This window comes from Neisseria sp. P0020.S003 (assembly GCF_051957095.1).
Taxonomy (GTDB): domain Bacteria; phylum Pseudomonadota; class Gammaproteobacteria; order Burkholderiales; family Neisseriaceae; genus Neisseria; species Neisseria subflava.
In genome coordinates, this window is the sequence record NZ_JBQCWU010000009.1 from 1 (window position 1) to 57671 (window position 57671).

51 protein-coding genes and 1 tRNA gene (1 of these 52 running past the window's edge) are annotated in these 57671 nt (G+C 50.4%); 15 read left to right on the plus strand and 37 right to left on the minus strand.

Going from position 1 to position 57671, the window contains the following annotated elements:
- Positions 1-739: IS5 family transposase (locus tag ACTHTQ_RS06410; RefSeq protein ID WP_440363455.1), on the plus strand; the 739-nt coding region annotated here is incomplete at its 5' end.
- 228 nt (positions 740-967) lie between these two features.
- Here ACTHTQ_RS06410 and ACTHTQ_RS06415 read toward each other — a convergent pair.
- Positions 968-3145, minus strand: coding sequence for a TonB-dependent siderophore receptor (locus ACTHTQ_RS06415; protein WP_440363456.1), 2178 nt, complete (start codon positions 3143-3145; stop codon positions 968-970).
- Between the two features lie 211 nt (positions 3146-3356).
- Positions 3357-3962: an NAD(P)H:quinone oxidoreductase gene (gene wrbA / locus ACTHTQ_RS06420; protein WP_285071273.1), complete on the minus strand. Its 606-nt coding sequence runs from the start codon at positions 3960-3962 to the stop codon at positions 3357-3359.
- 99 nt (positions 3963-4061) lie between these two features.
- Between wrbA and ACTHTQ_RS06425 the strand changes: the two genes are divergently transcribed.
- The 4 genes from ACTHTQ_RS06425 (at position 4062) to xth (ending at position 8777) form a co-directional block, all read left to right on the plus strand.
- Positions 4062-5264 carry a YihY family inner membrane protein gene (locus tag ACTHTQ_RS06425; protein ID WP_440363457.1) on the plus strand — a complete coding sequence of 401 codons (1203 nt, stop codon included), beginning with the start codon at positions 4062-4064 and terminating at the stop codon, positions 5262-5264.
- Positions 5265-5363: 99 nt separating this feature from the next.
- Positions 5364-7145, plus strand: a complete 1782-nt coding sequence (locus tag ACTHTQ_RS06430) for an extracellular solute-binding protein (RefSeq protein WP_440363458.1) — start codon at positions 5364-5366, stop codon at positions 7143-7145.
- Between the two features lie 415 nt (positions 7146-7560).
- Positions 7561-7839, plus strand: coding sequence for an ArsR/SmtB family transcription factor (locus ACTHTQ_RS06435; protein ID WP_003683896.1), 279 nt, complete (start codon positions 7561-7563; stop codon positions 7837-7839).
- A gap of 167 nt (positions 7840-8006) precedes the next feature.
- Positions 8007-8777, plus strand: coding sequence for an exodeoxyribonuclease III (gene xth / locus ACTHTQ_RS06440; protein ID WP_440363459.1), 771 nt, complete (start codon positions 8007-8009; stop codon positions 8775-8777).
- 143 nt (positions 8778-8920) lie between these two features.
- Here xth and ACTHTQ_RS06445 read toward each other — a convergent pair whose 3' ends face one another.
- From ACTHTQ_RS06445 to ACTHTQ_RS06505, 13 genes are all read right to left on the minus strand, one after another.
- Positions 8921-11044 carry a tetratricopeptide repeat protein gene (locus ACTHTQ_RS06445; RefSeq protein ID WP_440363460.1) on the minus strand — a complete coding sequence of 708 codons (2124 nt, stop codon included), beginning with the start codon at positions 11042-11044 and terminating at the stop codon, positions 8921-8923.
- A 45-nt stretch (positions 11045-11089) separates the two neighbouring features.
- Entirely contained in the window at positions 11090-13906 is a 2817-nt protein-coding gene (gene polA, locus ACTHTQ_RS06450; RefSeq protein WP_440363461.1) for a DNA polymerase I, read from the minus strand.
- A 393-nt stretch (positions 13907-14299) separates the two neighbouring features.
- The gene (locus ACTHTQ_RS06455) at positions 14300-14725 is read right to left on the minus strand and encodes a F0F1 ATP synthase subunit epsilon (protein WP_440363462.1); all 426 of its coding nucleotides are present in this window, start codon (positions 14723-14725) and stop codon (positions 14300-14302) included.
- 10 nt (positions 14726-14735) lie between these two features.
- Positions 14736-16133 carry a F0F1 ATP synthase subunit beta gene (gene atpD / locus ACTHTQ_RS06460; protein ID WP_003683789.1) on the minus strand — a complete coding sequence of 466 codons (1398 nt, stop codon included), beginning with the start codon at positions 16131-16133 and terminating at the stop codon, positions 14736-14738.
- 38 nt (positions 16134-16171) lie between these two features.
- Positions 16172-17047: a F0F1 ATP synthase subunit gamma gene (gene atpG / locus ACTHTQ_RS06465; protein ID WP_003683919.1), complete on the minus strand. Its 876-nt coding sequence runs from the start codon at positions 17045-17047 to the stop codon at positions 16172-16174.
- 24 nt (positions 17048-17071) lie between these two features.
- On the minus strand, positions 17072-18619 hold the full coding sequence (atpA, locus tag ACTHTQ_RS06470) for a F0F1 ATP synthase subunit alpha (protein ID WP_440363463.1): 1548 nt from the start codon (positions 18617-18619) through the stop codon (positions 17072-17074).
- Positions 18620-18629: 10 nt separating this feature from the next.
- Positions 18630-19163, minus strand: coding sequence for a F0F1 ATP synthase subunit delta (locus ACTHTQ_RS06475; protein WP_004519004.1), 534 nt, complete (start codon positions 19161-19163; stop codon positions 18630-18632).
- A 4-nt stretch (positions 19164-19167) separates the two neighbouring features.
- A complete protein-coding gene (locus ACTHTQ_RS06480; RefSeq protein WP_004464459.1) occupies positions 19168-19638 on the minus strand; it encodes a F0F1 ATP synthase subunit B in 471 nt (156 codons plus the stop codon).
- Positions 19639-19711: 73 nt separating this feature from the next.
- Positions 19712-19948, minus strand: coding sequence for a F0F1 ATP synthase subunit C (gene atpE, locus ACTHTQ_RS06485; RefSeq protein ID WP_003676106.1), 237 nt, complete (start codon positions 19946-19948; stop codon positions 19712-19714).
- A gap of 83 nt (positions 19949-20031) precedes the next feature.
- Positions 20032-20898, minus strand: a complete 867-nt coding sequence (gene atpB / locus ACTHTQ_RS06490; protein WP_036472483.1) for a F0F1 ATP synthase subunit A — start codon at positions 20896-20898, stop codon at positions 20032-20034.
- Positions 20888-21241, minus strand: a complete 354-nt coding sequence (locus ACTHTQ_RS06495) for an ATP synthase subunit I (protein WP_440363464.1) — start codon at positions 21239-21241, stop codon at positions 20888-20890. Before ACTHTQ_RS06495 ends, atpB begins: the two co-directional genes overlap by 11 nt.
- Positions 21242-21518: 277 nt before the next feature.
- The gene (locus tag ACTHTQ_RS06500) at positions 21519-22379 is read right to left on the minus strand and encodes a ParB/RepB/Spo0J family partition protein (protein WP_039863743.1); all 861 of its coding nucleotides are present in this window, start codon (positions 22377-22379) and stop codon (positions 21519-21521) included.
- Between the two features lie 101 nt (positions 22380-22480).
- Positions 22481-24265, minus strand: a complete 1785-nt coding sequence (locus tag ACTHTQ_RS06505; protein ID WP_440363465.1) for a chorismate-binding protein — start codon at positions 24263-24265, stop codon at positions 22481-22483.
- A gap of 167 nt (positions 24266-24432) precedes the next feature.
- Between ACTHTQ_RS06505 and ppk2 the strand changes: the two genes are divergently transcribed.
- Positions 24433-25362, plus strand: coding sequence for a polyphosphate kinase 2 (gene ppk2 / locus ACTHTQ_RS06510; protein WP_440363466.1), 930 nt, complete (start codon positions 24433-24435; stop codon positions 25360-25362).
- 53 nt (positions 25363-25415) lie between these two features.
- On the opposite strand, the gene ACTHTQ_RS06515 is transcribed toward ppk2, so the two are convergent.
- The 5 genes from ACTHTQ_RS06515 to tpiA form a co-directional block, all read right to left on the minus strand.
- Positions 25416-25850 (minus strand): hypothetical protein, encoded by a 435-nt coding sequence (locus ACTHTQ_RS06515; protein ID WP_440363467.1) that lies wholly within the window; start codon positions 25848-25850, stop codon positions 25416-25418.
- Positions 25851-25903: 53 nt separating this feature from the next.
- Positions 25904-26461 carry a UbiX family flavin prenyltransferase gene (locus ACTHTQ_RS06520; RefSeq protein ID WP_063076774.1) on the minus strand — a complete coding sequence of 186 codons (558 nt, stop codon included), beginning with the start codon at positions 26459-26461 and terminating at the stop codon, positions 25904-25906.
- Between the two features lie 90 nt (positions 26462-26551).
- Positions 26552-26637 (minus strand) — tRNA-Leu (locus ACTHTQ_RS06525).
- A gap of 15 nt (positions 26638-26652) precedes the next feature.
- The gene (secG, locus tag ACTHTQ_RS06530) at positions 26653-27012 is read right to left on the minus strand and encodes a preprotein translocase subunit SecG (protein ID WP_049328789.1); all 360 of its coding nucleotides are present in this window, start codon (positions 27010-27012) and stop codon (positions 26653-26655) included.
- A 7-nt stretch (positions 27013-27019) separates the two neighbouring features.
- Positions 27020-27793: a triose-phosphate isomerase gene (tpiA, locus tag ACTHTQ_RS06535; RefSeq protein WP_049351298.1), complete on the minus strand. Its 774-nt coding sequence runs from the start codon at positions 27791-27793 to the stop codon at positions 27020-27022.
- Between the two features lie 182 nt (positions 27794-27975).
- Between tpiA and ACTHTQ_RS06540 the strand changes: the two genes are divergently transcribed.
- On the plus strand, positions 27976-28632 hold the full coding sequence (locus ACTHTQ_RS06540) for a protein-L-isoaspartate O-methyltransferase family protein (protein WP_440363468.1): 657 nt from the start codon (positions 27976-27978) through the stop codon (positions 28630-28632).
- Positions 28633-28684: 52 nt separating this feature from the next.
- Positions 28685-29014: a rhodanese-like domain-containing protein gene (locus ACTHTQ_RS06545; protein WP_003679997.1), complete on the plus strand. Its 330-nt coding sequence runs from the start codon at positions 28685-28687 to the stop codon at positions 29012-29014.
- Positions 29015-29080: 66 nt separating this feature from the next.
- On the opposite strand, the gene ACTHTQ_RS06550 is transcribed toward ACTHTQ_RS06545, so the two are convergent.
- The 8 genes from ACTHTQ_RS06550 to ACTHTQ_RS06585 all read right to left on the minus strand — a co-directional run bounded on the left by ACTHTQ_RS06550 (position 29081) and on the right by ACTHTQ_RS06585 (position 38874).
- Positions 29081-29878, minus strand: coding sequence for an amino acid permease (locus ACTHTQ_RS06550; RefSeq protein ID WP_440363469.1), 798 nt, complete (start codon positions 29876-29878; stop codon positions 29081-29083).
- Positions 29844-30512 carry an amino acid permease gene (locus tag ACTHTQ_RS06555; RefSeq protein ID WP_440363470.1) on the minus strand — a complete coding sequence of 223 codons (669 nt, stop codon included), beginning with the start codon at positions 30510-30512 and terminating at the stop codon, positions 29844-29846. The genes ACTHTQ_RS06550 and ACTHTQ_RS06555 overlap by 35 nt, the downstream gene beginning before the upstream one ends.
- A gap of 98 nt (positions 30513-30610) precedes the next feature.
- Positions 30611-31498 (minus strand): homocysteine S-methyltransferase family protein, encoded by an 888-nt coding sequence (locus ACTHTQ_RS06560; RefSeq protein WP_440363471.1) that lies wholly within the window; start codon positions 31496-31498, stop codon positions 30611-30613.
- Positions 31499-31639: 141 nt separating this feature from the next.
- Positions 31640-32332, minus strand: coding sequence for a hypothetical protein (locus ACTHTQ_RS06565; RefSeq protein ID WP_440363472.1), 693 nt, complete (start codon positions 32330-32332; stop codon positions 31640-31642).
- 182 nt (positions 32333-32514) lie between these two features.
- Positions 32515-33762, minus strand: coding sequence for a beta-ketoacyl-ACP synthase II (gene fabF / locus ACTHTQ_RS06570; protein ID WP_440363497.1), 1248 nt, complete (start codon positions 33760-33762; stop codon positions 32515-32517).
- A 162-nt stretch (positions 33763-33924) separates the two neighbouring features.
- A complete protein-coding gene (gene acpP, locus ACTHTQ_RS06575; RefSeq protein ID WP_003679644.1) occupies positions 33925-34161 on the minus strand; it encodes an acyl carrier protein in 237 nt (78 codons plus the stop codon).
- Positions 34162-34450: 289 nt separating this feature from the next.
- Complete coding sequence (locus ACTHTQ_RS06580) at positions 34451-37084, minus strand: DEAD/DEAH box helicase family protein (RefSeq protein ID WP_440363473.1); 2634 nt, start codon at positions 37082-37084, stop codon at positions 34451-34453.
- Between the two features lie 185 nt (positions 37085-37269).
- A complete protein-coding gene (locus tag ACTHTQ_RS06585; RefSeq protein WP_440363474.1) occupies positions 37270-38874 on the minus strand; it encodes a site-specific DNA-methyltransferase in 1605 nt (534 codons plus the stop codon).
- 3 nt (positions 38875-38877) lie between these two features.
- Here ACTHTQ_RS06585 and ACTHTQ_RS06590 point away from each other — a divergent pair, with 3 nt between their 5' ends.
- On the plus strand, positions 38878-39096 hold the full coding sequence (locus ACTHTQ_RS06590) for a hypothetical protein (RefSeq protein WP_440363475.1): 219 nt from the start codon (positions 38878-38880) through the stop codon (positions 39094-39096).
- Between the two features lie 276 nt (positions 39097-39372).
- On the opposite strand, the gene ACTHTQ_RS06595 is transcribed toward ACTHTQ_RS06590, so the two are convergent.
- Positions 39373-41388, minus strand: coding sequence for a prolyl oligopeptidase family serine peptidase (locus tag ACTHTQ_RS06595; protein ID WP_440363476.1), 2016 nt, complete (start codon positions 41386-41388; stop codon positions 39373-39375).
- Between the two features lie 102 nt (positions 41389-41490).
- Entirely contained in the window at positions 41491-43548 is a 2058-nt protein-coding gene (ppk1, locus tag ACTHTQ_RS06600) for a polyphosphate kinase 1 (protein ID WP_049332845.1), read from the minus strand.
- Between the two features lie 208 nt (positions 43549-43756).
- On the opposite strand from ppk1, the gene fabI reads away from it, so the two are divergent.
- Both fabI and mscL read left to right on the plus strand, forming a co-directional pair.
- Positions 43757-44545, plus strand: a complete 789-nt coding sequence (gene fabI, locus ACTHTQ_RS06605; protein ID WP_049332846.1) for an enoyl-ACP reductase FabI — start codon at positions 43757-43759, stop codon at positions 44543-44545.
- Positions 44546-44993: 448 nt separating this feature from the next.
- A complete protein-coding gene (gene mscL, locus ACTHTQ_RS06610; protein ID WP_004519029.1) occupies positions 44994-45437 on the plus strand; it encodes a large conductance mechanosensitive channel protein MscL in 444 nt (147 codons plus the stop codon).
- Positions 45438-45558: 121 nt separating this feature from the next.
- Here mscL and ACTHTQ_RS06615 read toward each other — a convergent pair whose 3' ends face one another.
- Together ACTHTQ_RS06615 and ACTHTQ_RS06620 are read right to left on the minus strand one after the other, a co-directional pair.
- A complete protein-coding gene (locus tag ACTHTQ_RS06615) occupies positions 45559-46278 on the minus strand; it encodes a hypothetical protein (protein ID WP_199900426.1) in 720 nt (239 codons plus the stop codon).
- A gap of 233 nt (positions 46279-46511) precedes the next feature.
- Complete coding sequence (locus tag ACTHTQ_RS06620; RefSeq protein ID WP_039861875.1) at positions 46512-49409, minus strand: Rne/Rng family ribonuclease; 2898 nt, start codon at positions 49407-49409, stop codon at positions 46512-46514.
- Positions 49410-49924: 515 nt separating this feature from the next.
- Here ACTHTQ_RS06620 and ACTHTQ_RS06625 point away from each other — a divergent pair.
- Together ACTHTQ_RS06625 and ACTHTQ_RS06630 are read left to right on the plus strand one after the other, a co-directional pair.
- The gene (locus ACTHTQ_RS06625; protein ID WP_440363477.1) at positions 49925-50911 is read left to right on the plus strand and encodes an RluA family pseudouridine synthase; all 987 of its coding nucleotides are present in this window, start codon (positions 49925-49927) and stop codon (positions 50909-50911) included.
- A gap of 10 nt (positions 50912-50921) precedes the next feature.
- Positions 50922-51572 carry an HAD-IA family hydrolase gene (locus ACTHTQ_RS06630; protein WP_049328522.1) on the plus strand — a complete coding sequence of 217 codons (651 nt, stop codon included), beginning with the start codon at positions 50922-50924 and terminating at the stop codon, positions 51570-51572.
- Between the two features lie 95 nt (positions 51573-51667).
- Here ACTHTQ_RS06630 and ACTHTQ_RS06635 read toward each other — a convergent pair whose 3' ends face one another.
- The 5 genes from ACTHTQ_RS06635 to cysE all read right to left on the minus strand — a co-directional run bounded on the left by ACTHTQ_RS06635 (position 51668) and on the right by cysE (position 56327).
- Positions 51668-52474, minus strand: a complete 807-nt coding sequence (locus ACTHTQ_RS06635; protein WP_440346238.1) for a DNA ligase — start codon at positions 52472-52474, stop codon at positions 51668-51670.
- 103 nt (positions 52475-52577) lie between these two features.
- On the minus strand, positions 52578-52808 hold the full coding sequence (locus ACTHTQ_RS06640) for an IS3 family transposase (RefSeq protein ID WP_440346237.1): 231 nt from the start codon (positions 52806-52808) through the stop codon (positions 52578-52580).
- Between the two features lie 22 nt (positions 52809-52830).
- The gene (locus tag ACTHTQ_RS06645; protein ID WP_440363478.1) at positions 52831-53118 is read right to left on the minus strand and encodes a helix-turn-helix domain-containing protein; all 288 of its coding nucleotides are present in this window, start codon (positions 53116-53118) and stop codon (positions 52831-52833) included.
- A 101-nt stretch (positions 53119-53219) separates the two neighbouring features.
- Complete coding sequence (locus ACTHTQ_RS06650; RefSeq protein ID WP_440363479.1) at positions 53220-55271, minus strand: hypothetical protein; 2052 nt, start codon at positions 55269-55271, stop codon at positions 53220-53222.
- Positions 55272-55517: 246 nt separating this feature from the next.
- On the minus strand, positions 55518-56327 hold the full coding sequence (gene cysE / locus ACTHTQ_RS06655) for a serine O-acetyltransferase (RefSeq protein WP_440363498.1): 810 nt from the start codon (positions 56325-56327) through the stop codon (positions 55518-55520).
- A 115-nt stretch (positions 56328-56442) separates the two neighbouring features.
- Between cysE and ACTHTQ_RS06660 the strand changes: the two genes are divergently transcribed.
- Complete coding sequence (locus ACTHTQ_RS06660; protein ID WP_003683764.1) at positions 56443-57081, plus strand: MBL fold metallo-hydrolase; 639 nt, start codon at positions 56443-56445, stop codon at positions 57079-57081.
- Positions 57082-57540: 459 nt separating this feature from the next.
- Positions 57541-57671, plus strand: the beginning of a protein-coding gene (locus ACTHTQ_RS06665; protein WP_440363480.1) for an outer membrane protein assembly factor BamE. The gene runs 391 nt beyond the window's last position; only the first 131 of its 522 coding nucleotides appear in the window; its start codon is at positions 57541-57543; its stop codon lies off the right edge, out of view.

Below are 57671 nucleotides of genomic sequence, written 5' to 3' on the forward strand. Positions count from 1 at the left end.
TTGCCGTTTTGACGAACTGAGCATCCCCGATTACAGCACCTTATGCCGCTACCGCAACTGGCTGGCGCAAGACGACACCCTGTCCGAATTGCTAAAACTGATTAACTGCCAACTGACCGAAAAAGGCTTAAAAGTAGAGAAAGCATCCGCCGCCGTCATTGACGCCACCATTATTCAGACCGCCGGCAGCAAACAGCGTCAGGCCATAGAAGTCGATGACGAAGGACAAGTCAGCGGCCAAACCACACCGAGTAAAGATAAAGATGCCCGTTGGACAAAGAAAAACGGCTTATACAAACTCGGGTACAAACAACATACCCGTACCGATGCGGAAGGCTATATCGAGAAACTGCACATCACCCTCGCCAATACCCATGAGTGCAAACACCTGTTGCCTTTGTTGGAAGGACTATCCAAAGGTACGACCGTCTATGCCGACAAAGGCTATGACAGTGCGGAAAACCGACAACATCTGAAAGAACACCAGTTGCTGGACAGCATTATGCGCAAAGCCCACCGCAACCGTCCGCTGACGGAAGCGCAAACCAAACGTAACCGATATTTGTCGAAAACCCGTTATGTGGTCGAACAGAGCTTCGGTACGCTGCACCGTAAATTCCGCTATGCCCGGGCAGCCTATTTCGGGCTGATTAAAGTGAGTGCGCAAAGCCATCTGAAGGCAATGTGTTTGAACCTGTTGAAAGCGGCTAACAGGCTAAGTGTGCCTGTTTGCGCCTAAAAGGCGGCCGGATGCCTGATTAATCAGGTATCCAAGGGGGATTAAGGGTGGGATTTGAGTAGAATCAGTGGATATTTGAAACAAAAACAGCCGAAAATCTTTGTTTAGGTTTCGGCTGTCGGGGGAAGGACTTTTTTGCAAAGGTCTCAGTATGTCAGAGAATAATCAGGCCGTCTGAAACCCAATGATTCAGGTTTTCAGACGGCCTATCCTACTTCTACTATTCAATTAGAACGTATGTTTAACCGTTGCAGTTACACTACGCGGCGTGCCGTAGACGTGAATATCCGGCATGGTGCGATAGCGTTTGTTAAAAACGTTTTCAAAGTCCAAACTGATGCGGGTGGATTTGCCGATTTTGTAATGACCGGTCAAGTCCAGCGTGGCGTATGGGCGTTGGGTCAACGCGGCCGCGGCGGCCGGATTGATGTCTGCAGGGTATTCGTCCAGAGTGTGGCTGCGGCTTTGCCAGTTGACGTTGGCTCCCAGGTTCAAACGGTCGGTCACGTCATACGCGGTAAAGAGTTTGAACAAATGAACCGGGTAAGACGGATGCAGTTGAACACCTTCGCTGTCTTTAATTTTGGAACGTGCATAAGACGCATTCAGCAGCCATTTGTCGCTCAAGCGGCCGCCGACCGATAGTTCCACGCCTTTTGTTGTGGTGTTGTCGGCTGCACGGTAGTATTCCTCGCCATTCGCGAATTTGCCTGCAACCACGCCCAAATGGTCGCGTTTGTTCATAAAGACGGAGGCGGAAGCATTCAGACGGCCTTCAAACCATGATGCTTTCAAACCGGTCTCGTAGGTTTTGCCGCGCTGCGGTTTGAGCGCTGCGCCGTCTTTGGTCAGGTAACGCACTTGCGGACGGAAAATCGTGGTGTAAGACGCATAGGCAGTCAGATTGTCGCCGATGTCGTAGGTTACGCCCAAATAAGGAATGAAAACGTTTTGTTTATGGCTGCTGTGTGCGAATTTGTTACGGCTGGTGCTGTAACGGTAACGCCAATCCACAAAACGGCTGCCGCCGATAAAGGCGAGCTTGTCGGTCAGTTTGAAACGGGTCGAGCCGTAAACCGACAGGTTTTTCATGCGTGAAAAACCATCGCGCAGATACGGCATATCGGGTTTGGCGATATTGCCGTTAAAGAGGCGCAAATCAGGAATCGTCGATTCGCCTTCTTCATAGAAAGACAGGTTTTCTTTGTTGTCCTGATAGCTGATGCCCGCATTGAACTCATGCGAACGGCCCAATGCAGGATAGTGACCATCCAAAGTCAGGGAGAAATCTTGGTCGCGATATTTGCTGCGATCGCGGTCGGATGTAAAGAGCGCGGAATAGTCGGGATTGATTTCGTATGTACCGGCAATGCCTGAAACGATGTCGTTTTTGCCCGAAACATGGCTGTAATTGCCTGTCAGTTTCCAGCCATTGTCAAACTCATGGCTGAGGGAAGTAAACACTTCGGCACTGGTGTCTTTGCCGTATGCCCAGCGTGCGGAAGAATTGCTGCGCGGCGAAGACTCAAATGGTATGAATCCAGTACGGCGCGAACCTGCTGCGGTCAGGTAGCTGAAACGCGAGCTGCCGGTATTGCGGAAACGGTGTATTTCCGTACCGAGGCGCCATTGGGTTTGCGGCGTGATATCGTAAGACAAAGTACCGTAGAAAGTGTGATTATGGCGCGAAGTGTTCGGCAGGTAATCGCCGCCGTGGTCGCTGACCAAAATAGCGCGGCCGCGCAAGGTATTGTCTGCATTCAAAGGCTGATTGGCATCAAGGACGAAGCGGTAGTGGTTCCACGAACCGACACCGGCTTCTATGCTGATGGCAGGCTTGGCAGTCGGTTTTTTGCGTTCCAAAGCAACCGTACCACCCGGCTCGCCCATACCGCCGTTGGACAAACCGCTTGCACCACGTACGACGACGACTTGTTCGTACAATGTGCTGTCCAGATTGTTGGTACCGCGGCGGATGGCTTTACCGTCGTAAAGGAATTTAGGCGCGCCATCCACGGAAATGCTGTCAATCGCCTGACTGCGCGAAATAAATTGGCTGTGGCCGGATACGTTGTTGCCCATTTTGCTGTGGAACACGCCCGGTGTTTGTTTTAACACGTCCTGCAAGGTATCCAAACCTTGGTCGTCCATTTGTTTTTCGGTAACGACAGACAGGGACTGCGGCGTTTCGCGCTGGGTCAGGCGGATACCTGTCGCGGCGGAGGAAGCGGGAATGGTGTAGTTGGAAGTAGTCTGTTTACCGACACCTTGGACGGTAACTGTCGGTAAATCGACACGCTCTTGCGGCTGGGTATTTTCTACTTCGGTCGCAAAAGAATACGCCGAACACAGCGCCAGACTGACGGCAAAGCTTAATTTGCCATAGGGAAATACAGGTAGTGACATAGCCTCTCCAATTAGCTTATATTTACAATTTGGTCGCAGATTCTATCAAAAAGATGTAGTCCGATGAAACTATGTTCTAATCACTATTTCCTAAGTAGTTCGTTTAATTCAAAATATTTATTTTCAATCTAGTACCAATTAACTAAAAAGGCCGTCTGAAACCCATATAATCAGGTTTTCAGACGGCCTTAATCTTTTTATTACAAGGTAATCAATCTGCCAATTTTCGTGCCAATTCTGCCAAACGTTTACCTTGCGCGAAGGCAATATCGTTTTCTTCGGCAGTCAATACCGGCTTGCTGTCGTGGCCGGAAACATGGCTTGCGCCGTAAGGCGTGCCGCCACTTTGGGTATTGCTGAGCGCGGACTCGGTATATGGGATGCCGCTGATGACCATGCCGTGGTGTAACAGGGGCAGCATCATGGTCAGCAAGGTGCTTTCTTGGCCGCCGTGCAGAGAAGATGTACTGGTGAATACGGTGGCAGGTTTGCCGACGAGTTCTGCACCGAGCCAAAGGGGAATGGTGCCATCGATAAAATATTTCATCGCAGCGGCCATATTGCCGAAACGTGTCGGACTGCCGAGCGCAAGGCCGGCGCAATTTTTGAGATCGTCGGCAGTCGCGTATGGCGCGCCTTCGTCAGGAATGGCTTTTTCAACGGCTTCGCAAACGGTGGAAACTTTGGGAACGGTACGCAACACGGCTTCGCAACCGTCCACGCTTTCGATACCGCGTGCGATTTGGCGGGCAAGATTGCGCGTACTGCCGTTTTGGGAATAAAAGAGGACGAGGATTTTCAGGGGATTTGGGTTCATTTGGGGTTTCCGTTACAATGCTGTCAGGTTTCAGACGGCCTTTTAAATACTCGGGCCGTCTGAAAAGAAAAAATTTCAATTTAGAAGTGGGAAAAGGTTATGCCGTTTTCGCAATGGTGGCAAGGTTTTTTAAAGAGTAAAGGCGTGGCGTTTGCTTGGTTTGTCGTGCGCCGTTTTGATGAGGAGCGCGTGCCGCAGGTGGCGGCAAGCATGACGTTTACAACGCTTTTGGCTTTGGTGCCCGTGTTGACGGTGATGGTCGTCATTGCTTCGGCCTTCCCCGTTTTCGACCAATGGTCGGGAGAATTTGTTTCTTTTATCAACCGCACCATTGTGCCGCAGGGCGCGGACATGGTGTTTGACTACATCAATGCGTTCCGCGATAAGGCCACCAAGCTGACGGCGATCGGCAGTGTGATGTTGGTTGTAACCTCGCTGATGCTGATTCGGACGATAGACAATGCGTTCAACCGGATTTGGCGCGTCAATTCGCAACGGCCTTGGATGATGCAGTTTTTGGTGTATTGGGCGTTGCTGACGTTTGGGCCTTTGTCTTTGGGTGTGGGCTTGTCGGTCGTAATCGGTCAGGTGCAAGTAGTGGGCGGCTCGGAATGGCTGAGGGTCATCACTACGGTTTCATTTATTACGGTGCTGCTGTGGGGTTTATACCGCTTTGTGCCCAACCGTTTTGTGCCTGCCAGCCATGCTTTGGTCGGCGCGGCTGTAACGGCGTTTTGCTTGGAAACGGCACGCTTTTTATTCGCTTGGTACATGGGCAACTTTGACGGCTACAAATCGATTTACGGCGCATTTGCCGCAGTACCGTTTTTCCTGTTGTGGCTCAATCTATTGTGGACGCTGGTATTGGGCGGCGCGGTTTTGACCTCGTCCCTTTCCTACTGGCGCGGCGAAGCGTTCCGCCGCAGTCTGGATGCGCGCGGCCGCTTTGACGATGTATTGAAAATCCTGTTGCTGCTCGATTCTGCCCAACAAAACGGCAAGGCGTTGCCGGTGCAAGAGTTCAGACGGCATATCAATATGGGCTTTGACGAATTGGGCGAGCTTTTGGAAAAACTGGCGCGGCACGGATATATCTATTCCGGCCGTCAGGGCTGGGTCTTGAAAATGGGGGCGGAGTCCATCGACTTGGCGGAGCTGTTCAAACTCTTCGTCTACCGTCCGCAAATACTTAACAAAGACAAGGTAAATCAAACGGTTGACCACATTATGCAGCCCTGCTTGGAAACCTTGAACATGACGCTGGCCGAGTTCGGCGCCCATACAAAAAAACAATCCTCTTAAACCTGACGCCGTCTGAAACCAAAAATATCATGTTTCAGACGGCCTTTGCTATAATCGGCACACTACTGAATACTATATTCAACCTACAAGGAAAAATAGATGAAAACACCAGCCCTACTCTCTCTGCTCGGTCTGATTCCATCTGCCGCCTTTGCCGCCCACGGCGTAGGCCTTGGCCAACCACCCAAATATCCGGCCAACTTCACCGCCTTCGAATACGTCAATCCCAACGCCCCAAAAGGCGGCACGTTTACCACGCCTTTCCTCGGTGCTTTTGACACGCTCAACCCCTTTACCCTCAAAGGCAACCACGAATACGGCATCAGCATGCTGACGCTCGACACCCTGACCGAGCAAAGCATGGACGAACCTTACGCTGTTTACGGCCTGATTGCCGAAGACATCGCCCTGGCGCCGGACGGCCTTTCCGTTACCTTCAAAATCAACCCCAAAGCCAAATTCCACAACGGCGACCCCGTTTTGGCCAAAGACGTTGCCGCTTCATTTAACATCCTGACCAAAGACAAAGCCGCCGCCCCCATGTACCACTTCTACTGGAGCGACGTGGCCAAAGTGGAAACGCCCAGCGATCGCACCGTCGTGTTCCGCTTCAAACAGCGCAACTCAGAATTGCACATGATTCTCGGCAGCCTGCCCGTCTTCTCGCATAAAAGCTATCCCAAAGGCCTGGCCGCCGCACCCAACAGCCTGCCGATCGGCTCCGGCCCCTACCGTTTTGCCAAAGCCGAAAACGGCCGCATCAGCGAGTTTGTCCGCGACAAAAACTACTGGGCGCAAAATCTGCCCGTACGCAAAGGCCGCTACAACTACGACCACATCCGCATCAAATACGTCAAAGACGAAGTCGTCCGCATCGAAGGGTTAAAAGGCGGCCAATATGACTTCGTACAAGAAAACGTCGCCCGCAACTGGGCGCGCGCCTACTCCGACGAAGTCCTCAAAAAACGCAACCTGTCCAAACACGAATGGCTGCAAAACAGCACCGCCGGCATGCAAGGCTTCGTCATCAATATGCGCCACAAACCCTTGGACAATATTTACGTCCGCCGCGCCTTGATTGAAAGCTTCGACTACGAAAGCGTCAACAGCCGCATCTTCTACGGCGCATACCGCCGCACCGACAGCTTCTTCACCAACAGCACCATGGCCGCAACCGGCAAGCCCGACCGTGCAGAAACCGCATTGCTCAAATCATTGGGCACCAAGCTGCCCAACGGCGTATTGGATCAAGACGTCCCTATGCCGCCGGTTACCGACCCCAAACTAGGCGTGCGCCCAAACCTGCTCAAAGCACGCGCCCTGCTTGAAAAAGGCGGCTATCAATACAAAAACGGCAAAGCAGTCGACAAACAAGGCAAACCGCTGACCTTTGAATTCCTTGCACCAAGCAAAAACTACGAACGCATTACCGCCAAATGGCAGCGCGACCTCGCCAAAATCGGCATTACCATGAACGTGCGCACCGCCGATTCCGCCGTATACCAAAAACGCATGAACGACTTCGATTTTGACGTGACCACCGGCTACTACGGCAACAGCGAAAGCCCCGGCAACGAACAATACGACTACTTCAGCTGCGCCGCTGCCAAGACCGAAGGCAGCCGCAACCTATCCGGCGTCTGTCATCCCGCGGTTGAAAAACTGCTGACCCATTTCAACAGCTTTACCAACCGCCAAGAGCTGCAAACCACCTCGCGCGCGCTCGACCGATTGATCCGCCACCAATACACCATCGTTCCAAACTGGTTCGCCGACCGCTACCGCGTCGTGTACCGTAACGATGTCGGCATTCCGTCCAAGCTGCCGAAATACTACGACCCCATCACCTTCGCCATGACCGCAGGTTGGAAGAAAAAGTAGTCGCATTTCGACAACACGTCCAAACGACTGACAAGTCCTGGGCGTGTAGTCCTAAGCATAGAATCATAAAACCTAGTTGTTTGTTTAAAAACAATCAATCGGCTGATTCCAAACAAACATAAAAGAAAAAATAACTTAAAGCCAAATCAAAGGCCGTCTGAAACATCCGTCAGCAAAATCATCTGCAACGGAACATTTCAGACGGCCTTTTCGTCTCTTTTCAATCCATTTTCGCAACCGAAGCAAAATATCGAAAATGAACAAAAAAATTGCAAAACAATGCCCTCAAATTTTACAAAACCGTGTACACTGCAAGGTAAGAGTTTGAATTATAAGGTTAATCTTAATAAAAACTATAATCATCCAAATTTAACCTAAATCAAGCATTCATATAACAGACAAAAGGAACAATAATATGGAAATCAAGCGTCTCTCTACCATTCTCAAACTGATTGCCAACCCCGAACGTATGGCCATTCTTTTTCTACTGCTTGACGGCGACCGCAGCATTACCGAACTGGCACAGGCACTCGACTCCTCCCCAACCGGCATCGCCAACCACCTCGCACGCCTGCGCACCGAAGGCATCATCGATTTCACGCGCTACCACCGCATCATCGAATACCGCCTCATCTCCGAAGAAGCTACCACCATCCTCAATACCCTGCGCACGCTCAAAGACCAAGCCGAATAAACAAATTATTCCACATCACAACATCAAGGCCGTCTGAAACATCAGCTTTCAGACGGCCTGCCACTTTCAGCCCATATCGAAAAATAAACCAATCCGCTATACAATACCGCCCATGCCCACAGGCACAATCTGCCGTCTTCCCACCCAACAGCACACACGGAAACATCATGAAAATCGCCACTTGGAACGTCAATTCCCTCAACGTCCGCCTGCCCCAAGTACAAAACTGGCTGGCCGACCACCAAGCCGACATACTCGCCTTACAAGAACTCAAACTCGACCAAGACAAATTCCCAGCTGCCGCCCTACAAATGATGGGCTGGCACTGCGTCTGGAGCGGCCAAAAAACCTACAACGGCGTCGCCATCATCAGCCGCCACGAACCGCAAGACGTACATTGCGGCCTCCCCGCCCTCCCCGACGACCCGCAACGCCGCGTCATCGCCGCCACCATCAACGGCGTGCGCGTCATCAACGTCTATTGCGTCAACGGCGAAGCCTTGGACAGCCCAAAATTCCAATATAAAGAACAATGGTTTGCCGCATTGACCGAGTTCGTCCGCGCAGAAATGGCCACACACCCTAAACTCATCCTGCTCGGCGACTTCAACATCGCCCCGGCCGATGCCGACTGCTACGACCCCGAAAAATGGCACGAAAAAATCCATTGTTCCTCCATCGAAAGACAATGGTTTAAAACCCTGCTTGACCTCGGCCTGACCGACAGCCTGCGCAAAATCCACCCCGAAGGCGCGTTCTACACATGGTTCGACTACCGCGGCGCCATGTTCCAACGCAAACTCGGCCTGCGCATCGACCACATCCTCACCAGCCCCGAACTCGCCGCCACCCTTACCGACGTCACCGTCGACCTAGAAACCCGCGCCCAAGAACGCCCCAGCGACCATGCACCGGTGATTGCCGAGTTTAACTGTTAGATTTTGAGTGAACAAACAATCAGGCCGTCTGAAAACCATGAGATAGGTTTTCAGACGGCCTCGGATGGGTTTTGGTTTGGTAGTTTCAGGTTTGGTAGCAACTGTATTTTTCACCCCGTCGGGTAAAAATACAGTTGCTACTACTAATCCTTCTTAATCGGCGGATTGGCATTAATCGGCAACGACGAGCGGGAAACTTTAACGTTCGGATAATAATTTCGCATCAAATGCTGAAACACTTCCGCCTTGCGCTCTTTTCCGCTCTTTTCGTAATTCGTCCCCAAAATCACTTCATCCACAATATCGCGTATATCGGTATAAGGCAGATAGACGGATTTTGTAGCTTCGCAATATTCGATTTTGTCCGAACCGATTTGTTCGATTTTCAGCAGGCGGAACTCTTCCTCGTCACGGAAAGCAAAATCTTTAAACAGATAGCGGATATATTCTAAAGCCTTTCCGTCTTCATTTTTGATTTTATTAGAGTTTTTAATTAACTTCGTTAACGCTGCTTTGAGCTCCTTAATACGGAACTTATGCCATTTTAGATTTTTCCCAACAGGCTTTAATCGAATACCGAATTCTGGTCTTCTTGCATCGGGTAGCCATATTGTGCATTTTTCCTTAGCAATATATTCATCGGAATAAGCGATATAAGCTACCTGATAAAGCGGCAGGTTTTCATCTTCTAAACCCGCTACATCTGCCTCTATTGGCTCTTTGAAACCTTCATTCTGTTCATTTGTAAAACTTCTGAACGAAGAAGAAACATCAGGCTCTTTCAACCAATCCCCGTTTTGATTAAATACCAAGCAGCACCCCGATGCTTCCACGCCGTTTTCTTTGCCATACAAACGGAACTGGTTCAAATCGTTTACACGACTGGAGAAACAGGTAAAGAAAGCATTATGGACAGGGCAGTCAGCCTTGTTTTCCAATTCCAAATCCTGCAAATTCAGTAGTTCCAATAGCCCTTCTCCTTCAGTCGGATCGTTCATATAAGTGGAGCTGCCAATTCTCATCGGACTAACCTTATTACTGTCAACAGGGTCGTTATTGTCGGCTTTATCATTAGTTTTATCGCTGACAATGCCGAATAATCTTTCACATACAGAAGGAGAAGTATAATGAGCAAGGGGAATCGCCCCCAATTCGATAGGCGGAACATTTAAAACTGCCAGAATGGTGGAGATAGCATCGGTTAAGCCGTCTTTTTTATTTTTGAATAATTTTTCCTGTATTCCCTGCTTTTTCTGATCAAAATAACTTTGCCATTTTTCTTCTTGGAGAAAATAAGAGTTTCGTAATAATTCATTGATTCTCTTTTTTAACTTTTCTCTTTCAGACTTATCAATCAGTTGTGATAAACGTTTAGCAGCAGATAAAAAATATCCCTCGGCCCGCTTAGAAAATTTTTTAGCTTGAGAAGTTTTTTTATCTTTAATTGCAATGGCCTGTTCTAAATAACAACGGCCCAGCCAACCCTCGGCATTGTTCTGTTCTTGAACGCTATTTTGCTTATCTTTCAGTTGTTCAGCAAGACTCAATTGCTGTTGGTAGTGTTCAACTGCTTGTCCAAATAACTGTTCCGAAGCTTTTCCTTCGGCTTTCATCGCCTGCTCGAAATAGCAGCGGCCTAACCAAGATTGGGCATTGCCCTGTTGCTGAATACCGTTTTCACCTGCCAACTGTTCGGCAAGCCTCAATTGCTGTTTGAAATGCTCAAATGCCTGTCCAAGCAACTTTTCCGACTCTTTGCCTTTGGCTTTCATCGCCTGCTCGAAATAGCAGCGGCCTAACCAATGTTGGGCATTGATCTGTTTCTGAATACCATTTTCGTCCTCCAACTGTTCGGCAAGCTTCAATTGCTGTTTGAAATGCTCAAATGCCTGTCCAAACAACTGTTTCGACTCCTTGCCCTTGGCTTTCTTCGCCTGCTCTAAATAGCAGTTGCCTAACCACGATTGGGCATTGATTTGTTTTTGAGGGTTGTTTTGCTTGTCTTCCATCTGTTTGGCAAGCCTCAATAGTTGTTGGTGGTGTTTAACTGCCTGCTCAAACAACTCAGCTGCATCCTTGCCTTTGGCTTGCTTCGCCTGCTCAAAATAGCAAAGGCCTAGCCCAGCTTGAATCTCATTTTGCTCTTCAATTTGACTATTTTTATCTTCAATTCCATCTAAAGCCTGATTCAGCTTCTCAATCGCTTCATCAAATTTTTTGTTATTGAATAACGCTACACCTTCGTTAATTAAACTCCAAACATTCATTACTTTATCCCTTTCTCAAAACAATCTGTTAAACGCCATACCATCTCAATGCGCCTCTTCCCAATTCATCCCCACGCCCACTTCAGCCACAAGCGGCACGTTCAACATCCCTTCGTCCACTTTTGCCATAATCTGCGGCAGTTTTTCTTTGACTAAATCCAGTTCGGCTTCGGGTACTTCCAGCACCAGTTCGTCATGCACCTGCATGATCAGTTTGCTTTGCAAGAGGTCGTCCCATGGGGAGGCTTCGCACTCTGAAAGCCAGCGGGACACGTCTATCATGGCGCGTTTGATGAGGTCGGAGGCGGTGCCCTGCATGGGGGCGTTGATGGCGGCGCGTTCGGCTCCGGCGCGGGCGTTGGCGTTTTTGTTGCGGATGTCGGGCAGGTAGAGGCGGCGGCCGAACAGGGTTTCGACGAAGCCTTGGGCGGCGGCTTGTTCTTTGGTGCGCTGCATGTATTCGGCGACGCCGGGGTAGCGGGCGAAGTAGCGGTCGATGAAGGTTTTGGCGGACAGGTTGTCTATGCCCAGCGATTTGGCGAGGCCGTATTGGCCCATGCCGTAAATCAGGCCGAAGTTGATGGTTTTGGCGTAGCGGCGTTGTTCGGACGAGACGTTTTCGGGGGCGATGCCGAATACTTCGGCGGCAGTGCGGCGGTGTACGTCTTCGCCGTTTTGGAACGCGGTGATGAGGGTTTTGTCGCCGGAGAGGTGCGCCATGATGCGCAGCTCGATTTGGGAGTAGTCGGCGGAAACGATGACGCTGCCTTGCGGTGCGGTGAAGGCGCGGCGTACGCGGCGGCCTTCGGCGGTTCGGATGGGGATGTTTTGCAGGTTGGGGTTGTTGCTGGCGAGGCGGCCGGTAATGGCGACGGCTTGAGCGTAGGTGGTATGCACGCGGCCGTCTTTTGGGGAGATCATTTCGGGCAGTTTGTCGGTGTAGGTGGATTTGAGTTTCGCCAGACTGCGGTTTTGCAGGATGATTTTGGGCAGGGGGTAGTCAGGCGCGAGCTGTTCGAGCACGGCTTCGTTGGTGGAAATGCCGCCTTTGGCAGTTTTTTTCAGGCCTTTGGTGGGGATGCCCATTTTGTCGAACAGGATTTCTTGAAGCTGTTTGGGCGAGTTGAGGTTGAACGGCTGACCTGCGGCGGCGTAGGCTTCTTGTTCGAGCTTCATCAGCTCGGCGCCGAGTTCCGCGCTTTGGCGGGCGAGTTCGGCGCGGTCGATTTGCACACCGTTGCGTTCCATTTCAAACAATACCTGCGCGACGGGCAGCTCCATTTTTTCATACATTTCAAGCTGTTTGGCGTCCATTTGCGCGCGCAGGTGCGCTTCAAGACGCAAGGCAAAATCGGCGTCTTGTGCGGCGTATTCGGTCGCCTGCCCGATGGCGACGTCGGCAAAACCGATTTGCTTCGCACCTTTGCCACATAGCGATTCGTAGGTAATGGTTTCCAAGCCCAACCAGCGTTCGGACAATTCGTCCAAGCCGTGTCCGAGATGGCTCTCGATGATGTAGGAAGCAAGCATGGCGTCGCCGGCAATGCCGTTCAGGGCGATGCCGTAGTTGGCGAAAACGTGTTGGTCGTATTTGAGGTTTTGCCCGATTTTTTTCAGGGCGGGATTTTCCAAATGCGGTTTCAGACGGCCTAATACGTCTTGTAAATCAAGTTGTTCGGGGGCGGCGGTCAGGCTGTGTCCTACGGGGATGTAAACCGCTTCGCCTGCTTGGAACGCGATGCTGATGCCGACCAGCGAGGCGTTCATCGCGTCTAATGACGTAGTTTCCGTATCGATGCCGATTGTGTCCGCCTGCGCCAGTTTGTCCAACAAAGCGGCAAACTGCGCTTCGGTGGTAACGGCTTGATAATCCAGCTTTTCCGGGGTCGGGGCATGTTCTATGCTTTTTTCAGACGACGTTTCCATATCCAACGCCGCCTGTTCGCCTATCGTATCGCTGCCGAACAAATCGCCGTCTGCCGCTTCGTGCATACGGCTTTCCGCTTCTTTCAGCCAAGTGCGGAAGCCCCAGCGTTTGAAATCGACCGCAAGCTGCGACCATTTCGGCGAAGTGCGGCGCAGGCTTTCGAGGCCGTCTGAAAGCTCCGAATGCAAGTCCACATCGGTTTTAATCGTCACCAAATCATACGACAGCGGCAGTTGGGGCAGCGCAGCTTGCAGGTTTTCGCCGACCTTGCCCTTGATTTCCGCAGCGTGTTCCATCACACCAGTCAGCGAACCGTAGGCTTCCAGCCACTTCACCGCCGTTTTCGGGCCGCATTTTTCCACGCCCGGCACATTGTCCACCTTGTCGCCCATCAGCGCGAGATAATCGCGGATTTGGTCGGGGCGCACGCCGAATTTCTCCTTCACGCCTTCAATGTCCAGCGTTTCGCCGCTCATCGTGTTCACCAACGTTACGCGCTCGTTTACCAACTGCGCCATGTCCTTATCGCCGGTGGACACCACTACATTCCAACCCGCTTCGCCTGCCATCGCCGCCAGCGTGCCAATCACGTCGTCCGCTTCGACTTGCGGAATCACCAGCACCGGCCAGCCCATCAGCCGCACCAAATCCGGCAAGGCTTCCGCCTGCGGGCGCAAATCGTCCGGCATCGGCGGGCGCGTTGCCTTATAGTCGGGGAACATCTCGTGGCGGAAATTCTTGCCCTTCGCATCAAACACCACCGCACAATAATCGTGCACATAATCCGCCCGCAGCCGGCGCAGCATGTTCAACACGCCATACATCGCCCCCGTCGGCGCACCGTCGGGTGCAGACAAATTCTGCCCCATAGCATGATAGGCGCGGTAAAGATAAGAAGAGCCGTCAACGAGGAGGAGAGTGGGTTTGTTGGACATGGAGAACCTGCTGTGTGTATGAAAATAATGTACGGATTATAAAGGAAAAGGCCGTCTGAAAACCGAAAATCAAGTTTCAGACGGCCTGTTTATATGAGCATTTCGATAAACCCTATTATTTTAAATGTTTAAGAATTTAACTCTATTGAAATCTCAATAAATTAGAAATTATCTAATCTGTTTTATTGATGCTGGAAAAGATTTAAAAAAAAACTATTTTACCAGCATAACAAGGCTAACTGCTTGACCAGAATCTATCAAAAATTCAATCATAACCGTGATTATATCGTCTCGACTCCTGCTTATCTATCGACATTTCAATACCAAATTGCTTATCTTCAGGCAAATAAAAAAGCACAACATTTCGTTGTGCTTTTTCTTGATGAACCCACATTACTTGTTTTTTTGCGAACGAAGGTAGTCTAAAGTTTTCAGCTGGGCAATGGCTGCTGCCAATGCTTTGTGCGCTTCGGCCAGAGATTTATCATCTTTGGCTACAGAAACACCTGCCTCGGCTGCTTTTTTAGCTGCTTCAGCACGCGCCTGATCCATTTCGGTACTGCGGACGGCAACGTCTGCCAATACGGTAATCTTATCAGGCTGTACTTCTAAAACGCCACCGGAAACGGCAACCAGCACTTCTTCAGCTTCACCCGGAACAGTCAAACGCAATGCGCCGGGGCGTACCAAACTCATAATCGGCTCGTGTCGTGGATAAATACCAAGCTCACCTTGAACGGTCGGAACCACTACAAAGCTGGCCTCGCCCGAATAGATGTTTTGCTCGCTACTAACCACTTCAACTTGCATGGTGCTCATGCCGGCCTCCTTAGTTTAAGGTTTTCGCTTTCTCAGCCGCTTCTTCAATGCCACCTACCATGTAGAACGCTTGTTCAGGCAGATGGTCGTATTCGCCGTTCAAGATGGCTTTAAAGCCGGCGATGGTGTCACGTAATGAAACGTATTTGCCTGGAGAACCGGTAAATACTTCGGCAACGTGGAACGGTTGAGACAGGAAGCGTTGGATTTTACGGGCACGCATCACAGTCAGTTTGTCTTCGTCAGACAATTCGTCCATACCCAGAATGGCGATAATGTCGCGCAATTCTTTGTATTTTTGCAGAGTAGACTGTACACCGCGTGCTACGTCATAGTGCTCTTGACCCAATACCATCGGATCCAATTGGCGTGAAGTAGAATCAAGCGGGTCAACTGCCGGGTAAATACCCAAAGATGCAATATCACGGCTCAATACGACGGTGGCGTCCAAGTGGGCGAAAGTTGTCGCTGGAGACGGGTCAGTCAAGTCATCCGCAGGTACATATACGGCTTGGATGGAAGTAATGGAACCAGTTTGGGTAGAGGTAATACGCTCTTGCAAACGACCCATTTCTTCAGCCAATGTCGGTTGGTAACCCACTGCAGAAGGCATACGGCCCAACAGTGCAGATACTTCGGTACCGGCCAGAGTGTAACGGTAGATGTTGTCAACGAAGAACAATACGTCGCGACCTTTACCGTTTTCGTCTTTTTCGTCACGGAAGTATTCGGCCATAGTCAAACCGGTCAAAGCAACGCGCAGACGGTTGCCCGGAGGTTCGTTCATTTGGCCATACACCATGGCTACTTTATCCAATACGTTGGAATCTTTCATCTCGTGGTAGAAGTCGTTACCTTCACGGGTACGTTCGCCCACACCTGCGAACACGGACAGACCGCTGTGCGCTTTGGCGATGTTGTTAATCAATTCCATCATGTTCACGGTTTTGCCCACACCGGCACCACCGAACAGACCTACTTTACCGCCTTTAGCAAACGGACACAGCAAGTCGATCACTTTAATACCGGTTTCCAACAATTCGGTAGTTGAAGACAACTCGTCGAATTTTGGAGCAGTTTGGTGAATGGCACGGCTCTTGTCGGTATCGATCGGGCCTGCTTCATCAACAGGCGTACCCAATACGTCGACAATACGACCCAAAGTACCTTTACCTACCGGCACAGTGATTGGCGCACCAGTATTGCTTACAGACATACCACGTTTCAGGCCGTCTGAACTACCCATTGCAATAGTACGGACAACGCCGTCACCCAGAAGCTGTTGAACTTCCAGAGTCAGACCGTTCTCGTCCAATTTCAGGGCATCGTAAACATGCGGGATAGCGTCGCGTGGAAATTCCACGTCAACCACCGCACCAATAACTTGTACGATTTTGCCTTGGCTCATTATCGTATCCTAATTTCCTGTTCAGGCTTCAGACGGCATTAAACTGCCGCTGCACCTGCTACAATTTCTGACAATTCTGTGGTAATCGCGGCTTGACGCGATTTGTTGTACACCAAGCGCAATTCTTTAATGGCATTGCCAGCGTTGTCGGTTGCGGCTTTCATCGCTACCATACGCGCGGCTTGTTCAGATGCCATGTTGTCGCTCAATGCCTGATAAACCACAGACTCTAAATAGCGGCGAACCAAATATTCCAATACGGCGATAGGACTCGGCTCGTAGCGGTATTCCCAAGTAAATGAAGAATGACCTGCTTCGTCGTCAATAACGTTTTCACCGATAGGCAGCAAAACTTCCATACGCGGCTCTTGGCGCATTGTATTGACGAAACGTGAGTAAACCATATGGATGCGGTCTAATTCATGCTTCTCATAACGTTGGAAGATTTCGGTCAGAGGGCCGAGCAGCAATTCCATTTTTGGGGTATCGCCCAAATTGGTTGCGCTGGCAATAACATTCAAACCGATGCTTTGGCATGCAGCCAAACCTTTACTACCCAGGCACACGACTTCGACTTCGATGCCTTGTTCCTGATACTCTTGAACTTGCGCCAAAAACTTTTTCAGTACGTTTGCGTTCAAGCCACCGCACAAACCTTTATCCGAGGTAATCAAAATGAAACCGGCACGACGCACTTCGCGGTGCGGCGCCAACAATTTGATACCATGATCGGCATTAGTCTGTGCAAGATGGCTCATCACTGTACGCACTTTTTCGGCGTACGGACGCGCTAAGCGCATCCGGTCTTGAGTCTTCCGCATTTTAGAGGTCGACACCATTTGCATCGCTTTAGTGATCTTTTGGGTATTTTGAACACTACGGATTTTGGTGAGAATCTCTTTTCCGACTGCCATTTCAGACTCCTTTCATCTCAATACTTATGCTTGGTAAGCGTAAGAAGATTTGAAAGATTTCATGGCTTCGGTCAATGCTTTTTCGCTTTCGTCAGACATTGCGCCTGATGCATTAATCGCTTCCAGAACCTCAGGATGTTGCGTACGTACGAAACTCAAGAATTCTGCTTCGAAAGCCAAGGCTTTGGATACTGGAACATCTGCGTAAGAACCGTTGTTGATCGCCCACAAAGTCAATGCCATTTCGGCAGTGTTCAATGTGCTGAATTGTTTTTGTTTCATCAATTCAGTAACCACTTCACCGTGTTGCAGCTGTTTGCGTGTTGCTTCGTCCAAATCGGAAGCAAATTGCGAGAACGCCGCCAATTCACGGTACTGTGCCAACGCCAAACGGATACCGCCACCCAGTTTTTTGATGACTTTGGTTTGTGCTGCACCACCTACGCGCGATACGGAAATACCGGCATTGATTGCAGGACGGATACCGGCGTTGAACAAGTCGGTTTCCAAGAAGATTTGGCCGTCTGTAATCGAAATTACGTTGGTTGGTACGAATGCTGATACGTCACCGGCTTGGGTTTCAATAATTGGTAACGCAGTCAGAGAACCGGTTTTGCCTTTTACTTCGCCATTGGTCAGTTTTTCAACTTCGTTTTCGCTAACGCGGGCCGCACGTTCCAACAGACGGGAGTGCAGATAGAATACGTCGCCAGGATATGCTTCACGGCCAGGAGGGCGGCGCAACAGCAGGGAAATTTGACGGTATGCAACGGCTTGTTTAGATAAGTCATCGTATACGATCAACGCATCTTCACCACGGTCACGGAAGAATTCGCCCATGGTACAACCGGAGTAAGGAGCGATGTATTGCAGTGCAGCGGCTTCAGAAGCAGTTGCAGCAACTACGATAGTGTGTTCCATCGCACCATGCTCTTCCAATTTGCGTACTACGTTGGCAATAGAAGATGCTTTTTGACCGATAGCCACATAAATACAGATAACGCCTGTACCTTTTTGGTTAACGATGGCATCCAGTGCTACGGCAGTTTTACCGGTTTGACGGTCACCAATGATCAACTCACGTTGGCCACGACCAACCGGAACCATAGAGTCAATGGCTTTCAGGCCGGTTTGCATTGGTTGGTCAACCGATTTACGCGCAATCACACCTGGTGCAATTTTTTCGATTGGAGCAGTCAATGTTGTGTTGATTGGACCTTTACCATCGATAGGACGACCCAATGCATCAACTACGCGGCCAACCAGTTCGCGACCGATCGGCACTTCCAAAATACGGCCGGTACAGGTAACTGTATCGCCTTCTTTAATGTGTTCGTACTCACCCAACACTACGGCACCGACGGAGTCACGCTCCAAGTTCATGGCCAGACCGAAAGTGTTACCGGGGAATTCGAGCATCTCACCTTGCATCGCGTCTGACAAGCCATGAATGCGCACAATGCCGTCTGTAACAGAAACAATGGTACCACGGGTACGCACTTCTGCATTGACGGACAGATTTTCGATTTTGGCTTTAATCAAATCGCTAATTTCAGCAGGATTAAGCTGCATGAAAACTCTCCTAATTTGTCATAGTCGCATACAAAGCATTCAGTTTGCCTTGTACGGACAAATCCAAGACCTGATCACCCACTTCTACTTTGATGCCGCCGATTAATTCAGGGGCAACTTTAGCTACCACATCCAATTTGCTGTTGAAGCGTTTTGTCAGGATATCGGTAACATCGGCCAGCTGCTGAGAACTGAGTTCATACGCGCTGTAAATTACTGCCGATTTCGTATTGTTGTGTATCAGGGTCAAATCTTGATATTGGGCATAAATTTCCGGCAATACCAGCAAACGCTTTTGCTCGGCCAAAACGGTAATGAAATTTGCCAATTCGACATTTTTGATACCGACAAGACCTTTGAGCGTTTCTGCTTTTTCGGAAGCTCCCGTTTCCGGTTGCTCGATGAAAGCAATAACTTTCTCATCTTGAACAACCGCTGCGAGTTCTTTCAGTTCGCCCAACCAAGACTCGATTTGGTTTTTTTCCTGAGCCAGACTAAACAATGCTTTCGCATAAGGTCTGGCAATCGTTGCGAACTCTGCCATAAGATTACAGCTCCTGTTTTAAGGTACTGAGCAAATCTGCATGTTTGGAAGCATCAACTTCTTTACGCAAGATAGATTCCGCACCTTTAACAGCCAGTGTAGCAACCTGTTCGCGCAACACTTCGCGCGCACGGTTAACTTCTTGCTCCACGTCAGCTTTTGCTTGGGCTGCAATGCGTGCTGCTTCATGAGAAGCTTGCTCTTTGGCTTCTTCTACAATTTTTGCAGCACGTTTTTCGGCGTTGGCAACCATTTCGGTTACCTGATTACGCCCTTCGGCCATAAGTTCTGCAACTTTTTTCTCTGCCTGCTCAAAATCGCTCTTACCGCGCTCGGCAGCAGCCAAACCCTCGGCGATTTTTGCAGCACGCTCATCCAACGCTTTGGCAATCGGAGGCCATACGAATTTCATCGTAAACCAAACCAAGCCAAAGAAAACCAGGATTTGCGCAAATAAGGTTGCATTAATATTCACGTTACTTAACCTTCGTATCTGGGTTAATCAAACAGACCATAAGCCTGTATCTGAACGGATCGCTCCGTCTTGATTACGCAGCACCAAACGGGTTAACGAAGGCGAACAACAGAGCAATAGCCACACCGATCAAGAAGGCCGCGTCGATCAGACCAGCGATCAAGAACAGTTTGGTTTGCAGAGGACCGATCAGCTCAGGTTGGCGAGCAGAAGATTCCAAGTATTTAGAACCAACCATTGCGATACCGATAGAGGCACCCAATGCACCCAAGGCAACGATCAAACCACATGCGATAGCAATCAAACCCATTTTTAAACTCCTTAAAATAGTAAAGGTTAAACAAAATAGTAAAGGTTAAACTACAAAAAACAAACTACGAAAAAACTACTTGATTAGTGTGCATCATGCGCTTGTCCGATATATACGAACGCCAACGCCATGAAAATAAATGCCTGCAAGGTGATAACCAAAATGTGGAAAATCGCCCAAGCCAAACCGGCAATCAGGTGGAACACAAATAAAATTGGATCCAAAGTTTCGATACTGCCGGTTGATGCCCATGCACCACCCAACAAAGCAATCAGCAAGAACACCAGCTCACCGGCATACATATTACCAAACAACCGCATACCGTGGGATACGGTTTTGGACAAGAACTCTACCAAGTTCAACAAGAAGTTGGCCGGAGCAAGCATCGGACCAAAAGGCGCACTGAACAATTCGTGAATCCAACCGCCAAAGCCTTTGATTTTGATATTGTAATAAATACATACCAACAATACGCCAATTGCCAAAGCCAAAGTCGTATTCAAGTCAGCAGTCGGTACAACGCGCAACAGTGCATGATGATTACCGGTAATGCCTTGCCATGCCATCGGCAGCAAATCAACCGGCAACATATCCATGGCGTTCATCAGGAAAATCCAGACAAACAGGGTCAAACCCAAAGGCGCAACGGCTTTACGCGATTGTTCGTTATGGATAATGCTCTTACACATGTTATCCACGAATTCGAACAGAATTTCAACAGCCGCCTGAAAACGACCGGGCACGCCAGCAGTTGCTTTTTTGGCACCGCGCCACAAAAGAAAGCTGCCGATTACGCCTAACAGAACAGCAAAAAAGATTGCATCAAGGTTAATGAACGAAAAATCAGCGATGTTTTTCAGTCCTTGACCCTGAGTAACATCCGACATACTGGTCAAGCTTTGCAAGTGGTGCTTGATGTAGTCGGCAGCGGTCATAGTTTCACCTGCCATAGTGTTTCACTCTCAACAATACTAAAAAAACCAAATGACTGACGCCAAGAAACGCCAATAAAAATGGGAAAAATACCAGCGATTGATGCCATATCGCAAAAACGACCGACATAGATACCAGCGACAGCACTACTTTTAAAACCTCTCCGCCGATAAATATCGACCTTTGCAGATCAGGATTTCGTCGGGAAAACTTTAAAAGTAAAACTGCAACCAAGGTAGGCAAAATGTACGAAAATCCTCCCGCCAAAGCAGAGAGGAAGCCGGGCAATCCGGAAAATAACGCACAAACAACTGAAATTATTAACAATATAATCACTTGCAATGGGACTATCTGATTCATTGTACTTCGCACCCCAAAAACGCAAGGTAAATTAATATAATCAAGAAGTTTGTTAACGTCAAGCAATATGTTAATCTTTGTGAACCTTTCACAGATAAATGATTAACACATATAAAACAAATCTTTGCAGGAACGGAGTTTAACACAAATTACATGTTGCTACATAGATTTTACAGAAGATTTTGATTTGTATTGTAAACATCTGTACGACCAGTATTTTTATCAAAAATTCAGGCCGTCTGAAAAACTTTTTTCAGACGGCCTGTTTATAAAACCGTTAAAACTCTTGATTGATACCCAACTGCTTCAGCAAGTATTCAAATGTTTCCGGCGTATCAAAATGCAGTACGATTTTGCCTTTTTTCTGATTGCTGGTTTTGACTTCGGCATTGACACCCAAACGCTCGGTCAGGGCATCATTGATACGGCGGATATCTGGACTGATGGTTTTGGCTGCTTCCGGTTTGGCTTTTTGATGCGCCAACTGACTGCGACGTTCTACTTCGCGTACCGACCAACCGTTTTTGACGGCTTTTTGCGCCAACTCCAATTGGTCAACCACATGCAAGGTCAGCAACGCACGGGCATGACCCATTTCCAGACGGCGTTGATAAAGCATTTCCTGAACCGGCTCAGGCAGGCTCAACAGGCGCAGGCTGTTGGAGATGGCACTACGGCTTTTACCGACGGCTTTTGCGATGGTTTCGTGAGTCAGGCCGAATTCATCGGCAAGGCGTTTCAAACCTTGCGCTTCTTCAATCGGATTGAGGTTTTCACGTTGCAGGTTTTCAATCAAACCCATGGCCAACGCGGTTTCGTCGCTGATGGTTTTGATAACGACGGGAATTTCGGTCAAACCGGCCAACTGGGAGGCGCGCCAACGGCGTTCGCCGGCAATCAATTCATATTGAGACAGACCACGCTCACGTACGATAACCGGCTGGATAATGCCTTGCGCTTTAATGGAATCAGCCAGTTCCTGCAAAGCTTCATCATCAATTTGCACACGCGCCTGATAGCGGCCGGGCTGAATATCGGCGATGGCAACCGTTGTCAGGCGGTCGCTACTGCTGCTGTCCACTGCATTGGAAATCAGCGAATCCAAACCGCGTCCCAATCCACCTTTTGCTTTTGCCATATTGTTTTCCCTTTCAGACGGCCTCATTGTTGAAATGACGTATTCTATCGGATATTGCCGCTTTACGACAATTTGAATCACGATGATTTGACTATTGCCATTTATTTACGGAGCGAAACCGCAAACACGCCCCTTAAAGCGTTGCTTAAGCGGATTTCTTCCGCGTTTTCCAACATGGTACGCGTGATGTGTGTTTCCCTTATCGTATCTGCACCTAAATATAGTTGCGGCTGCTTCAATACCGCTTGGCGCATTACCCCGTTCAAAATATCCAAATCCAAAGACGGCGTGAGCCATTGTCCTTGATATTTGACGAACACATTGCTTCTTCCACCCTCTAACAAAAGGCTGTCTGAATTGAAAAACAGGCTGTCAAATGCGCCCTGCCCTTCTGCCGTTTTCCACGCTTGGTCAAAAATTTCACGGCGCGTGGTTTTGAAGCGGCGTAGATAATCGCGTTGGCTTAATGTGTGTTCACTCAAGATAACGTATTGCTGCCCATCCAATTCGGAAACAGCCGCATGACTCAATACAAGGCCGTCTGAAAACAAAGTGGCTTTGACTCTAAATAACCCACTTGGCAACGCATCTATATAGTGTTGAATTTGCTCTATTGCATTTTCAGGCCAAGGCAGGTTGAGCGCTTGTGCCGAAATTTTCAGACGGCCTAAATGCAAATCAAGCAAACGGCATTGTCTATCTTCCACACGCATGGTCTCAAAAATACCGAAATCAGGCCGCAATTCATTGAGAAAACGCGCCTTCCAACCGCACTCGCGATATTCGGCTTCAGGATCGCTATCAATCACAATCCCCGAACCCACTCCATAAATACCTTGATAAAGGCCGTCTGAAACCGGCTTCAGGGATAAGGTACGAATTACGACATTAAATACGCCTTCAAATCCCAAACCCGTATCACACGGATGCAAAAAGCCAATGCTGCCTGTGTACAAACCGCGCGGTTCGGATTCAAGAGACTCAATAATCTGCATACTCATGCGTTTTGGCGCGCCGGTAATACTGCCGCACGGGAAGGCTGCACGGAGAATATCAGCAACCGAAACATCAGGCAGCACCTGCGCCTCGATGGCACTGGTCATCTGCCAAACGCTGCCGAAACGGGAAACTTTAAACGGTTCAGGCACGCGTACTTTGCCCGTTTGCGCGATTTTGCCGAGGTCGTTGCGCAACAAATCGACAATCATCACATTTTCGGCGCGGTTTTTCGGGTCGTTTTGCAATTCAACGGCGCGGCGTTCATCTTGTCCGTCATGAAGAATCGGCGCAGTGCCTTTCATCGGCTCGGTTGTGATCAGGCCGTCTGAATCGATTTTGAGGAAAAGTTCGGGAGAAAAACACAAAGTCCACGCGTCCTGCCCTGCCCTGTCGGGCAGACAAGACAAAACGGCATACGGCACAGGCTGGCGCAAACGGCGGTAAAGTTGAATCGGATTACCGTAAGTTTGCAGGTGCAGGCGTGCGGTGTAATTGATTTGATAGGTATCGCCGCGGCGGATGGCTTCGTGGATTTGGTTGATATGCTCGAGATAATCAGCTTCAGATACGGAGAATTGGGGAGTGGAGACACCTGCCTCAAGGCCGTCTGAATGATTGTCTAGCCAGCTTTCGGCATCGATTTCAGAATAATCGGCAAACCAGTGCAAACGCAAATTGCCACTGCGCGCGGATGAAATATCCATCAGTGGCAATCCGAATTCGTAGTCTGCAAACAACACTGCATACAGGCCTTTTTTCCAACCTGCCTGCAAAACATCATCCAACGACGCCAGTTCGTTATGATGAAAAAGGCAGCTTTCCACATGATTTTGATAGAGTTTTGCACGACCGCTTAACGCATCGTCGAACAGGGCGAAATAAGGCATGATGTATTATACAAATAGGCTGATTATACGCTGTTTTTACAAAAATTATCAAACAAGCCGGAAAAAATCGCTTATGTGTAATTTTATGTAGGCTAACACAGCATAAAGAGGTAAAATCAAGTCATACCACAACCATATCATTTAAAACTTATCGATAAGGAGACTTTATGGCAGACCACCAATTAGAACCGTTCGAGAATGTTGAACTGGGCGAGAAACAAGACCAGCTGCAAGTATTCGAAAAGGCTGTTTTGGAACACGAAGGACGCGGTACGGACGAAGACTCCAGCAGCGCGCCGCTTCCCGCCAACTACCCCTACAAACAACGTATGCGCCGCGCCGTATACGAAAAAGAAAAACAAAAGCTGCAAATCGAATTGCTGAAAGTGCAAAGCTGGGTCAAAGACTCCGGCCAACGCATCGTCAGCCTGTTTGAAGGCCGCGACGCAGCCGGTAAAGGCGGTACCATCAAACGCTTTATGGAACATTTGAACCCACGTGGCGCGCGCGTGGTTGCTTTGGAGAAACCAACCACTACCGAACGCGGTCAATGGTATTTCCAACGCTACATCCAAAACCTGCCGACCGCAGGCGAAATGGTATTCTTCGACCGTTCATGGTACAACCGTGCCGGCGTAGAACGCGTAATGGGCTTCTGCGAACCTAACGAATACCTGCTCTTCATGCGTCAAACCCCTGAATTGGAACGTATGCTTGTTGCCAGCGGCATCCATCTGTTCAAATTCTGGTTCTCAGTATCCCGTGAAGAACAACTCCGTCGCTTCATCTCCCGCCGTGATGACCCGCTAAAACACTGGAAACTGTCTCCAGTGGATATCCAGTCGCTCGACCGCTGGGACGACTACACCGAAGCCAAAAACGCCATGTTCTTCCACACCCACACCGGCGACGCGCCTTGGGTCATCATCCGTTCCGACGACAAAAAACGTGCACGTTTGAACTGTATCCGCTACTTCCTGCATCAGTTGGACTATCCGGGCAAAGACGTGAAAGCTATCGGCAAAGTGGACGAGAAAATTGTTTTGGTTCCTGATACACGTTACAAAGAAAAAACTGTCGATCTCGGACACGATTAATTTGTAACATTACCAAAGGCCGTCTGAAATTTCATCTTTCAGACGGCCTTTTCTTAATCCTCGCGATTCCAGTACGTTTTTTGTGCGAATACCAATTTATTGTCAGTGAATTTCACGCTGTCCAAATTCAATGCCCAAACATTGCTTTTCATCACTCTGGCAGCAGGATGCGCTTTGTAATACAAAGACTGTGCCGCTTTCAAATCCACTTCATCCTCAATCAAAGCGGCAGTCGCCGCAAACTGAATGCCGCTGATTTTCGTGATACTGTCAGGTTGACCGGCAATGGTACCGGCTACTTTGGCTGACCGACTCATCATTCCGCCATGTTTCGTTTTCAAAGATGTCAGCACAATCAATCGGGCATTCGCCTCATCAAACACATAAAAACAGCAAGCTGCCCAAACTTCGCCCTCTTCCACAGCAGCAATGCTGACGACATGATGATTGCTCAAAAACTTCACTATATTGGCAGGAATTGTTTGCATGGGTTTTATCTTCCTTCGCAGTAGACGTAATTATACTCAGGCCGTCTGAAACATCAGCCCTGCCAGCGCGGCACATTGTTTTGAATAATGCCGAACAAGTCCAAAGCATGAGAGACGCTGTGTGTAATCATATCTTCGATGGATTCGGGCTTCTGATATAAAGCCGGAACGGGAGGAAACACAATGCCGCCCATCTCTGTCACGCGGCGCATATTTTCAATGTGCGCCAAGTTTAACGGCGCTTCACGCACCATCAACACCAGTTTGCGCCGCTCTTTCAACGTTACATCCGCCGCACGGCTGAGCAAATTATCGGCAAATCCATGAGCAACCGAAGCCAAGGTTTTCATTGAACACGGCGCAATCAACATTCCATCCGTTAAAAACGATCCGCTGGCAATACTTGCACCGACATTACGGACGGAATGCACGACATCCGCCAAAGCATAAACGTCTTCTTTGGTGTAATCCGTTTCCAAAGCGCGGGTCATCTCCGCCCCTTGCGAAACCACCAAATGCGTTTCTACCTGATGCTCACGCAAAAGCTGCAAAGCCTTCACGCCATACTGAAAACCGCTGGCACCGCTGATGCCGACAACCAAACGCTTCATTGTATTTCCCTGTCTCGGCCTAAAGATAAATGAAAGGCAGATTCTCAAGACGAAAAAATAACCGCTAAAAAGCGGTTAGATTTTCTAATGTGGTGCCGACAGCGAGATTTGAACTCGCACAGCCTACGGCCACTACCCCCTCAAGATAGCGTGTCTACCAATTCCACCATGTCGGCATAAATCAAATTGTCTTACTGCTGCTGAGGATTCGGAGCAACAGGAGTTGTATTGTTTTGTGCAGGCGTTGCAGGCTTAGGAGCCTGTTGGGTCTGCTTCACATCGCTGAAGTCTAAACCGTGCTTACTGGAGTGGGTGTGAATATACACCATCGCCATGCAGGTCGCAAAGAAAAAAGTTGCAGCAACGGCAGTCGAGCGGCTGAGGAAGTTGGCATTACCGGCAGAACCGAATACGCCTTGCGCGCTACCGCTGCCGGAACCGAACGTTGCGCCGGCATCCGCGCCTTTACCGTGTTGCAACAATACTAACACGATTACGGCTAAAGCGGAAATAATATTAATGATCCAGATAAGGGTTTTAAAGGCTTCCATATGTTTTCTACGAGGCTTGTGCTGCGTTGATGATGGCGGTAAAGGAGTCATATGATAATGACGCGCCACCAACCAATGCGCCGTCTACATGAGGTACTGCGAAGATGTCGGCCGCGTTATCCGCTTTCACACTTCCGCCGTAAAGAACGCGGATTTTAACATCGCTTCCGCACAAAGACAAGATTTCTTTGTAGATAAATGCGTGCATGTCGGCGATTTGTTCGACAGTGGCGACTTTGCCTGTACCGATCGCCCAAACCGGCTCGTAGGCAACGGCGATGTTTTTGGTGTTCAAACCTTGCAGGATGGAAAGCTGGTGGGTAATGACTTCGTGTTCTTTGCCGGCTTCGCGTTCTTCCAGGCTTTCACCGACACACAACAATGGAATCAGGCCGACGTTGAGGACGTTTTCCATTTTGCGGCGTTGGATTTCGTTTTTCTCGCCGAAATAAAGGCTGCGCTCGGAGTGGCCGATGAGGACGATGTCAGTACCGATGTCGGCAAGCATTTCGGCGGACACTTCGCCGGTGTACGCGCCGTTATTCGGGAAACGGCTCACGTCTTGCGCACAGGTCAAGATACGGTTGTTCAAAACAATCTGCATGGCGTTGTGCAGTTGCAACAGATAAACGGTCGGAGCGGCCAGGCCGATTAACACGCGTTCTGCGGTTGGCATGACACGGAAGCGGTGCATAAGCGCATTGTTGTTTTGGAGTCGGCCGTTCATTTTCCAGTTGCCGATAACCCATTTTTGATCCCACATTCCGATTTGGTGATACATCTTTATTGCTCCGTGTGTTGGTTGTTGCTTGCTGTAGCGTCGTGTAATGTCAAAGTTTAGTGGATATATGTGCGCTTGGCAATTATTAACGAGCCTCTGGGCCGTCTGAAAGATGGCACACTCTCCGACAAGGATTTATAATGTATGCTTCGATAAAATTAAGAATTGAACGGAGCACAAATATGGACTTTGAAAAAGCGCGTTTCAATATGGTTGAACAGCAGATTCGTCCGTGGGATGTCTTGGACTTCGACATTTTGGATGCTTTGGAGGAGATCGAGCGCGAACATTTTGTCGGCGAGGCTTTTCAAGGTTTGGCCTATGCGGATATGGAGCTGCCGCTGACCAACGGTCATAAGATGTTGGAACCCAAAGTCGTTGCCCGCCTGGCTCAAGGTTTGAAATTGAAAAAAGACGAAACCGTCTTAGAAATCGGTACAGGCTCAGGCTATGCAACCGCCCTGCTGTCCAAACTGGCCGGCAAAGTCGTCACTGACGACATCGATGCCCAGCAGCAGCAACGCGCCAAAAAAGTTTTGGACGAATTGGGCTTTACCAACGTCGATTATGTGCAAAACAACGGCCTGACCGAAGCATCGCAAGGCGCTCCTTTTGATGCGATTTATGTAGGCGGCGCAGTAGACAGCGTGCCTGAAATTCTGAAAGAGCAACTGAAAGACGGCGGCCGTATGGTGGTCATCGTCGGCCGTAAACCGGTACAACGCGCGCTTTTGCTGACGCGTAACGACAATGAGTTTTCCGAAAAGGTATTGTTCGACACCGTCGTAGCACACTTGGAAGACAAATCGGCCAATCCGTTCGGCGATTTCGATTTTTAAACAACAGGCCGTCTGAAAGTTCAGACGGCCTCATACTTTAATACGCTACCCTATGACCGACATCATCCAACTCTCGCCCACCGAATTGAAACAATGGCAGGACGAAGGCCGCGCATTTCATCTGCTCGACGTCCGCACCGATGAAGAACGCGCCATCTGCACCCTGCCCGCTGCCATTCATATCCCGATGAACCTCATCCCCCTGCGCCAAAACGAGCTGCCCGACGACGATTTACCCATCGTCGTTTACTGCCACCACGGCATCCGCAGCCTGCACACGGCAATGTATTTGGAAGATGCCGGATTTGAAAACCTCTACAACCTGCAAGGCGGTATTGATGCTTGGGCAATGCAGGTGGACAGCAAAATGATGCGGTATTGAATCGGTTTTATCAATAAAAGGCCGTCTGAAACTGGATTTCAGACGGCCTTTTTCAAACCTTTCTATTTACGCTTGTAAGCTAGAGACAAACTGCTGTACGGCCGGCACAGCCAAAATCAACAGCAATACCAATACGGCTTTTTCCATACGGTTGAACTGACAACTTCCGTAGTGTTTCTTTTGCGAATAGAGAAACAGCAATACGCCGGGCAAATAGAGCAAGACTGAAAGCAGCAAATATTCCGTGCCTGCCGCATAGACAATCCAAGCCGCATAAAGCGTTGCTGCCGCGCCGATAAGACGGTATTTTGCCGCAGCCTTTTGTGTCAGCGATAATTTGAGCAGATATGCACCAATTAACAGATACGGTATCAAAATCATGGAAGTCGATACCATCAGCAAGGCAGAATAATCCTCGCCTTTTAACCACACCAGCAATAGGCAAACCTGCACGGTCAAGGTGGTAAACATCAACGAACCCTGCGGCACTTCGTTTTTATTCAACGGGATAAACGATTTTGGAAATGCGCCGTTTCTCGCACCCATGTGCGGAACCTCGGTCGCATACAGCGTCCAGCTTAAATAAGACGACAGCACAGACACAATCAGGCAAGAAGAAATCAGCACTTTACCCCAAGGGCCGACCATGTGCGCCAACACGCCCGCCATAGACGGATTAGCCATTGCTGCAATATCCACACGAGGCAAAATGCCTTGAGCCAAGACGGTAATTGCCACATACATTGCCAGCGTCAAGCTGACTCCGATAATGGTTGCTCGACCGACATCAGCACGACTTCGCGCATGCTTGGACAAAACCGCCGCACCCTCAATACCGGTAAACACCCACAGCGTAATCAGCATTGTGTTTTTTCACCTGCGTCATCAGGCTGACATCAGGATTTTCAGGCGTAGCAAGGCTCGCCCCTGTCCAATCGGACATAAACACTTCGGTTTGAAAGAAATAGGCTGCCATACCGATAAATAAAATCAGCGGAAATACTTTGACTGCTGTCGCAATCAGGTTCTCTCCTGCCGCTTCTTTAATACCGCGCACTACCAACCAGTAAATCAGCCACACAATTACCGATTCACCGACAAAAGCGGCAAATGTGTTGCCTTTACCGAAAATCACGTTGTCCGGCGTATAGACAAATCCGCCTACTGCTTCAAACGCAACCACCAAATAGCCGACAATACCGACCGTAGTGCAAAGCCAATAGCCCCACGCCGAGAAAAAACCCATCAAATCGCCGAAGCCGTCGCGGGCGTACGTATAAATACCGCCATCCAATTCGGGCTTAAGTTTGGACAAGGCCGAAAATGACAGACCGAGAAAGATAATGCCCACACCGGTAATCAGCCAACCCAGCAGCAAAGCCTGCGAACCTGCGACGGCAGCCATATTCTGCGGCAGGCTGAAAATACCCGAACCAATCATGGAACTGATAACCAAGGCCGTCAGCGCGGCCAAGCCGATTTGAGATTTTTGCGACATGTTTATTCCTGATTTTTATAATTATGTGTTTGTGAAGCAACGGCATTACCGGCTTTTTTAACCTGTTCTAACCGTATCAAAATATTATGCGACCACTTTCAGACGGCCTTAAATCCTTGCGCCAACGCACGGATATGTTCAGGTGCGATACCGCAGCACCCGCCGATAATTTCCGCGCCCAAATCCGCCCATTGTCTCGCCCAAGACAAATAATTTTCCGGCGTGGCATCGGCGCGAATCGGATCCAAACCGTCGTTGGCCTCGTTCATCTGTACTTGTACCGGTTCAAATGCATTGGCGTAAACACCCAGTTTCAGACGGCCTTGGGCTTCATGTGCCACTTTCAAAGCTTCCGCCATCACCTCAGGCTGACTGCAATTGAACAACATTGCCGCCGCACCTATCTCTACCGCGAAATCCGCTGCCTCGTGCACGTTTTCTCCCGAACGCAACACCGGTACATCATGCGGCATCGTATCTTCCAAAGTAAACGACACCCAAAACGGCTTACCATCATCAGGCAGACTGCTGCGCCAGAAACGCGCTTCTTCCAAGCTGGATACGGTTTCTGCCAACCAAATATCAGCAAACGGCATCAAACCCGATATTAAAGGGCGCGCCAAAGCAGGTGCGACTTGTTTGTCAAACAAGTCAGGGCGGTAAGAACCGAACAACGGCGGCAGGCTTGCGGCCACTTTTGCAGTAGTCCCGCTTTGTTCCACCGCTTCACGCGCCAAACGGCCGGCCTGCCTTGCCCATTCGGCAGCTCGAGCATCAAAGCGCTCCTGCCCGATATGAAACGGAACAAGCGCATAGCTGTTGGTCGTAACTACTTGTGCGCCTGCGCGAAGAAAGTCCAAATGCGTTTCGCGTACAATCTCCGGCGTTTCCATCAAAGCCAAAGCAGACCATTCCGGCTGACGAAACGGTGCGCCGCGCCGATGCAGTTCACGCCCCATTCCACCGTCTAAAATCGTTACCGTCATGATCGACCTCCAATGATGATTTTTTAAAATCGCCATTCTACGCTTTTTTAACTCCTTACCTTTAATCTATAAAGAACTAAACTTATGCAGTTTTGGCATATAAAAGGCCGTCTGAAACTGGGTTTCAGACGGCCTTTGCGATTATTTCACAAACCGTGCATCTGCCATAAACGGCCGTGTGGCAGCTGGTTTAGCGGAATAGAAGCGGGAGAAAGTGCTGTCGATTTTAGTCTGTATCGGTTTACCGTCCAATGTTGCCGATGCTTCCAATTTCACACCACCGCCACTGGTTTCACCCAATTTCATATTTGGCAACGTCAGTTTGGCAATATTGAGTTTCACATTTTCCACTTTGGTATCGGGAGACATCAGCTGTTTGCCGACGGGGCGGATTTTCTCACCCTCATCATGAGGTGCGGCACCTCCGTTGTCGTCAACCACGCCGATATTAATCAATCGGGCAGATGCCAAATCCATCTTGCCGTTTTTGACCGGAATACCGACAAACAGTTTTACGCCGCGATGAATGAACGTATTGTCCCGCCACTGAGTTTGACCCTCTTTCGGCGGTTTGGTTTCTGCCGCCACCGAATAAGTGCGGCCCATAATCATCAATTTATAACCTGGAATTTTTTTCGAACCGAATCCATCAGTGATATCTTCGACCAGTTGCGGCGCAGTCAGGGTTTCGTTTGCCAAAATACGGGCTGAAGTTTCTGCCAAATGGGCAGGCTTGCCGTCTATAGTCAATGCCTGTTCATGGCCGAAATCAGATGCAAATGTAGGTATAGCGGCCAGTGCGGCGGCCAATGCCAGAATACGGATGGTTTTCATTGCAGACTCCTGATAAAAATGTAATTGGGTTGATTACCCGATAAAATCCGGGCGATATTGATAGGAGTCGATATTTTTATATAAATGATACAGATTATCAAGAATATTTAACTTTTAAAATAAAAAAGGCTGTCTGAAAACCAAGTTTCAGACGGCCTTCTCAATTTGTTTAAAACCTTCTATCAGCCTGTAAAGCGTTTGAACACCAATGTGCCGTTGGTACCGCCGAAGCCGAAGGAATTGGAGATGGCAACGTCGATTTTCGCGTCGCGCGCTTCGTTGGCGCAGTAATCCAAATCACAACCGGCTTCAACGTCTTGTTCAAAGATATTGATGGTCGGTGGAGATTTTTGCTCGTGTACTGCCAACACGCTGTACAACGCCTCCACACCGCCGGCTGCGCCAAGCAAGTGGCCGGTCATGGATTTGGTGGAGTTAACGATGACTTTGCACGCATGATCACCCAAAGCGCGTTTGATGGCTTTGGTTTCGTTGGCATCACCCAAAGGAGTCGATGTACCGTGTGCGTTGACGTAATCTACGTCTTCAGGATTCAAGCCAGCATCTTTCAGCGCGCGGGTAACGGCCAATGCAGGGCCTTCTTCGTTAGGCGCGGTAATGTGGTAGGCATCGGAGCTCATACCGAAGCCGACGATTTCGGCGTAAATTTTCGCACCGCGTTTTTTCGCGTGTTCCAATTCTTCCAACACCAGCACGCCAGCGCCTTCGCCGATAACGAAACCGTCACGGCCTTTGTCCCACGGACGGGAAGCGGTAGCAGGGTCGTCGTTACGGGTGGAAAGTGCCTTCATGGCAGCAAAACCGCCGACACCTAAAGTGCTGATTGCACCTTCGGCACCGCCTGCAATCATCACGTCCGCGTCGCCGTATTTAATCAGTCGTGCAGAGTCACCGATGGAGTGTGCGCCGGTCGTACAGGCAGAAACCATGCCGTAGCTCGGGCCGCGGTAGCCTTTGAGAATGGTTACGTGGCCGGAAATCAGGTTAATCAGCGAGCCTGGGATAAAGAAAGGATTGATTTTGCGCGCACCACCTTCGATAACGGCTTTGCCGGTCGCTTCAATGCTCGGCAGACCACCGATACCGGAGCCGATGTTGACACCGACGCGGTCTTTGTCGAGGGTTTCCAAATCGTCCAAGCCTGAATCATTGATGGCTTGCAGGGCGGCGGCAATACCGTAGTGGATGAACACGTCCATACGGCGTGCTTCTTTCGCGCTGATGTATTGGCCGATGTCGAAATCGCGCACTTCGCCGGCGATTTGGCTGTTGATGTCGGATGCGTCAAAGCGGGTAATCCGTCCGATGCCGCTTTTGCCTGCGAGCAAATTGCTCCATGCGGTGGCGACGTCGTTGCCGACCGGTGATACTTGGCCAAGACCTGTGATGACTACTCTTCTCTGACTCATGATAATCTCGCTGTTGGTTGTCGGGATTTTCGCGGCAGCCTTGCTCATTTTCTTTGTGAAAACGGGAAAAACTCATGCCGTCTGAAATTTCAGGGGTTTAATAATAAGGTAAAAGCCTCTATTGCGATGGCGCAGCAGAGGCTGGATGTTTGGTGCGACCGATTAGCCTTGGTGGGCGTTGATGTAGTCGATAGCCAATTGTACGGTAGTGATTTTTTCAGCGTCTTCGTCAGGGATTTCGCAGCCGAAAGCTTCTTCCAAAGCCATCACCAGTTCTACGGTGTCCAGAGAGTCAGCACCCAAATCGTCTTGGAAAGAAGATTCGTTTTTCACTTCGGCTTCGTTTACGCCCAGTTGTTCAGCAACAATTTTCTTAACTTGTTGTTCGATGTTTGACATGTCAGTCGTTCCTTTTCGCCTTGCGGCAGGTTGTTTAAGAGAAATAATTCGTCGGTATTGTACCGAATTCGGATAGAGTTTTCCATCTAATCCTGCATTTTAGCACAGATTATTCAGTAAAAACCTGTTGTTGCGCATATTAGCATAGGCTGATTTTAACCTACAAGCAGGAAATTGTTTTTATTTGATATCATAGAGTTAAGTTTGATTATCGTAAATCGTGGCCATCTGAAAATCCTAATTTCGGCTTCTCAAACGGCTTTAATGCAATTTCAAATATTTCCTCCAATTATTTTTCCAAACTGCCCACATCATCCGTCTCACGATATTCCAGCCCGTCCAATGCCGCAAAATGCTGCTTGCCGCATTCGATTTTCAGCCGTTCGTTTTCGCGCAGCTTGCCCGCATCTACCCCCGCCTGAATGCCTTTGCCGGTATTTTTGGTTTCCGCAACGAAATACACTTTGTCCTGAACCTGTTTCACCACCGCCCAATCGGGATTGTAGTTGCCCAGCGGGGTCGGGATTTTGAACCAGCCGGGCAGTTTGAAGTAAAACGCCACTCCGCCTTCATTTTTCGCATCATAATCCTCGCAATTTTGGGCAAAGGCTTGTTCCGTGCCGGAATCCAAAGGAATGTAGTTTTCGCAAATGGTTTTTTGCGGTTTTCCGACTTCGAACGTAAAGTCGTTTTCATAAAACTCGATGCCTTCGCGTTCCATGTCTTCCAACAGCTTTTGGTCATACACTTCGCCGGTTTGCTCATACTCGATTCCTGCCGTCATCAATGCGTACAGGCTGCGGTTTACCGCTTCGGCAGCAAGGTCGATGAAGCGTTGTGGGTTGCCTGCCACATCTTTCAGACGACCCGATTGTGTGATGATTTCGTACACCGTGCGCCGTGTCAGCCCCGTTTTTCTTTGGATTTCGCCGAGTATGTCGGGAATTTCCCATGTGGTTTCCATATCGCGGCTGCGGCTGGCAATCTCGACTGTTTCGATACCGTAGGTTTGGGATTGTTTCAATTGCGCCTTGCGGATGCGGATTTTCGGCTTTTGGATTTCGGGCAGGCCTGCCACTGCCGCCGAAGCTTGTTCGATGAGTTTTTCCGTATCGAAGCGTACGCGGTAGCGCGTTTTGTATTTCAACCTCTCCCAAATTGCCTGAAATTCAGGATCGAGCGGAAAATCTTTGCGGAATAGCTGTTTTTTCTTCTTATTGCCGTTTTTGATGTTTTCGGCGGCAAATTTAATACCGCATTCATCTTCGTATTCCTTTTGCAGATTTGCGGCAAACAATTCGTAGCTTTCGTTCGGCACTACAGTCAGTATGTTCACTTTTTCATCGCGCACGCGTCGTCCTTCCTGATTGACGGCTATACGCAGCCCGCGCCCGATTTCCTGCCGCTTTTTCAGCGGCGAGCGGGTTTCGTTGAGCGTGCAGATTTGGAATACATTGGGGTTGTCCCAGCCTTCTTTCAGCGCGGAATGGGAAAAGATAAAGCGCAGCGGGCTGCCGAAGGAAAGCAGGGTTTCCTTGTCGCGCATAATGAGGCGGTAGGTATCGTTGTCCGCCTGCGTTGTACCGTCGGTGTTTTTCAGACGGCCTTTCTTGTCTTGCGAGAAATAGCCGTCGTGTACGCCCGCCGTATCGGTGCTGCCTGAAAGCTCTCGATAGATTTCTTCAAACCAAAGGGCAAACTTGCCTGCTGTTCCGTCTGCCGCACGGTAATTCTCCACGCGGTCGATGAAAAACAGCGACAACACCTTAATCCCCAGCGGATTCAGCCGTTTCTCCTTCGCCAAATGCTCCCTTACCGTTTCGCGGATTTGGTTTTTCATGATTTCATCGCGCACCGCATCACCGTCTCCGCCGCGCGTAATGGTTTTACCGCTTGAGAACGCCAATTCCTGATTCTCGAAATCCATACCGTCAATGATGAAACCGTGGCGGTAGGCTTCGTTGCCGCCCGATTTTTCAAACAAATCGTCTCCATATTTGACGGATACCTTTTTCTTCTTGGTTTCTTTCTTATCCTGATAATGAATGTTCAAATCGGCTTTCAGACTGCCTTTGGCCGCCTGTTTCACTTCCAGCAGCTCCGCAAATGCGCCGTTCACATCGTTTTCCGCCAATACCGGCAAGACTTCGATTTGCTTTACCAGCTTCAAATTGTATGCCTGCACGGGATTCAGACTGTAAACCTTGTGGTAAGGGTTTTTATGCGTTGCAGAATAGCGTAGGGTAAAGAGCGGATTGAGCGATTCCAAGGCATTCAGACGACCTTCCGTTTCCATATTCTGCGGCTCGTCGATAATAACGATAGGACACGTTTCCTGAATAAACTTAATCGGCGCTTCCCCGCTTTCGTTTACCTTATTGATAACGTTTCCATCTTTTTCAAACGACTGGATGTTGATCACCAAAATCTCGATGTGGTCGTTTACCGCAAAAGCGCGTAAATCCGACAGCCGCGTGCTTGAATATTCCGCATAACGCATCACGGGCCTGCCGAACACCCAGTCAAAATGCGCCTTCGTAATTTCCAGGCTTTTCAACACGCCTTCGCGTATCGGCACGCTCGGCACGACAATCACAAACTTCTTCCAGCCGTAACGGCGGTTTAATTCATAAATCGTGCGCAGATAGACATAGGTTTTGCCTGTACCCGTTTCCATTTCTAGAGAGAAATTCCACCTATCCGCACCGATTTCCGTTTCAGGCTGTCCGTTTTGCTTTTGTACCGCATTCAAATTCCTGCCTAGCTTTTCCCAATCCAAATCCAAACCGTTTCCGACAAACCGCCCTGTCCCCTGACTGGTCAAATCAAATGTCCGGACATGGTTCGGTTGCCCTGCAAAAAGGTTCGCAACGGCATTTACCGCATCAAGCTGATAGGGCAGTTCTTCAAATTTCAGTTCCATTTTTATTTCCTTCTATCCGCTGTCGCGCGGAAAATCTACCTCTTTGCCGTCATTCCCGCGCAGGCTGGAATCCATACTTTTTTATTTCAAGAGCGTTTGAGAGATGCTGTAATTTCAAACTTCTGGATTCCCGCCTGCGCGGGAATGACGGCAGACGGCACTTCCGGTTTCCCGCTTTCGGCTGACTACACGCATTCGAACATCACGCCCGCGTCCTTCATCTGCAATACGGTATTGCTTTTAAGCGCGTCGTCGCCCTCGAACAGCCTGTCCAATGCCGCCACCTTGACGGGATGCTTCGCCAGCACCGCTTCAATCAAATCTTGATCCACGCGTTCCAGCAAGAAGGAGTACAGCCCGCCCGTATCCTCGTCTTCCACGAAATATACGTCGTCTGAAAACGAAACCTTGCAAGTCAGCTTCAAACCCATACGCAGCATCAATTCGTAGAGCAGGTTTTCAGACGGCGTTTCAGACAGCACGGAATCGATATTCAACAACAATTCGCCTTGCAGGCTTTCGGCATCGGTGTCGGCTGGCTGCCGCCATTGTTTGAAACCACTTTCGGCCAGTTTGAAGACTTTAAAACCCGTATCTATTTCCGATCCGTCTTGAAGGCCGTCTGAAATCTGCCTGCCCGCGCGGCGGATGCGTTCTTTGGCAATTTCGGCAATCGTGTTGAAACCCGCCTTGCGCGCTTCGGACTTTTCGTCGGTTTCTTCGGGAAGTTGCACACAGATGAAACGGCGGCTGCCGCCGTCTTCAGCGTTAAGCTGCATCACAGCATGGGCGGTGGTGCCGCTGCCGGAGAAGAAGTCTAGGATTAGGTCGTTTGGATTTGAACCAATTTTTAACATTTGTAACAATAAAGTTGTTGGTTTCGGGGTGTCGAACGGCGCTTTGGAATTAAATAAACTTTGCAGCTCCTTGTTAGCACCATCATTATGTCCTACTTCCTCAAAGTTCCACCAAGTTGTTGGCACTCTACCTTGTTGTACTTCATTTAAATACCGTTTTAATTGTGGAGCACCTAATCCATCTTTACCAAAAAAAATACGATTTTCTTTTAACCAAATTTCCATTGTTGATTGACTGGCTCTCCAAGAACTACCTTGTGGCGGAAAAAATTCTTCTCCTGTATTTGGATTTCTAATCGGATAAACAGCACTGGCCGAAAACGACTTAACCAGCAAATTATCACTTCTCCATAAACCTTTTCCATCTCCATCATCATTTTTGTATGGCTTATTTTGCGCTTCTGTTCGCGGTAATAAATTTCTCTCAAATTCAAAACCTTTTTGATAAACCATAATGTAATCATGCAATGTAGAAAAACCCTTTGCATCATTTGTTGCAGCGTATTTCTTTTGCCAAATCAAATTAGCTAAAAAATTCTCCGCCCCAAACACTTCATCACACAACAATTTCAACTGCGCCTGTTCGTTATCGTCTATCGAGATAAAAATCACGCCGTCTTCGCGCAGCAGGGTTTTTGCCAGATGCAGGCGCGGCAGCATCATGGAGAGCCAGTTGCTGTGGTAATGGCCGCTGTCTTTGCCGTTTTTGCGCCACGCGCCTTGGAATACGCCGTCGCGCTTCAGGTAGCCCGCGTCGTCGGTATCGCCCACGCGGCGGGCGTATTCTTCGCGGCTTTCGGAGAATTTGTCGGGATAGATGAAGGAATCGTTGCCGGTGTTGTAGGGCGGATCGATGTAAATCATCTTCACGCTGCCGGCGTAGGATTTTTGCAGGATTTTCAGTGCTTCGAGGTTTTCGGCTTCGATAAACACGTTTTGCGTGCCGTCGAAATCTGCGGATTCTTCTTTGCAGGGAACGAGGGTGCGGGAAGTGGGGCTTTGCAGGTTGAGATAGGCGGCGGTTTTGCCCGCCCAATCGAGTTGATAACGTTCGCCCGCACCGGCCAGGTTTTCTGCGCCGAGGACGAGTTTGAGTTTCTCAAAGTCGATTTGGTCTTCGCAAAAGACTTCGGGAAAGAGTTGTTTGAGTTTTAATATGTTGTTTTGTTTGAAATTATTTTCTAAATCGTGTATAATTTCGGTTCGGTTCGGTTCGGTTCGGTTCGGTTCGGTTCGGTTGCCATAATTGCGTCTTCCATCAATGATTACTTACAAAGTGTCCATTTTATCGGGATATGTTGAAAGTTAAAAGAAAAGAAGGCCGTCTGAAAAACTTTAATATTCGTTTTTCAGACGGCCTTCTTTTCACTTGCCGAAACAAGAGTATTTTGTTTCTCAACTTTACAAAACGGTCAGTCCTGCTGCTTGCTTCTACCCCAAAAACTCTTTCAAAAACAGCAACACGCAGGCGAGTTCGTCGGCGGATTCGCGTTGTGTACCGTTGCCGGTATGGCCGCCGCCGTCTGGAGCGTAGAGCCACGATTGCGGCGAGGTTTCGCGCAGTTTGGCGTAGAACTTGAGCGCGTGGGCGGGATGGACGCGGTCGTCGCTGAGGCTGGTGGTGATGAGTGCGGGCGGATAATTGATGCCGTCTGAAAGATTGTGATACGGCGACAATTCGCCCAGCCAGCGTTTGCAGACTTCGTATTTTTGCGGATTGCCGTACTCGTCCGTCCAGCTTGCGCCGGCGGAGAGCAGCGGATAGCGGATCATGTCGGTCAGCGGCACTTCGCACACCAGCGCGCCTATGCTTTGCGGTTCGCGCACGAAGGCGGCGGCGGTAATCAGGCCGCCGTTGCTGCCGCCCTGCAAACCGATGTGTTTGGGCGAACTCATGCCGCGTTCGGACAAATCGCGCACGACTGCCAATAAATCATCAACGCTTTTGTGTTTGCTGATTCCCTGCGCCGCCTGATGCCAACGCGGACCGAACTCGCCGCCGCCGCGTATGTTCGCCAACACGAAGGCGTTGCCCTCTTCCAGCCAATATTTGCCAACGCTGCCCAGATAATGCGGTAATTCGGGAATGCCGAAACCGCCGTAGGCATAGACTAAGGTCGGCGTGTCGGGCGCAGCGTTTTTGCCGACGTGAAAATAAGGAATGCGCTCGCCGTCGGCCGAAGTCGTCCAAAACTGTTGCACGTTGATGCCGTCTGAATCAAACTGCTGTGGCTGGCGGCGCATGACGGTCAGTTCCATCACGTTCAAATCCAGCGCAAACAGCGTCAGCGGCGTGGTGAAATCGCTGGCGGCTAGGTAAACCACGTCGCCGCCCCACGGTTGGTCGGTCATTTCCAGCGCGCCCGAAGGCAGGTGCGGCAGTTCGACTTCCTGCCATTTGCCGTCGGTAAAGCGCCATGCTTTCAGACGGCCTTGTACGTTCTCCAGCAGGCTCGCCACCACAAAACGCTTGGTCGTTTCCACGCTTTCCAATGCCTGCGTTTCATCGGGCGCAAACAAAAGCTGCGCCGCGCCCAATTCGCCGCGGTTCAATTTTACTGCCACCAATGCGCCGCTCGGATAGCTTTGGTTCGCGCGGTTCCAGTCTTTACGCAACGTCAGCAAAAGATGTCCGGCCAGATAGCCGACCACGTCGCAATCGTTGGGCAGGTTCAACGGCTTCGCCTCGCCTTCGGACGACACCTGCAAATAAGTTTTGGTGTAAAAACCGTCAGACGCTTCAATCAAATCAATCGGCGAACCTTGCGGATCGAGATAACGCCACGCGTTCACCATCATGCCGTCTTCGGCAATTTGATACACCGGCAGGCTTTCCTCGAAACTCTTGCCGCGCTCCACCAGCCATACTTCGCGCGGATAGCCCGATTCGGTCAACTGGCGTTCGTCCCAAGCCGGACAGACCCAAACGCTGTTTTCATCGCGCCACGACACATGGTTTTTGCCTGCCGGAAAGTGAAAACCGCCTTCTACCAATTCCCCTGCTTCCAAATCCACTTCCAGCGTGTACGCCGTATCGCCGCCCGATTTGCTCAGTGTTAACAACGCGCGGTTGGGCTGCTCCACCAAGTGCGACACGCCGCCTAGATATACATCGTCGCCGAGCAATTCATCGAAATCCGCCACTGAAAACAGGATTTTCCACTCAGGATAGCCGGAACGGTAAGTCGCCGCGGTACATACGCGGTACACGCCCTTCGGATATTCCGCGTCCTGATGGAAATGGTACATCCGCGCGCGGTGTTCCTGACAAAACGGAATCTGCCGCGTGTCCTGCAACTGCGCCAAAATGCCGTCAGACAGCGCGCGCGCTTTATCGTTGTCCAAAAACCGCGCGCGCGTTTCGGCATGCGCTTCAGCGGCGAAATTTTGCGTTTCGGGGGCGTCGAGGTTTTCGAAATGGAGATAGGAATCGGGGTAGGATTTCATAGGAAAAGGCCGTCTGAAAGATTGGGAAACGGAATTATAACGGCAAAATCAAAAAAGGCCGTCTGAAACCTGCGTTTCAGACGGCCTGAGACATTATTCAACTCAACGTCCGTATATTTTCCACAAACCTTCCTGCAAACCAAATGCAGGCTCGCCGTCTTGCGGCTGGGTGCGGACATAGCTGCCGTCAGGCTGCATCAGCCAAGCCTGGGTATTGTCTTCCAAGGCCATTTCCAAACCTTCGCGGATCACGCGTTCTTTGAGTTCGGGGGTGGTAATCGGCGTGGCGACTTCAATGCGGCGGAAGAAGTTGCGACCCATCCAGTCGGCGCTGGAGATAAAGGTATCGTCTGCGCCGTTGTTATGGAAGCAATACACGCGCGAGTGTTCGAGTTGGCGGCCGATAATGGAGCGGACGCGGATGTTTTCGGACAAGCCTTTTACACCAGGGCGCAAAGTACACATACCGCGCACAATCAGATCGATTTGCACGCCTGCCGCACTGGCTTGATACAGCGCATCAATCACGCTCGGCTCGATGAGTGAGTTCATCTTGGCGGTAATCCGCGCCGGTTTGCCGGCTTTGGCGTGTTCGGTTTCCTGCTTGATGCGGTCGATGACCATTTTGTGCAGGGTAAACGGGCTTTGATAAAGCTTGTTCAGACGGCCCGGCTTGCCCAAGCCTGTGATTTCCATAAACAGAATGTTCACATCGGCAGTGATTTGTTCGTCGGCAGTGATGATGCCGAAGTCGGTGTAGATGCGCGATGTGCCTTGGTGGTAGTTGCCGGTACCGAGGTGTGCATAACGCTTGAGCACGCCGTCTTCGCGACGGATAACCAAAGCCATTTTGGCGTGGACTTTGTAGCCGAATACGCCGTACACGACGTGTGCACCCGCCTCTTCCAGCTGCTTCGCCCAGTTGACGTTGTTGGCTTCGTCAAAACGTGCCATCAGTTCGACCACGACGGTAACCTGCTTGCCCGCCAGCGCAGCCTTCATCAATGCGCGCACAAGCTCGGAATTGCTGCCGGTGCGGTAGATGGTCATTTTAACGGCCAATACATCCGGATCGGCCGCGGCCTCGCGTATCATTTGGACAACCGGATCGAAAGACTGATACGGGTGGTGCAGCAAAATCGGCGACTGTTTGACCAGTTTGAATACGGAGCCGTTTTTACGCAAGGCTTTCAGACGGCCTGCATTGCGCGGTGGAAACTTCAAATCCGGCCTGTCCACCAAATCGGGAACGGCATTGAGGCGCACCAAATTGACCGGCCCTTTGACCTGATACAGCTCGGCAGAAGTCAGTTTGAACTGGGCAAGCAGGAAATCGTGAATATGCGCCGGACAAGTGTCTGCCACTTCCAAGCGCACGCCGTCGCCGTATTCGCGGTCGTGCAACTCGTTTTGAATCGCGGCACGCAGGTTTTTCAAATCTTCTTCATCGACCGTCAAATCACTGTCGCGCGTGAGGCGGAACTGATGGCAATCTTTAACCTTCATGCCGGGAAAGAGTTTGCCGACATGGGCGTGCAAAATCGAAGACAAGAACACAAAGCCTGCATCGCCGCCGCAAATTTCAGACGGCATGGGGACGACGCGCGGCAAAATGCGCGGAGCCTGCACAATCGCCATTCCTGACGGACGGCCGAACGCATCCGTGCCTTCAAGTTCGACGGCGAAGTTGAGCGATTTGTTTAACGGGCGCGGAAACGGGTGTGACGGATCAAGTCCAATGGGTGTGAGAATGGGCAACAGCTCGTTGTCGAAATAGTTCTCGATCCATTTTTTCTGCGCGGCCGTCCATTTGTGGCGGCGATAGAAATGAATGCCGGCGCGGCTGAGTGCAGGCTGCAATACTTTGTTAAACAGATCGTACTGCTCGCGGATCAAGGCCTGCGCCTCTTTCGCCACCGCTTCGATGGTTTCGGCCGCGGTTTTGCCGTTGTCGAGCAGCTGATGCGGACGCAATTTGTTTTCGCGTTTCAACCACGCCATGCGCACTTCAAAAAATTCGTCCAAATTGGAAGACACGATGCACAGGAAACGCAAACGTTCCAACAAAGGAACTTTCGTATCCTGCGCCTGAGCCAGTACACGGCGGTTAAACGCCAACAGGCTGAGTTCTCGGCAAAGAATGCGGTTTTGCTCGGGCATGGTTCACTCCTGAAACATCGGTCATTAAGACTATCAAGTATAACGTTTTGCCGCCGTTCCGTCAGGTTTCAGACGGCCTCGGCAGACAACCTCATCCCTATTTGAGGCAAGTCAAAGGGTTATCCGTTATTTTCTATGCCGAAACAGCGGTTTTTGCTATAATGCGCAGTTTAATGCAACCGCAATACCACTGCTAAAGGATAAGAAAATGGGCTTTTTGCAAGGCAAAAAAATTCTGATTACCGGCATGATCTCCGAGCGTTCCATCGCTTACGGCATCGCCAAAGCCTGCCGCGAACAAGGCGCGGAATTGGCATTTACTTATGTTGTCGACAAACTGGAAGAGCGCGTCCGTAAAATGGCGGCCGAACTCGGCTCCGAACTCGTGTTCCGCTGCGACGTTGCCAGCGACGACGAAATCAACCAAGTTTTCATTGACTTGGGCAAACACTGGGACGGCTTGGACGGCCTCGTTCACTCCATCGGTTTCGCCCCTAAAGAAGCTTTGAGCGGCGACTTCCTCGACAGCATCAGCCGCGAAGCGTTCAACACCGCTCACGAAATCTCCGCATACAGCCTGCCTGCGCTGGCCAAAGCCGCCCGTCCGATGATGCAGGGCCGCAACGCTGCCATCGTTGCCCTGAGCTACTTGGGCGCCGTTCGTGCCATTCCTAACTACAACGTTATGGGCATGGCCAAAGCCAGCCTCGAAGCTGGCATCCGCTTCACTGCCGCCTGTCTGGGTAAAGAAGGCATCCGCTGCAACGGCATCTCCGCAGGCCCGATCAAAACCCTGGCCGCTTCCGGCATCGCCGATTTAAGCAAACTCTTGGGCCACGTCGCTTCCCACAACCCATTGGGTCGCAACGTTACCACCGAAGAAGTCGGCAACACAGCCGCCTTCCTGCTGTCCGACCTCGCTTCCGGCATCACCGGCGAGATTACATACGTTGACGGCGGTTACAGCATCAACGCGCTGAACGACGAAGAGAACTAAACAGTTTTCACTCCAAACGCACTTTCATGATGAAAGTGCGTTTTTTATGGCCGTTACATTATGGTTTGAATAACTGCATGACAAAAAAGGCCGTCTGAAAGTCAAATACGAATTCGAAACATTATCTTTACAGGCTTTCAATGATTATGTTTTCAGCATTATTATATTATCATTCTACCTCAATTTGAAATTCCGATAGAGCATTGATTCTAAAGATAACATTCATGTTATCTGATACTTAGCTACTGATAAAAAGTGGTGTAAAAAAGTAACAGAAAAAATTCAGACGGCCTGTTTTTCATACAGAAGGCATAGAAGCAGGGCATTTTTGGCATAAAATACAAAATTTAACATTATTGAATTTTTCTTAACTAATAAAGCGTTAAGATGCCTGCCGATTAATTGAATCACATCTGATTTTGACTCAAACACATACAGGAGATTAATTATGTCAATCGCTTCAGAATTTAAAGAATTTATTATGCGTGGCAACGTTGTCGACCTCGCAGTCGGTATGGTTGTCGGTACAGCATTCAGCGGCATCGTCAAATCATTGGTTGACGATGTAATCATGCCTCCTATCGGTCTACTAATCGGCGGCGTTGATTTCTCCAACCTGTTCATCACCCTGAAAAACGGCGCACAAGCCGCTCCTGCTGAAGGTTACGCCAACCTGGCAGCCGCTCAAGCAGCCGGTGCCGTTACCCTGAACATCGGTCTGTTCATCAACACTGTGATCAGCTTCCTGATCGTTGCCGCTGCCATCTTCTGCGTGGTTAAAGCCATCAACTCCTTGAAAAAAACCGACGCTCCTGCTGAAGAAGCACCGGCAGAGCCTAGCGAAGAAGTTCTGTTGTTGCGCGAAATCCGTGACTCTCTGAACAAAAAATAATCACAATACCTAAACATACACACACAAACCAAGGCCGTCTGAAACCATTTCAGACGGCCTTTTCTAACTCCATCGCTCTGACATAGTTGGCTGTTTAAGAAAAACTACAAGCAGCTATCCTTCATTTATTTATAGAAACCTTGCTTACGACCTCATTATTTTTACCCAATAGATAAAGGAAATTATCATTTACCTCTAATTTACCAAGGTAAACGCCATAATCCATTTCATGAGCAGGACAGGTTTTAATCAAATGACGAATACTCTTGTCTTTATTTTCAATATTCCAAAACAAGTCAACTTTATCGATCTGATGTTCCACTTGAATGGAAAAAGTGGTGGATTGAATCTTCTTCTTTTTCCATACCCAACTATTTTCATAATGGTTTCTCTCTATTTCATTCACTACATCCCCAAGTAAGCAGAATGGAATAGAAAGCTTATGAAATACACGGTTTGCCCCTTCGACTAAGGCAGCCAAGAGCATCTTTTTCTTATCAACAGGATCTAAAGCTTCATAGGTACAAAAATCAAATGGAACCTGAACAGTATAGACACCAAGTAAGTTTATGATACAAGGATTGCAGACCTTATCCATGCATTCTATGATGATTTTCCAACAATCCTTAGTTGGAACAGGCTTGAAGAGTCGCTCCAACATAGATGTCATACACTTCGATTCATATACAAACGCTTTTCTACGGCATTTCCAATTTTGATTGTAGTCCTCTATCCTGGCCTCCTCGTATCTTAATGAAGCTGAGTCCATCAACTCCTCGATCCTTTGGCGATTTTCCACATAAGGTCTATCTAATTCAAAATATCTTAACTTCATATTCATACTTCCATGATCTTATTTTTTATACAGGACCAACCCTATGTAAAGGCTAAGTCTTTCAAGGTAGCAATGATTCTGACCTTTAAATATCGATAACTCCAACTTCTTGATGCTTCATACTTCTCACTCTCCTCAAAAGAAATTTCCTTTTCTTAACTATTCCCTATAGTCGTAGCACTTCTCCTGTAAAAAAGCCCGATGCGTTCAACATCGGGCTTTTAACTGGAAAACCAATCTTAGTCTTTGCGTGTTTCCACCAAAATCATTTCGACTGCTGTGTCTTCCACTTCTACTTTAGGCACATCCGAACGGCGTGTTTTAGCAACCGGTTCAGGTTGTGGCTGCGCGGCAAAAGCGGCAACGGCTTGCGGATCGGTTTCAACGAAGATCAAATCGCCCAAGCTCTCAGGCACAACGATTGCGACAGGCGCTGCTTCAGCTACGGCTTCAGTTTGTGTGACAACAGTTTCGGCTGGTGCTTCAACCGATGCAACAGTAGCCGTTGCATTTGGAGACAATACCGCAGCAATGGCTTCTTTGACATTGCTGACTGCAGAAGCAAGCAGGGCTTGTTCGGCATCAGCGCCTTCAGTTTGCGCTACGGCAGGCTCGTCTTCGCTTTCAATCGCAAATACGAATGGCTCTGCGCTGGTCACTTCAGGCTCGGATACTACAATCACCAGCGGCTCGGCTTGATCGCTTTCAGAAGACAATGTCGCATTTGCAGCTTCAACCGTTTCGTTCAAACCCAAAACATGCGCCACAGCAAAGAGAACTTTGTCGGCGGTATCGGTAATGTTCAGGTATTGCTCGATTTTTGCTGAAGACGGAATATTGCGTTTTTTGCTGTTAGAACGGCGGTCGTTGCGGTTGTTGCGCTGACGGTTGTTGCGCTGACGGTTGTTGCAGTCGCGTCCTTGACGGCCGTTGTTTTTCACACCCTCTTCGCTGCGGGCGTTGTCGTCCGCTTCGACTTGCGCCTGTTCGCCATCGGCTTGAACGTTCACGTCCTCAACACGGTTTTCCGCAGGTTGATGACGGTTGCGCTCGTTGCGACTGTTGTTGCGGCGGCGTTTATTGCCGTTTTGTTCCGCTTGGTTTTCAGACGGCATCTCAGCCAGTGCAGCCACTTCCTGAACGTTTACGTCTTCAACCACTTCCTCAACACGATTGCGCTCGTTGTTGCGATCATCGCGGCGGTTGTTACGGTTGCGGTTGCGGCGGGTGTCTTTACGCTCGTCGTTGCGGCTTTCGTTTGATTTGTTTTCTTCAAACTTACTGTCGACAGCTTCGGCATTCACTTCGCGCACTTCGACTTTGCTGCCGTCGTTTTTGTTGTTGCGGCGTGGATTTTGACGGCGGCTGTTTGAACGGCGGTTACTGTTTTGGCTGCGGTTGTTTGTAGTGCGTTTTTCGGCAGGCTCTTGAGCAACTGCGACAGGTGCAGGCTCGCCGCCGAAAATGCGTTTCAACCAAGCTTTGAAGCTGTCCCACCAAGAGGCTTTTTTCTCAGGGGCGACAGTCGGTGCAGGCTGGGTATGGCGTACGCCTTTGACAGCTGGCTCAGGACGGGAAGCTTTGGCTTTTTCGCTGCCGAAAGGTTTGGCGGATTCGTCTTCTTCCGGCTCGGCAACGCGTTTGTAGCTCGGTTCGCCGTCTTCTTCTACGTCATCAATGCGGATGCGGTTGATTTCGTAGTGCGGATTTTCCAAGTGGATGTTTGGAATCAGGACGACGTTCACATCCAAGCGCTCTTCCATCGCAAACAGCTCGGCGCGTTTTTCGTTCAACAGGAAGGTGGCAACATCGACAGGCACTTGTGCGTGTACTTCGCCGGTGTTGTCTTTCATTGCTTCTTCTTGAATGATGCGCAAAACGTGCAGGGCGGTGGATTCGATGCCGCGGATGACGCCTGTACCGGCACAGCGCGGACACGCAACATGGCTGCTTTCTCCCAGAGCCGGTTTCAAACGTTGGCGGCTCAACTCCAAAAGGCCGAAACGCGAAAGTTTGCCCATTTGCACGCGTGCGCGGTCTTTTTTGAGCGCGTCGCGCAGGACGTTTTCAACATCGCGTTGGTGTTTCGGATTTTCCATGTCGATGAAGTCGATGACGACCAAACCGCCCAAGTCGCGCAGGCGCATTTGACGGGCGACCTCTTCGGCGGCTTCCATATTGGTTTTGAACGCGGTGTCTTCAATATCCGAGCCGCGTGTGGCACGCGCAGAGTTGACGTCGATGGAAACCAGGGCTTCGGTATGGTCGATCACAATCGCGCCGCCGGAAGGCAGGCTGACGCTGCGTGAGAACGCACTTTCGATTTGGTGTTCGATTTGGAAACGGGAGAACAGCGGCGTGTGGTCTTGATAGAGTTTCAGACGGCCTACATTGCTCGGCATGACGTAGCTCATGAATTCGGCAACTTGGTCGTAAACTTCTTGATTGTCCACCAAAATCTCGCCGATATCGGGACGGAAATAGTCGCGAATCGCACGAATCAGCAGCGAGCTTTCCATAAAGAGCAGGTAAGGGTCATGGTGTGCTTTGCCTGCTTCTTCAATGGCTTGCCAGAGCTGTTTGAGGTAGTTCAAGTCCCATTCCAACTCTTCCGCGCTGCGGCCGATGCCGGCGGTGCGGGCGATGATGCTCATACCGTTCGGAATGTCGAGTTCAGCCATGGCGGCTTTCAACTCTTGACGCTCTTCGCCTTCGATACGGCGGGATACGCCGCCGCCGCGCGGGTTGTTCGGCATCAATACCAGATAGCGGCCGGCCAGGCTGATGAAGGTGGTCAGTGCCGCGCCTTTGTTGCCGCGTTCGTCTTTTTCAACTTGGACGATAACTTCCATGCCTTCTTTGAGCACGTCTTGAATTCGCGCCCTGCCGCCTTCGTAATCGCGGAAATACGAACGCGATACTTCCTTAAACGGCAAAAAGCCGTGGCGGTCGGTTCCGTAATCGACGAAACACGCTTCCAGCGACGGCTCGATGCGGGTAATGATACCTTTGTAGATATTGCCTTTACGCTGTTCTTTGCCCAGCGTTTCGATGTCCAAGTCCAAAAGGTTTTGGCCATCAACAATGGCAACGCGCAGCTCTTCGGCCTGCGTTGCGTTGAATAACATTCTTTTCATAGTCACCTCGTGAACAGCGGCCGTTTGATTTTTGAATATCTTTTTCAGACGGCCTGTCTGTCCGGTTGGCACTCTTCAAAGACAAGATGGGGAGATCCCCCGTGTAACCAGTATTTGATTTGAAATCCGCAAGGTTGCATGCTTGAGCTCAAGCCATGTGCGGACGGATTCGGATAAAGAAGGAAATAAAGAACAATGCGGCGGAAAGGTTGATGGTTCCGCTGCCGTCCGAATGCTGATGCTTCGGACAAAATAAGGCAGCCTACATCTTCTTATTATCGTAGCGCCGGTAATTTCGGACGGTGCTGCGCGGACTGCGTCTTACGCCCGGCCGGACGGCAGGTTCAATTCAAACTTAATTACGGGATTGCGTTTGCCGGCTTTGAACAAACACAAGGAAATGCTTTGCGGAGTGCGTTTTTAATATAAAATCTCGTTTTAACAATAAATCCGTTTCAGACGGCCTGCGACGGCAGGTTCGGGTCCAGAAACGGACGTTTGGGATTATAGAGAAAATGCACGCAATACGCAAAGATTCAGTCAGCCTGATTGCCGTTGCCGAACACGAGGAAGGCCAACGCCTTGATAACTATCTGATAAAAATCCTCAAAGGCGTCCCGAAAAGCCATATCCACCGCATTATCCGCGCCGGCGAAGTGCGGCTGAACAAAAAACGCAGCAAACCCGACAACCGCATTCAGGCAGGCGATACCGTCCGTATTCCGCCGATACGCATCGCCGAAAAACAAAGGCCGTCTGAAAGCCAGGCCGCGCCTGCGCGCGAGTTTGACATCGTTTACGAAGACGATGCGCTTTTGGTCATCAACAAACCTTCCGGCATTGCCGTCCACGGCGGCAGCGGCGTGAGCTTCGGCGTCATCGAGCAAATCCGCCGCGCCCGTCCCGAAGCGCGTTATCTCGAACTCGTCCACCGCCTCGACAAAGACACCAGCGGCCTTTTGATGATTGCCAAAAAACGCAGCGCCTTGGTAAAACTGCACGAAGCCATCCGCAACGACCATCCGAAAAAAATCTATCTTGCACTGGGTGTCGGAAAACTGCCGAACGACCGCTTCCACGTCAAGCTCCCCCTGTTCAAATACACCGGCGCACAAGGCGAAAAAATGGTGCGCGTCAGCGAAGACGGCCAATCCGCCCACACCATCTTCCGCGTGTTAAACCGTTTTTCAGACGGCCTTTTGCACCAAGTCGGCCTTTCCGACCTGACCTTTGTCGAAGCCACCCTGAAAACCGGCCGCACCCACCAAATCCGCGTCCACCTGCAATCGCAAGACTGCCCCATTGCCGGCGACGAACGCTACGGTGACTATCAGGCCAACAAACGCCTGCAGAAACTCGGTTTAAAAAGAATGTTCCTGCACGCTTCCGAGCTGCACCTCGCCCATCCGCTGACCGGCGAAAAACTGATCCTGAAAGCACCCCTGCCGCAAGAATTGGCGCAATTTGTTTTAATGCTGGAAAATCAGGAAAAGGCCGTCTGAAAGGAAACCCATGAAACCCAAACTCATCATTTTCGACTGGGACGGCACGCTTGCCGACACCACCAACCCCATCATCCACACCTTTCAACAAAGCTTTGCCGATTGCGGCCTGCCCGTTCCCGAAGCCGACCAAATCCGTCCGCTCATCGGATACAGCCTCTCTGGCATCATCCGCCGCCTTGCCCACAACGTCAGCGAACACGTTCAGGAAACACTGATTGAGACCTATGCCGCGCACTACCTCAATCCCAACAATCACAATATGACCCTGTTCCCCGAAGCCCTGTCCTGCCTGCAACGCTTGCAACAACAAGGTTATTGGCTTGCCATCGCCACCGGCAAAGGCCGAAGCGGCTTGGACAAAGCCATTGCACAAACCGACACCCAAGCCTTTTGGCTGGAAACTGCCTGCGCTAGCGAATATCCGTCCAAACCCGCGCCCGACATGGTACTTGCCCTCTGCGACCGACTGGGTGTTGAACCGGAAGAGGCCGTCGTCGTCGGCGATACCACCCACGACCTAGAAATGGCCGCCAATGCCAAAATCCGCGCCATCGCAGTTGCCACCGGCGCACACACCGCCCAACAGCTTTCCTCCATGCCCCATGTCGCCATACTCAACAGCTTGGCCGAATTGCCTGATGTATTGGAAACCTTATAAAAGGCTAGGGGCTGACGTAGATTAGCCCTAAAGGCTATGCAACATCTATATTAAAGGCCGTCTGAAACCTATTTTCAGACGGCCTTTCATTTGTTTTATCGATCCGAGCGCACCCTGACAAATGTTGCAAATTTCGGCGTTCCCTTTTGCGTAAAACCACGATAACGGTAAGTAATCAGTGCACCGATTTTCGGCGGATGGTCGCGGTCTTTATCCTTAAAACCGCTGCCGATACGAAACTCGCCATATTGGTTTTTGCATCCTACCGCACCCAAACGCCCGACATTGCGCCCTTTGCCCTCATAATGACGCGTTACCGTACATTCATCATCATATTCACTTTTCAGCTTCAACAGCTGCCCATTTCTACCGCTTGCATAACGGGCTTCAGGTTGACGCAGCATCACCCCTTCCCCACCCAACGCTTCAACTTGTTTCAAAAAATCCAAAGCATGCTGTTTGTCGCGCACCTTGACTTGCGGAATGACCGTAAACCGTGCCGACGGGTGTGATTTCAGCCATTTCGAAGCCGTTTCCAGCCGCTGATACAGATTACCCTGCGCCTGCGGCACATCAAAAACATGCAAACGGATGCCGTCCCAATTTCCCGAGGCAGAACGCACCGTCGCGGAAATTTGCTCAAACTGCCCTCGTCCGCTGTACAACTCACCATCCATCGGAAACGGCGGAAAACCTGCTGTAAAACCTTTGGGCGGTGTAAACGCATAACCCTGACGACTGACCAGCCGCCTGCCGTCCCAATACGCGCGTACGCCATCCAACTTTTCACTCATGGCCCAACCGGCAATATCTTGATTTTTATATTCCTGCGCCAACAACAAATCTGCACCAAACGCCGCAGAGATGAAAGAAACCGCAAAAATCGGTATCATGATCCGCATTACATTATTCATAAGACATTTTTCCAGACTTGCTTTTTATTATATATACATAATAGCAAAAAATGAACTGGCCCCCAAATCTTGGATACTCATAAAAGCCTATTCAGGCGCTCTGTGCAAGCCGGGTTCTGTATGCGACAGGACTCGGCTTTTTCAATTTCAAACTGCAACGCTCCCGGTTGTAGTAATCCATATAATCATCTATCTGTTTCATCAATTCGTCCACCGTCAATTCTCCTGCGTTATAGAAACACTCCGTCTTCAACACCGCAAAGAAGCTTTCCATCGGCGCATTGTCCCAACAATTCGCCTTTCGCGACATGCTTTGAACCATGGAATGCTCCGCAAGCAATTCCCTATAGGTAGGCAACCTTTGCGCGCATATAGCACAACTCTTCGATAAGCTCTGCCTGTGTTTTTTCGTGGTCGGGTTTATCTGCGATGAAGGGGTTTTTGCGGTGTTGGGGCATGGTTTTGGATTGGGGATGTTCGAGTGCGCCGATGCCGCCTTCTTGATAGGCGCGTATCCATCGTCGCAGGTGGGTTCGGGAGATGCCGTAGTGGTCTGCGGTACGCTGTTGGCTGCGTATATGCAGGTAGTGGAGTACGGCTTGGTATTTGAAGTGTAATGTATATTTGCTCATAAAAAAACTGCACCTTGTGAGTTGGAGGGGATATCCAACTTTTGGGGTGCAGTTCAACCCGTTTTCAGGTTTCAGACGGCCTTTTTTATTGCCTTACACGGTTAGAACTTGCCGTTCAGCTTCAGGAATATGCCTTTGTCGGTGCCGGAGAAGGCGTTGCGGCCGACATAGCCGCCCAGCGACAGTACGGCGGAGGGGCTGAAGGCGTAGTCTACGCCGGTCTGTACGGACGGACGGGTACGCGAGGTTTCGCGCTCCGTTTCATATTTGCCGAAGAAAGGAGCCTCGGCGGTGAAGCGGGCTTTGCCGCCGCCCACGCGCTGTGCAACTTCCGCATTGCCGTACCATGCCAGCTTGCCGGTCAGGGGCAGGCGGCCTTTTATGCCTGCCGCCAATGAGGTTTCCTTCAGCTTGGCCGCGCCGTAGGCAAACGGGAAGGACAGGCCCGCGTCTTCGCTATAAGACGGGCGTTCAGCTTCGGTGCGGCGCAGCGCGGCGTACCAGCCTAAGGTTTTTTCTCCGGACGTGCCGTAGTCGCGGCCGGCCGTCAGGCTGTATGCGCGGCCTTTGGTGCGGACGGTGTTCTCGGGGCTTTCCGTGCCGTTCAGGTGGGGGCGGCGGATGCGGGTTTTGTCCGTTTCAAAGGCGGCGGCGGGTACGGCATACCAGCCCGCGCCGTTATGGAGGCGTGCGGACAGGCCGATGCCGACGCCGGATTTCAGGCGGTGGCTGCCGTTTTCTTCGGCACGGGCGGGAACCGCCAGGGAGACGGCGGCATCGAAGTTGTCGGTGAAGCCGTAGCCGAAGGCGAAGTCTGCACCGCGCGAGCTTGCGCCGTGTCCTATGTCGCGGCGGTATCCGGCGCTGTAGCAGAATTTGCCGCCGTCGGCGCGGCAGCCGCCCAGCAGGTTTTCAGCCGCGCGGGCGCGCTGTGCGAGCAGGGAGGCGGTATCGGCGGACAGCAGCGACAAGGAGGCGCGGGTGTTGGCGGTATCCGTGGGGCGGATGTTGAGGCTGCGCAGGTTCCAAACGACGGCGTGGTAGTCGCCATTGTCGTTGTCTGCCAGTCCGACCGCAAAATTACCGTCGGCGCTGATGGCGTTCACCGACGATGAGCCCGAATTGTCGGTTTTGAGCGTGCCGAGGTCGGTTTTGGTGGTCCAGTTGCTGCCTGACCAGACGGTGGCACGTTCTTCGCCGTTATCGTTGTCCGCACGGCCGGCTACTACAGAACTATCGCGGCTGATGCCATGTACTTTCGAATTTCCCGAATTATCGCTTTTCAGCGTGCCGAGATCGGTTTTGGTGGTCCAGCCGCTGCCCGACCAGACGGTGGCGTGGATTTCGCCGTTGTCGTTTTGCGCCTCGCCGAGCACCAGCGAGCCGTCACTGCTGACGGCGCGTGCGTACGAAACCCCCAAATTGTCGCTTTTCAGCGTACCGAGGTCGGTTTTGGTGGCCCAGCCGCTGCCCGACCAGACGGTGGCACGGGAATCTGAACTACCATCCCAGTCCGAATGTCCGACTACTACTGAGCCGTCACCGTTGACGGCCGTTGCCACCGAATTCCACGAATTGTCGGCTTTCAGTGTGCCGAGGTCGGTTTTGGTGGCCCAGCCGCTGCCCGACCAGACGGCGGCACGTTGGCTGCGGTCATTGTTATCCGCATTGCCGACTACTACTGAGCCGTCACTGCTGACGGCAGCTGCACTCGATTGACCCAAATTACCGGTGCGGAGCGTACCGAGGTCGGTTTTGGTGGCCCAGCCGCTGCCCGACCAGACGGTGGCACGGGAATCTGAACTACCATCCCAGTTCGAATATCCGACTACTACTGAGCCGTCACCGTTGGTGCCACTTGCAACAGAAAACCCAGTATTATCGCTTCTCAGTGTGCCGAGGTCGGTTTTGGTGGCCCAGTTGCTGCCCGACCAGACGGTGGCGCGGCCACGTATACCACCATCCCAGTCCGAATATCCGACTACTATCGAACTGTCGCTGTTGAAGCTGAATGCATGCGAAATCCCCGAATTATCGTTTTTCAACGTACCGAGGTCGGTAATGTTATCGGGCGCGGCGGCGGCAGGCAGGGCGGCCAGCAGGGCGGCGAGGGTTAAAAGGCGGTGTACGGGAGATGGTTTTTGCATAGTCATGTTTTCCCTTTTTAGGTTACAAAATTCAGGTTATAAAAAGCGGCGGGTGTCCGCCGCAGCTTGGTTGGTGCTATGAAATCGGCGCGATTATAGCAGTTTGGTATGCGGGGTTTGTGTGTTTTCAAAATTTCAATAAATTATACAAAACTTTAAAAAAGTTAAGAGCGGCAGGGAGGCCGTCTGAAAAGCAGGGATGTTTTGCTTTCAGACGGCCTCAAGGTTTTACCGCTTACCGAACGAACAGGTTCAAATATAGAAATCCTGATTCATTTCCTCATAAAAATTCTGATTCATTTCCTCCGCCGGTTTGGCATGCGATTTGTTGCCGACCACGCGGGCGGGCACGCCGACAACGGTGCTGTAGGCGGGCACGTCCGCCACCACCACGCTGCCCGCGCCGATTTTCGCGCATTCGTTCACGCGGATGTTGCCCAATACGGAGGCGTTCGCGCCTATCATCACGCCGTCGCCGATTTTCGGGTGGCGGTCGCCGCCCTCTTTGCCCGAACCGCCGAGGGTTACGCCGTGAAGGATGGAAATGTCGTTGCCTAAAACGGCGGTTTCGCCGATGACGACGCCGGTGCCGTGGTCAATCATAATCCCCTGCCCGAAACGGGCGGCCGGATGGATATCGACGCCGAACACTTCGGAAGCGCGGTTTTGCAGGAAATAGGCCAGCGTTTTGCGCCCTTCCTTCCACAGGCAATGGTTGATGCGGTGCGCCTGAATGGCGTGGTAGCCTTTGAAATACAAAAGCGGCAGGCAGTATTGGTCGCAGGCCGGGTCGCGTTCGTAATAGGCCGTGATGTCGGCGCGGACGGCTTCGCCGATGGACGGTTCTTTTTCCAGCGCGTGCAGGTAGAGTTCGTACAGCGTGCGCATATCCATGGTCGGATTGGCCAGCTTGCTCGACAGGTGGAAGGCCAGCACCCGCTCCAAACTGTCGTGCCGCAGCACGGTCATGTGGAGGAAGCTGGCCAGCATAGGTTCTTCCGCCGCCGACTGCTCGACTTCGTTGCGTATGGTCTGCCACAGGTTAAAATAGGTATTTTCCATTTTCAGACGGCCTCTGTTGCGTAAAAGCTGCGATTGTAGCCGAAAGTATGCACCCATGTGCAAAAGGCCGTCTGAAACGTAAACAACATTAAACAAGCCTTTCCTAGGAACACCCATGGCACTCCAATTTGAAATCAACGCTGTTACCCCCTTCCGTCAAAACTGCACGCTGATTTGGGACGATGAAACCAAAGAAGCCGTTTTGACCGATGTCGGCGGCGATGTACCCTATTTATTGCAACAAGTCCAAAACAAAGGCCTCAAGCTGACCGCCATTTGGCTGACCCACGGCCATCTTGACCACGCAGGCGGCGTAGTTGAACTTTTGAAAACCTGCGATATACCCGTTCTCGGCCCGCACAAAGACGACGAATTCCTGCTCCAAGCCCTTCCGCAAACGACGGCGCAATACGGCTTCCCCGTTTCTCCGTCATTCACGCCGACACGCTGGTTGGAAGAAGGAGAATCGCTCAAGGTCGGCAACCACAGCTTCCAAGTCCTCCACATTCCCGGCCACACTCCCGGCCAAGTCGTTTTCTATAACGCCGAAAACGGTCTTTTAGTCGCAGGCGATGTTTTATTTTATGAGACCGTTGGTCGCACAGATTTTCCGCGCGGCAATCATGATGACCTCATAAACAATATCTGCGCTAAACTATTAACTCTGCCCGAAACCACGCAAGTTATAGCCGGACACGGCCGCATGACCAGTATCGGGCATGAGAAAAGGTACAATCCGTTTCTGGTTCGTTAGTATGAATATTGTATAAAGCCAACATTCTGGCATACACAGATTATGCGTATAAAGGAAAACTGACATACAATTTGCAGGAATAACACCCGAAAGATTAAGTACCTAATCTCCGGCAAATGCCAAAAAGAACTAAAGCACAAAGATAACAAGGTATTACGCAATACAACCTGATTTATCGAAAACCGGACATCTCTAAACCCCAAGCCTTACTCGCAGTGAAATTGTTACAAAGTGACAATAAATGTCAGTCAGGCCGTCTGAACGGTTCTGCCGATTCAGGCGGATACAACGGAGATGAGGTGTAATGCCCTGCCGGAATGTGCCGATGTTCTGTTTGTCAAACCGTCGGGGACATCTTTAAGAAGCACAACATTATTTGGGTAAACCGGCAAACTCGCTGCCGGCACTAACAGGCCGTCTGAAAAGTTCGGCCGGTAAAATCAATAAAAGGATTATCAAATGAAAAAAATCGCAAAAGTGGGCTTCGTTCTGCTGGCTACCGGCCTGCTGGCCGCCTGTGCTACTAAGAGCAAAATCACTCCTGAAGGCACTACAGACGAGCCACGCTTCCCTAAACCTTACTCCCTGAC

Bases quoted from the DNA above. Each gene is read 5' to 3' on its own strand.
- ppk2 (WP_440363466.1), top strand. From the start codon at position 24,433: ATGGCAGACCACCAATTAGAACCGTTCGAGAATGTTGAACTGGGCGAG.
- ACTHTQ_RS06475 (WP_004519004.1), bottom strand. From the start codon at position 19,163: ATGGCAGAGTTCGCAACGATTGCCAGACCTTATGCGAAAGCATTGTTT.
- ACTHTQ_RS06645 (WP_440363478.1), bottom strand. From the start codon at position 53,118: ATGAGCAAATATACATTACACTTCAAATACCAAGCCGTACTCCACTAC.
- cysE (WP_440363498.1), bottom strand. From the start codon at position 56,327: ATGGAAAATACCTATTTTAACCTGTGGCAGACCATACGCAACGAAGTC.
- acpP (WP_003679644.1), bottom strand. From the start codon at position 34,161: ATGTCAAACATCGAACAACAAGTTAAGAAAATTGTTGCTGAACAACTG.
- ACTHTQ_RS06580 (WP_440363473.1), bottom strand. From the start codon at position 37,084: ATGGAACTGAAATTTGAAGAACTGCCCTATCAGCTTGATGCGGTAAAT.
- fabI (WP_049332846.1), top strand. From the start codon at position 43,757: ATGGGCTTTTTGCAAGGCAAAAAAATTCTGATTACCGGCATGATCTCC.
- ACTHTQ_RS06565 (WP_440363472.1), bottom strand. From the start codon at position 32,332: ATGAAAACCATCCGTATTCTGGCATTGGCCGCCGCACTGGCCGCTATA.
- wrbA (WP_285071273.1), bottom strand. From the start codon at position 3,962: ATGAACCCAAATCCCCTGAAAATCCTCGTCCTCTTTTATTCCCAAAAC.
- ppk1 (WP_049332845.1), bottom strand. From the start codon at position 43,548: ATGCCCGAGCAAAACCGCATTCTTTGCCGAGAACTCAGCCTGTTGGCG.
- ACTHTQ_RS06615 (WP_199900426.1), bottom strand. From the start codon at position 46,278: ATGAATATGAAGTTAAGATATTTTGAATTAGATAGACCTTATGTGGAA.
- polA (WP_440363461.1), bottom strand. From the start codon at position 13,906: ATGTCCAACAAACCCACTCTCCTCCTCGTTGACGGCTCTTCTTATCTT.
- atpG (WP_003683919.1), bottom strand. From the start codon at position 17,047: ATGGCAGTCGGAAAAGAGATTCTCACCAAAATCCGTAGTGTTCAAAAT.
- atpB (WP_036472483.1), bottom strand. From the start codon at position 20,898: ATGGCAGGTGAAACTATGACCGCTGCCGACTACATCAAGCACCACTTG.
- ACTHTQ_RS06635 (WP_440346238.1), bottom strand. From the start codon at position 52,474: ATGCGGATCATGATACCGATTTTTGCGGTTTCTTTCATCTCTGCGGCG.
- ACTHTQ_RS06595 (WP_440363476.1), bottom strand. From the start codon at position 41,388: ATGAAATCCTACCCCGATTCCTATCTCCATTTCGAAAACCTCGACGCC.
- ACTHTQ_RS06560 (WP_440363471.1), bottom strand. From the start codon at position 31,498: ATGACGGTAACGATTTTAGACGGTGGAATGGGGCGTGAACTGCATCGG.
- ACTHTQ_RS06500 (WP_039863743.1), bottom strand. From the start codon at position 22,379: ATGGCAAAAGCAAAAGGTGGATTGGGACGCGGTTTGGATTCGCTGATT.
- mscL (WP_004519029.1), top strand. From the start codon at position 44,994: ATGTCAATCGCTTCAGAATTTAAAGAATTTATTATGCGTGGCAACGTT.
- ACTHTQ_RS06445 (WP_440363460.1), bottom strand. From the start codon at position 11,044: ATGAATGTTTGGAGTTTAATTAACGAAGGTGTAGCGTTATTCAATAAC.
- ACTHTQ_RS06455 (WP_440363462.1), bottom strand. From the start codon at position 14,725: ATGAGCACCATGCAAGTTGAAGTGGTTAGTAGCGAGCAAAACATCTAT.
- atpD (WP_003683789.1), bottom strand. From the start codon at position 16,133: ATGAGCCAAGGCAAAATCGTACAAGTTATTGGTGCGGTGGTTGACGTG.
- ACTHTQ_RS06660 (WP_003683764.1), top strand. From the start codon at position 56,443: ATGGCACTCCAATTTGAAATCAACGCTGTTACCCCCTTCCGTCAAAAC.
- ACTHTQ_RS06650 (WP_440363479.1), bottom strand. From the start codon at position 55,271: ATGACTATGCAAAAACCATCTCCCGTACACCGCCTTTTAACCCTCGCC.
- tpiA (WP_049351298.1), bottom strand. From the start codon at position 27,793: ATGTATCACCAAATCGGAATGTGGGATCAAAAATGGGTTATCGGCAAC.
- ACTHTQ_RS06640 (WP_440346237.1), bottom strand. From the start codon at position 52,808: ATGGTTCAAAGCATGTCGCGAAAGGCGAATTGTTGGGACAATGCGCCG.
- ACTHTQ_RS06545 (WP_003679997.1), top strand. From the start codon at position 28,685: ATGACCGACATCATCCAACTCTCGCCCACCGAATTGAAACAATGGCAG.
- ACTHTQ_RS06505 (WP_440363465.1), bottom strand. From the start codon at position 24,265: ATGCCTTATTTCGCCCTGTTCGACGATGCGTTAAGCGGTCGTGCAAAA.
- atpE (WP_003676106.1), bottom strand. From the start codon at position 19,948: ATGGGTTTGATTGCTATCGCATGTGGTTTGATCGTTGCCTTGGGTGCA.
- atpA (WP_440363463.1), bottom strand. From the start codon at position 18,619: ATGCAGCTTAATCCTGCTGAAATTAGCGATTTGATTAAAGCCAAAATC.
- secG (WP_049328789.1), bottom strand. From the start codon at position 27,012: ATGGAAGCCTTTAAAACCCTTATCTGGATCATTAATATTATTTCCGCT.
- ACTHTQ_RS06555 (WP_440363470.1), bottom strand. From the start codon at position 30,512: ATGTCGCAAAAATCTCAAATCGGCTTGGCCGCGCTGACGGCCTTGGTT.
- xth (WP_440363459.1), top strand. From the start codon at position 8,007: ATGAAAATCGCCACTTGGAACGTCAATTCCCTCAACGTCCGCCTGCCC.
- ACTHTQ_RS06430 (WP_440363458.1), top strand. From the start codon at position 5,364: ATGAAAACACCAGCCCTACTCTCTCTGCTCGGTCTGATTCCATCTGCC.
- ACTHTQ_RS06435 (WP_003683896.1), top strand. From the start codon at position 7,561: ATGGAAATCAAGCGTCTCTCTACCATTCTCAAACTGATTGCCAACCCC.
- ACTHTQ_RS06515 (WP_440363467.1), bottom strand. From the start codon at position 25,850: ATGCAAACAATTCCTGCCAATATAGTGAAGTTTTTGAGCAATCATCAT.
- ACTHTQ_RS06540 (WP_440363468.1), top strand. From the start codon at position 27,976: ATGGACTTTGAAAAAGCGCGTTTCAATATGGTTGAACAGCAGATTCGT.
- ACTHTQ_RS06630 (WP_049328522.1), top strand. From the start codon at position 50,922: ATGAAACCCAAACTCATCATTTTCGACTGGGACGGCACGCTTGCCGAC.
- ACTHTQ_RS06620 (WP_039861875.1), bottom strand. From the start codon at position 49,409: ATGAAAAGAATGTTATTCAACGCAACGCAGGCCGAAGAGCTGCGCGTT.
- ACTHTQ_RS06425 (WP_440363457.1), top strand. From the start codon at position 4,062: ATGCCGTTTTCGCAATGGTGGCAAGGTTTTTTAAAGAGTAAAGGCGTG.
- ACTHTQ_RS06415 (WP_440363456.1), bottom strand. From the start codon at position 3,145: ATGTCACTACCTGTATTTCCCTATGGCAAATTAAGCTTTGCCGTCAGT.
- ACTHTQ_RS06550 (WP_440363469.1), bottom strand. From the start codon at position 29,878: ATGCTGATTACGCTGTGGGTGTTTACCGGTATTGAGGGTGCGGCGGTT.
- ACTHTQ_RS06495 (WP_440363464.1), bottom strand. From the start codon at position 21,241: ATGAATCAGATAGTCCCATTGCAAGTGATTATATTGTTAATAATTTCA.
- fabF (WP_440363497.1), bottom strand. From the start codon at position 33,762: ATGAGTCAGAGAAGAGTAGTCATCACAGGTCTTGGCCAAGTATCACCG.
- ACTHTQ_RS06520 (WP_063076774.1), bottom strand. From the start codon at position 26,461: ATGAAGCGTTTGGTTGTCGGCATCAGCGGTGCCAGCGGTTTTCAGTAT.
- ACTHTQ_RS06625 (WP_440363477.1), top strand. From the start codon at position 49,925: ATGCACGCAATACGCAAAGATTCAGTCAGCCTGATTGCCGTTGCCGAA.